At 74.2% G+C, this 55,755-nt stretch carries 47 protein-coding genes (1 of these 47 running past the window's edge); 16 read left to right on the forward strand and 31 right to left on the reverse strand.

Going from position 1 to position 55,755, the window contains the following annotated elements; genetic code table 11:
- A protein-coding gene (locus O2W14_RS10930) for a C40 family peptidase (protein ID WP_269176120.1) crosses the window boundary here: on the reverse strand, positions 1 to 932 show its 5' portion. The gene continues 436 nt to the left of window position 1, outside the view; the window shows 932 of its 1,368 coding nt (coding positions 1-932); its start codon is at positions 930 to 932; its stop codon lies off the left edge, out of view.
- Positions 933 to 1,372: 440 nt separating this feature from the next.
- Here O2W14_RS10930 and O2W14_RS10935 point away from each other — a divergent pair, with 440 nt between their 5' ends.
- From O2W14_RS10935 to O2W14_RS10950, 4 genes are all read left to right on the forward strand, one after another.
- Positions 1,373 to 4,201, forward strand: a complete 2,829-nt coding sequence (locus tag O2W14_RS10935; protein ID WP_269176121.1) for an aconitate hydratase — start codon at positions 1,373 to 1,375, stop codon at positions 4,199 to 4,201.
- Positions 4,201 to 4,956 (forward strand): SDR family oxidoreductase, encoded by a 756-nt coding sequence (locus O2W14_RS10940; protein WP_269176122.1) that lies wholly within the window; start codon positions 4,201 to 4,203, stop codon positions 4,954 to 4,956. Before O2W14_RS10935 ends, O2W14_RS10940 begins: the two co-directional genes overlap by 1 nt.
- 44 nt (positions 4,957 to 5,000) lie before the next feature.
- Positions 5,001 to 5,696 carry a sirohydrochlorin chelatase gene (locus tag O2W14_RS10945; RefSeq protein ID WP_269176123.1) on the forward strand — a complete coding sequence of 232 codons (696 nt, stop codon included), beginning with the start codon at positions 5,001 to 5,003 and terminating at the stop codon, positions 5,694 to 5,696.
- Positions 5,697 to 6,004: 308 nt separating this feature from the next.
- Entirely contained in the window at positions 6,005 to 6,511 is a 507-nt protein-coding gene (locus O2W14_RS10950) for an FBP domain-containing protein (protein ID WP_269176124.1), read from the forward strand.
- A gap of 65 nt (positions 6,512 to 6,576) precedes the next feature.
- Here the strand turns inward: O2W14_RS10950 and O2W14_RS10955 are convergent, their stop codons facing one another.
- The 7 genes from O2W14_RS10955 to O2W14_RS10985 form a co-directional block, all read right to left on the reverse strand.
- Positions 6,577 to 7,401 (reverse strand): sulfurtransferase, encoded by an 825-nt coding sequence (locus O2W14_RS10955; protein WP_269176125.1) that lies wholly within the window; start codon positions 7,399 to 7,401, stop codon positions 6,577 to 6,579.
- Positions 7,398 to 7,850 carry an SgcJ/EcaC family oxidoreductase gene (locus tag O2W14_RS10960; protein ID WP_269176126.1) on the reverse strand — a complete coding sequence of 151 codons (453 nt, stop codon included), beginning with the start codon at positions 7,848 to 7,850 and terminating at the stop codon, positions 7,398 to 7,400. Before O2W14_RS10960 ends, O2W14_RS10955 begins: the two co-directional genes overlap by 4 nt.
- Positions 7,851 to 8,010: 160 nt before the next feature.
- Complete coding sequence (locus O2W14_RS10965; RefSeq protein ID WP_269176127.1) at positions 8,011 to 8,289, reverse strand: hypothetical protein; 279 nt, start codon at positions 8,287 to 8,289, stop codon at positions 8,011 to 8,013.
- Between the two features lie 120 nt (positions 8,290 to 8,409).
- Positions 8,410 to 10,296, reverse strand: coding sequence for an ABC transporter ATP-binding protein (locus O2W14_RS10970; RefSeq protein WP_269176128.1), 1,887 nt, complete (start codon positions 10,294 to 10,296; stop codon positions 8,410 to 8,412).
- 67 nt (positions 10,297 to 10,363) lie between these two features.
- Positions 10,364 to 11,116, reverse strand: coding sequence for an enoyl-CoA hydratase/isomerase family protein (locus O2W14_RS10975; RefSeq protein WP_269176129.1), 753 nt, complete (start codon positions 11,114 to 11,116; stop codon positions 10,364 to 10,366).
- Positions 11,113 to 11,343 carry a helix-turn-helix domain-containing protein gene (locus O2W14_RS10980; protein ID WP_269176130.1) on the reverse strand — a complete coding sequence of 77 codons (231 nt, stop codon included), beginning with the start codon at positions 11,341 to 11,343 and terminating at the stop codon, positions 11,113 to 11,115. The genes O2W14_RS10975 and O2W14_RS10980 overlap by 4 nt, the downstream gene beginning before the upstream one ends.
- 235 nt (positions 11,344 to 11,578) lie before the next feature.
- Entirely contained in the window at positions 11,579 to 13,180 is a 1,602-nt protein-coding gene (locus tag O2W14_RS10985) for an ABC-F family ATP-binding cassette domain-containing protein (protein ID WP_269176131.1), read from the reverse strand.
- A 127-nt stretch (positions 13,181 to 13,307) separates the two neighbouring features.
- Here O2W14_RS10985 and O2W14_RS10990 point away from each other — a divergent pair, with 127 nt between their 5' ends.
- Both O2W14_RS10990 and O2W14_RS10995 read left to right on the forward strand, forming a co-directional pair.
- On the forward strand, positions 13,308 to 15,458 hold the full coding sequence (locus O2W14_RS10990; RefSeq protein ID WP_269176132.1) for an SCO7613 C-terminal domain-containing membrane protein: 2,151 nt from the start codon (positions 13,308 to 13,310) through the stop codon (positions 15,456 to 15,458).
- A gap of 71 nt (positions 15,459 to 15,529) precedes the next feature.
- Positions 15,530 to 17,335, forward strand: coding sequence for an SCO7613 C-terminal domain-containing membrane protein (locus tag O2W14_RS10995; RefSeq protein ID WP_269176133.1), 1,806 nt, complete (start codon positions 15,530 to 15,532; stop codon positions 17,333 to 17,335).
- A 25-nt stretch (positions 17,336 to 17,360) separates the two neighbouring features.
- On the opposite strand, the gene O2W14_RS11000 is transcribed toward O2W14_RS10995, so the two are convergent.
- The 10 genes from O2W14_RS11000 to O2W14_RS11045 all read right to left on the reverse strand — a co-directional run bounded on the left by O2W14_RS11000 (position 17,361) and on the right by O2W14_RS11045 (position 27,694).
- Entirely contained in the window at positions 17,361 to 17,918 is a 558-nt protein-coding gene (locus O2W14_RS11000) for a GNAT family N-acetyltransferase (protein ID WP_269176134.1), read from the reverse strand.
- Positions 17,919 to 17,993: 75 nt separating this feature from the next.
- Entirely contained in the window at positions 17,994 to 18,359 is a 366-nt protein-coding gene (locus tag O2W14_RS11005) for a metal-sulfur cluster assembly factor (RefSeq protein ID WP_269176135.1), read from the reverse strand.
- 1 nt (position 18,360) lies between these two features.
- Positions 18,361 to 18,822: a Fe-S cluster assembly sulfur transfer protein SufU gene (sufU, locus tag O2W14_RS11010; RefSeq protein WP_269176136.1), complete on the reverse strand. Its 462-nt coding sequence runs from the start codon at positions 18,820 to 18,822 to the stop codon at positions 18,361 to 18,363.
- The gene (locus O2W14_RS11015) at positions 18,822 to 20,159 is read right to left on the reverse strand and encodes a cysteine desulfurase (RefSeq protein ID WP_269176137.1); all 1,338 of its coding nucleotides are present in this window, start codon (positions 20,157 to 20,159) and stop codon (positions 18,822 to 18,824) included. Before O2W14_RS11015 ends, sufU begins: the two co-directional genes overlap by 1 nt.
- Positions 20,156 to 21,004, reverse strand: coding sequence for a Fe-S cluster assembly ATPase SufC (gene sufC / locus O2W14_RS11020; protein WP_269176138.1), 849 nt, complete (start codon positions 21,002 to 21,004; stop codon positions 20,156 to 20,158). The genes O2W14_RS11015 and sufC overlap by 4 nt, the downstream gene beginning before the upstream one ends.
- 13 nt (positions 21,005 to 21,017) lie before the next feature.
- Complete coding sequence (locus O2W14_RS11025) at positions 21,018 to 21,362, reverse strand: non-heme iron oxygenase ferredoxin subunit (protein WP_269176139.1); 345 nt, start codon at positions 21,360 to 21,362, stop codon at positions 21,018 to 21,020.
- On the reverse strand, positions 21,362 to 22,744 hold the full coding sequence (gene sufD / locus O2W14_RS11030) for a Fe-S cluster assembly protein SufD (protein ID WP_269176140.1): 1,383 nt from the start codon (positions 22,742 to 22,744) through the stop codon (positions 21,362 to 21,364). Before sufD ends, O2W14_RS11025 begins: the two co-directional genes overlap by 1 nt.
- Positions 22,744 to 24,183 (reverse strand): Fe-S cluster assembly protein SufB, encoded by a 1,440-nt coding sequence (gene sufB, locus O2W14_RS11035; RefSeq protein WP_269176141.1) that lies wholly within the window; start codon positions 24,181 to 24,183, stop codon positions 22,744 to 22,746. The genes sufD and sufB overlap by 1 nt, the downstream gene beginning before the upstream one ends.
- Entirely contained in the window at positions 24,180 to 25,004 is an 825-nt protein-coding gene (locus O2W14_RS11040; RefSeq protein WP_269176142.1) for a helix-turn-helix transcriptional regulator, read from the reverse strand. The genes sufB and O2W14_RS11040 overlap by 4 nt, the downstream gene beginning before the upstream one ends.
- Positions 25,005 to 25,123: 119 nt before the next feature.
- Complete coding sequence (locus O2W14_RS11045) at positions 25,124 to 27,694, reverse strand: ATP-dependent Clp protease ATP-binding subunit (RefSeq protein WP_269176143.1); 2,571 nt, start codon at positions 27,692 to 27,694, stop codon at positions 25,124 to 25,126.
- Positions 27,695 to 27,907: 213 nt separating this feature from the next.
- On the opposite strand from O2W14_RS11045, the gene O2W14_RS11050 reads away from it, so the two are divergent.
- Together O2W14_RS11050 and O2W14_RS11055 are read left to right on the forward strand one after the other, a co-directional pair.
- A complete protein-coding gene (locus O2W14_RS11050; protein WP_269176144.1) occupies positions 27,908 to 28,801 on the forward strand; it encodes a COX15/CtaA family protein in 894 nt (297 codons plus the stop codon).
- A gap of 146 nt (positions 28,802 to 28,947) precedes the next feature.
- On the forward strand, positions 28,948 to 29,454 hold the full coding sequence (locus O2W14_RS11055; protein WP_269176145.1) for a VanZ family protein: 507 nt from the start codon (positions 28,948 to 28,950) through the stop codon (positions 29,452 to 29,454).
- A 57-nt stretch (positions 29,455 to 29,511) separates the two neighbouring features.
- On the opposite strand, the gene O2W14_RS11060 is transcribed toward O2W14_RS11055, so the two are convergent.
- Positions 29,512 to 30,435: a heme o synthase gene (locus O2W14_RS11060; protein ID WP_269176146.1), complete on the reverse strand. Its 924-nt coding sequence runs from the start codon at positions 30,433 to 30,435 to the stop codon at positions 29,512 to 29,514.
- A gap of 322 nt (positions 30,436 to 30,757) precedes the next feature.
- Here O2W14_RS11060 and tkt point away from each other — a divergent pair, with 322 nt between their 5' ends.
- From tkt to pgl, 5 genes are all read left to right on the forward strand, one after another.
- Positions 30,758 to 32,995, forward strand: a complete 2,238-nt coding sequence (gene tkt / locus O2W14_RS11065) for a transketolase (RefSeq protein ID WP_269176147.1) — start codon at positions 30,758 to 30,760, stop codon at positions 32,993 to 32,995.
- 111 nt (positions 32,996 to 33,106) lie between these two features.
- Positions 33,107 to 34,213 (forward strand): transaldolase, encoded by a 1,107-nt coding sequence (gene tal, locus O2W14_RS11070; RefSeq protein ID WP_269176148.1) that lies wholly within the window; start codon positions 33,107 to 33,109, stop codon positions 34,211 to 34,213.
- A 119-nt stretch (positions 34,214 to 34,332) separates the two neighbouring features.
- Positions 34,333 to 35,856: a glucose-6-phosphate dehydrogenase gene (gene zwf, locus O2W14_RS11075; protein WP_269176149.1), complete on the forward strand. Its 1,524-nt coding sequence runs from the start codon at positions 34,333 to 34,335 to the stop codon at positions 35,854 to 35,856.
- A gap of 58 nt (positions 35,857 to 35,914) precedes the next feature.
- On the forward strand, positions 35,915 to 37,132 hold the full coding sequence (locus O2W14_RS11080; RefSeq protein ID WP_269176150.1) for a glucose-6-phosphate dehydrogenase assembly protein OpcA: 1,218 nt from the start codon (positions 35,915 to 35,917) through the stop codon (positions 37,130 to 37,132).
- On the forward strand, positions 37,129 to 37,941 hold the full coding sequence (gene pgl / locus O2W14_RS11085; protein WP_269176151.1) for a 6-phosphogluconolactonase: 813 nt from the start codon (positions 37,129 to 37,131) through the stop codon (positions 37,939 to 37,941). The genes O2W14_RS11080 and pgl overlap by 4 nt, the downstream gene beginning before the upstream one ends.
- Before the next feature lie 126 nt (positions 37,942 to 38,067).
- Here the strand turns inward: pgl and O2W14_RS11090 are convergent, their stop codons facing one another.
- The 12 genes from O2W14_RS11090 to O2W14_RS11145 all read right to left on the reverse strand — a co-directional run bounded on the left by O2W14_RS11090 (position 38,068) and on the right by O2W14_RS11145 (position 54,078).
- Positions 38,068 to 38,409: an RNA polymerase-binding protein RbpA gene (locus O2W14_RS11090; RefSeq protein WP_269176152.1), complete on the reverse strand. Its 342-nt coding sequence runs from the start codon at positions 38,407 to 38,409 to the stop codon at positions 38,068 to 38,070.
- A gap of 221 nt (positions 38,410 to 38,630) precedes the next feature.
- The gene (secG, locus tag O2W14_RS11095; protein WP_269176153.1) at positions 38,631 to 38,861 is read right to left on the reverse strand and encodes a preprotein translocase subunit SecG; all 231 of its coding nucleotides are present in this window, start codon (positions 38,859 to 38,861) and stop codon (positions 38,631 to 38,633) included.
- A 125-nt stretch (positions 38,862 to 38,986) separates the two neighbouring features.
- Positions 38,987 to 40,687 (reverse strand): ABC transporter substrate-binding protein, encoded by a 1,701-nt coding sequence (locus O2W14_RS11100; protein ID WP_269176154.1) that lies wholly within the window; start codon positions 40,685 to 40,687, stop codon positions 38,987 to 38,989.
- A gap of 106 nt (positions 40,688 to 40,793) precedes the next feature.
- Positions 40,794 to 41,603, reverse strand: coding sequence for a triose-phosphate isomerase (gene tpiA / locus O2W14_RS11105; protein ID WP_269176155.1), 810 nt, complete (start codon positions 41,601 to 41,603; stop codon positions 40,794 to 40,796).
- An 11-nt stretch (positions 41,604 to 41,614) separates the two neighbouring features.
- Positions 41,615 to 42,808 carry a phosphoglycerate kinase gene (locus tag O2W14_RS11110; protein ID WP_269176156.1) on the reverse strand — a complete coding sequence of 398 codons (1,194 nt, stop codon included), beginning with the start codon at positions 42,806 to 42,808 and terminating at the stop codon, positions 41,615 to 41,617.
- Positions 42,808 to 43,893 carry a type I glyceraldehyde-3-phosphate dehydrogenase gene (gene gap / locus O2W14_RS11115; RefSeq protein WP_442928834.1) on the reverse strand — a complete coding sequence of 362 codons (1,086 nt, stop codon included), beginning with the start codon at positions 43,891 to 43,893 and terminating at the stop codon, positions 42,808 to 42,810. Before gap ends, O2W14_RS11110 begins: the two co-directional genes overlap by 1 nt.
- A 198-nt stretch (positions 43,894 to 44,091) precedes the next feature.
- Positions 44,092 to 45,072: a DNA-binding protein WhiA gene (gene whiA / locus O2W14_RS11120; RefSeq protein WP_237494784.1), complete on the reverse strand. Its 981-nt coding sequence runs from the start codon at positions 45,070 to 45,072 to the stop codon at positions 44,092 to 44,094.
- A gap of 73 nt (positions 45,073 to 45,145) precedes the next feature.
- Entirely contained in the window at positions 45,146 to 46,174 is a 1,029-nt protein-coding gene (locus O2W14_RS11125) for a gluconeogenesis factor YvcK family protein (RefSeq protein ID WP_269176157.1), read from the reverse strand.
- Positions 46,171 to 47,175 (reverse strand): RNase adapter RapZ, encoded by a 1,005-nt coding sequence (gene rapZ, locus O2W14_RS11130; RefSeq protein ID WP_269176158.1) that lies wholly within the window; start codon positions 47,173 to 47,175, stop codon positions 46,171 to 46,173. The genes O2W14_RS11125 and rapZ overlap by 4 nt, the downstream gene beginning before the upstream one ends.
- Positions 47,172 to 49,250, reverse strand: coding sequence for an excinuclease ABC subunit UvrC (gene uvrC, locus O2W14_RS11135; RefSeq protein ID WP_269176159.1), 2,079 nt, complete (start codon positions 49,248 to 49,250; stop codon positions 47,172 to 47,174). The genes rapZ and uvrC overlap by 4 nt, the downstream gene beginning before the upstream one ends.
- A gap of 176 nt (positions 49,251 to 49,426) precedes the next feature.
- Positions 49,427 to 52,354 (reverse strand): excinuclease ABC subunit UvrA, encoded by a 2,928-nt coding sequence (gene uvrA / locus O2W14_RS11140; protein WP_269176160.1) that lies wholly within the window; start codon positions 52,352 to 52,354, stop codon positions 49,427 to 49,429.
- Between the two features lie 272 nt (positions 52,355 to 52,626).
- Positions 52,627 to 54,078 carry an amidase gene (locus O2W14_RS11145; protein WP_269176161.1) on the reverse strand — a complete coding sequence of 484 codons (1,452 nt, stop codon included), beginning with the start codon at positions 54,076 to 54,078 and terminating at the stop codon, positions 52,627 to 52,629.
- A gap of 23 nt (positions 54,079 to 54,101) precedes the next feature.
- Between O2W14_RS11145 and O2W14_RS11150 the strand changes: the two genes are divergently transcribed.
- The 3 genes from O2W14_RS11150 to O2W14_RS11160 all read left to right on the forward strand — a co-directional run bounded on the left by O2W14_RS11150 (position 54,102) and on the right by O2W14_RS11160 (position 55,600).
- Positions 54,102 to 54,767: an MBL fold metallo-hydrolase gene (locus O2W14_RS11150; RefSeq protein WP_269176162.1), complete on the forward strand. Its 666-nt coding sequence runs from the start codon at positions 54,102 to 54,104 to the stop codon at positions 54,765 to 54,767.
- Positions 54,768 to 54,905: 138 nt separating this feature from the next.
- Positions 54,906 to 55,154 carry a hypothetical protein gene (locus O2W14_RS11155; RefSeq protein WP_269176163.1) on the forward strand — a complete coding sequence of 83 codons (249 nt, stop codon included), beginning with the start codon at positions 54,906 to 54,908 and terminating at the stop codon, positions 55,152 to 55,154.
- Positions 55,151 to 55,600 carry a hypothetical protein gene (locus O2W14_RS11160; protein ID WP_269176164.1) on the forward strand — a complete coding sequence of 150 codons (450 nt, stop codon included), beginning with the start codon at positions 55,151 to 55,153 and terminating at the stop codon, positions 55,598 to 55,600. Before O2W14_RS11155 ends, O2W14_RS11160 begins: the two co-directional genes overlap by 4 nt.
- The last annotated feature ends 155 nt before the right edge of the window (positions 55,601 to 55,755 follow it).

The following is a 55,755-nucleotide window of genomic DNA, read 5'->3' on the forward strand; positions in this document are numbered from 1 at the left end:
GTCCCGCCCGGCTTCGGCGCGACGGGGACCTTGACCGGCGCCTTGACCGGCGCCGGGGCGGGCGCCGGGGCCGGTGCCGGAGCGGGCGCCGGCGCTGCGTTGCCACGTCCGCTGGTGCCACCCCCGGTGCTGCCACCCGCGGCAGGGGCCACGGGGGCGCCGGCCGCCGGGGCGCGGGACGGCGTGCTGCTGGGTGCCGCGGCCGCCGGGGCGCCGGCGGCCGGTGCTGCGGTGGTCGCGCGCTGCGGAGCGGCCGGCGGCGGGGCAGCGGCGGCCTGGGCCGCCGCGTACTCCTCCGCGGCCTTGCGGGCACCGGCCAGGCCGAGCGCCACCTGCTGCGCCTCGGCCAGCCGGCCCTCCAGCTGCTCCTGCTGCTCGACCAGCGCGGCGGCCTGCTCGCGGGCGGCGACCTTCTGCTCCTGGGCGCTGGCCAGCAGCGTCGCCGCCTCGGTCTCCAGCGCCTGGGCCGCGCCGAGGGTCGCCTGCGCGGTCTGCTCGGCGACGGTGGCCTGCTGCTCGAGCACCGTGAGCTCGGCGACGACGTCGGTGCGGTGCTCCCCGGCGGCGTCGAGCAGGGCGGCCCGCTCGATCAGCTCGGCCGGGCCGCCGGCGGTCATCAGCGCCAGCACGCCGCCGGCGGTGCTGCCCTGGACGTAGCTGTCCCGGGCGAAGGCGGCGACCGCGTCCCGCCCGCCCGCGAGCTGGACGTCGGCCGCGACGGCGGCAGCGGCAGCGGCCTCGGCCGCCGTCCGTGCCTCGTCGGAGGCGGTCTGCTTCTCCTCGTAGTCCTGCAGGGCGATGTCGGCCTGCGCGGCGGCACCGGCGGCCGCGGACTGCGCCTGCGCCAGCGCGGCGGTGATCTGACCGACCTCCGCGGCCGCAGCGGCCCTGGCCTGCTCCGCGGCGCTGATCTGCTGGTCGCTGGGGTTCACCGGGGCGGCTCCCGCCGTCCCCGGCGCGACGACCAGGCAGGCCGCCGTCACCGTGCCGGCGGCCAGCGCCCGCTGCAGCCAGTGACCTCCCGTCCGTCGTCCCGTCCCTGCCCGTGTGCCCACGCGTGCCCGCACTGCCAGCTCCTCCGTTGCCCGGCGCCAAGTGCTCGGCGACGCCGGTCTCGACCAGTCCCGGCACACCCGCGACGGGTGTGCTCTCCCGGGCCCATCGACCGGACGGGCGGGACGCCGGAGGGCCGGGGCGGCCACCTCCCCCCTCGGGGTGAGGCCCTGTCCCCTGCGGAGGGTGGCGACTCCGCCCACTGAGGGTGAGGGAAGGGCAGCCTTGCTCCACACGCGGCCGATCGGGCTGGGATGATCGGGGGTGGCACATCGAGGCGCAGGACGCGCGCAGGACCAGCGAGGGTGAGGCGCAGACAGTGGCAGCCAGCAAGGACAGCTTCGGAGCCCGGTCGACGCTCGACGTCGACGGCACCGAGTACGACATCTTCCGGCTCGACGCGGTGGAGGGCGCTGAGAAGCTGCCCTTCAGCCTCAAGGTCCTGCTGGAGAACCTCCTCCGCACCGAGGACGGCGCGAACATCACCGCCGACCACATCCGTGCGCTGGCGAACTGGGACCCCTCGGCCGAGCCCGACCAGGAGATCCAGTTCACCCCGGCCCGCGTGGTGATGCAGGACTTCACCGGCGTGCCGTGCATCGTCGACCTGGCCACCATGCGCGAGGCCATGGCCGACCTGGGCGGCGACCCGCAGCGGATCAACCCGCTCGCCCCGGCCGAGCTGGTCATCGACCACTCCGTCATCGCCGACGTGTTCGGCACCCCGGACTCGTTCGAGCGCAACGTCGAGATCGAGTACCAGCGCAACGGCGAGCGCTACCAGTTCCTCCGCTGGGGCCAGGGCGCCTTCGACGACTTCAAGGTCGTCCCCCCGGGCACCGGCATCGTCCACCAGGTCAACATCGAGCACCTGGCCCGCGTGGTCTTCCCGCGCGCCGAGGGCGACCGCACGCTGGCCTACCCGGACACCTGCGTGGGCACCGACTCGCACACCACCATGGTCAACGGCCTGGGCGTGCTGGGCTGGGGCGTCGGCGGCATCGAGGCCGAGGCCGCGATGCTGGGCCAGCCGGTGTCGATGCTCATCCCCCGCGTGGTCGGCTTCAAGCTCACCGGCGAGCTGCCCGACGGCGCCACCGCCACCGACCTGGTCCTCACGATCACCGAGATGCTGCGCCAGCACGGCGTGGTCGGGAAGTTCGTCGAGTTCTACGGCGCCGGCGTCTCCGCCGTCCCGCTGGCCAACCGGGCCACGATCGGCAACATGAGCCCGGAGTTCGGCTCGACCGCCGCGATGTTCCCCATCGACGGCGAGACGATCCGCTACCTCCAGCTCACCGGCCGGTCCGCCGAGCAGATCGCCCTGGTCGAGGCCTACGCCAAGGCCCAGGGCATGTGGCACGACGACGACCGCGAGCCGGCGTTCTCCGAGTACCTCGAGCTCGACCTGTCCACCGTGGTGCCGAGCATCGCCGGTCCCAAGCGCCCGCAGGACCGCGTCGCGATGACCGAGGCCAAGGAGGCGTTCCGCGAGGCGCTGCCCACCTACGCCCCCGACGGTGACAGCGACCCCGACGACGCCGCCGCCGAGGCCTCCACGGTCGACGAGGCGGTCGAGGAGACCTTCCCGGCCTCGGACCCGGCCAGCCCGTTCGCGACCGGCAACGGCGACGCCGGCAAGCCGCACGACGCCGTCACCGGCTCGGATTCCGGCCGCACCCGCAAGCCCACCAAGGTGGTCATGGAGGACGGCACCGAGACCGAGGTCGACCACGGGCACGTGGTGATCGCCGCCATCACCTCCTGCACCAACACCTCGAACCCCTCGGTGATGATCGGTGCCGCGCTGCTGGCCAAGAAGGCCGTCGAGGCGGGCCTGTCCACCAAGCCGTGGGTCAAGACGACGCTGGCGCCGGGGTCGAAGGTCGTCACCGACTACTACGAGAAGTCCGGGCTCACCCCGTACCTGGAGAAGCTCGGCTTCTACCTGGTGGGCTACGGCTGCACCACCTGCATCGGCAACTCCGGTCCGCTGCCGGAGCCGGTCAGCCAGGCGGTCAACCACGCCGACCTCGCCGTGGTCTCCGTGCTCTCGGGCAACCGGAACTTCGAGGGCCGGATCAACCCCGACATCAAGATGAACTACCTGGCGTCCCCGCCGCTGGTGATCGCCTACGCGCTCGCCGGCACGATGGACCTGGACCTGACCACCGAGCCGCTGGGCACCGGCACCGACGGCCAGCCCGTCTACCTGCGCGACATCTGGCCCTCGCCGCACGAGGTGCAGCGGACCATCGACGAGTCGGTCACGGCGGAGATGTTCGCCAACGACTACGCCGACGTCTTCGCCGGCACCCAGCAGTGGCAGGAGCTCCCGACCCCCACCGGCGACACGTTCGAGTGGGACGCCGAGAGCACCTACGTCCGCAAGCCCCCGTACTTCGAGGGCATGCCGGCCGAGCCGGCCCCGGTCACCGACATCACCGGCGCCCGCACGCTGGCGGTGCTGGGCGACTCGGTCACGACCGACCACATCTCGCCGGCCGGCTCGATCAAGGGCGACTCCCCCGCCGGGAAGTACCTGACCGAGCACGGCATCGAGCGCCGCGACTTCAACTCCTACGGGTCCCGTCGTGGCAACCACGAGGTCATGATCCGCGGCACCTTCGCCAACATCCGGCTGCGCAACCAGCTGGTGCCCGGCACCGAGGGCGGTGTCACCAAGAACCACCTGACCGGTGAGACGACCTCGATCTACGACGCCTCGCGCGCCTACCTCGACGCCGGCATCCCGCTGGTCGTGCTGGCCGGCAAGGAGTACGGCTCCGGGTCCTCCCGTGACTGGGCGGCCAAGGGGACGGCGCTGCTGGGGGTCAAGGCCGTCATCGCCGAGAGCTACGAGCGCATCCACCGCTCCAACCTCATCGGCATGGGCGTGCTGCCGCTGCAGTACCCCGAGGGCCAGAGCCGGGAGTCCCTCGGCCTGACCGGCGACGAGGAGTTCGAGATCACCGGGGTGACCGCGCTGAACGACGGCACGACGCCCCGCACGGTGCACGTGAAGGCCGGGGACGTCGAGTTCGACGCCCGCGTCCGGATCGACACCCCCGGTGAGGCGAACTACTACCGCAACGGCGGGATCATGCAGTACGTGCTGCGCTCGCTGCGCGGGACCGTCTCCGCCTGATGGACCTGGGTCTGGGTGGTCGCAACTACCTGCTCACCGGCGCGAGCCGGGGGCTGGGACTGGCGACCGCCCAGGCCCTCGTCGCGGACGGGGCCCGGGTGCTGATCAGCTCCCGGGCCGCGTACTCCGTCTCCGCAGCGGTCGAGACGCTCGGCGCGAACGCCACCGGGGTGGCTGCCGACCTGGCCGACCCGGCGGCGGCCGACGTCCTGGTCGCCGAGACGCTGGGCCAGCTCGGCGGGGTCGACGGGGCGCTGATCTCGGTCGGTGGCCCGGCTCCCGGCTCAGTGCTGGACGTCGGCGAGGACGCCTGGCGGGCCGGGGTGGAGAGCGTGCTGCTCGGGCCGCTGCGGCTGGTCCGGGCGCTGGTGCCGCACCTGTCCGACGGGGCGGCGATCGGCTTCGTGCTGTCCACCTCGGTGCGCCAGCCGATCGGGCGTCTGGCGATCTCCAACGGGCTGCGTCCCGGGCTGGCGATGACCGCGAAGGCGCTGGCCGACGAGCTCGGCCCGCGCGGCATCCGGGTGTTCGGGTTGCTGCCCGGCACCATCGCCACCGACCGGATCGCCGAGATCGAGGCCGCCTCCGGCGACCCGGCCGCCGCCCGCGCCCGCACCGAGGCGGCCATCCCGCTGGGCCGCGTGGGGCGGCCGGAGGAGTTCGGCCGGGTCGCCGCGTTCGCCCTCTCCCCCGCCGCGTCCTACCTGACCGGCACGATGCTCACCGTCGACGGCGGCAGCACGAGGGCCCTGTGATGAGCCCCGGCCACCGTCGTGCGCTCACGGCTGCCTCGACGAGCATGAGCGCACAACCGGTGCTCGTCGCCTGCGCGCACGGCACCCGCAACCCCACCGGCCGCCGGCTGATCGGCGAGCTGGCGCTGGGTGCCCGCGCCCTGCGGCCGGGCCTGCGCACCACGGCGGCGTTCGTCGACGTCCAGCCGCCGACCGTCGTCGACGTGGTGGCCGGGCTGGCCGGGTCGCGGACGCCGACCGTCGTCGTCCCGTTGCTGCTGTCCGGTGGCTACCACGTGCACGTCGACATCGCCGGTGCCGTCGCGGCCCACCCCGGTGCGGTCGCCGCCCGGCCACTGGGCCCGGACCCCCGGCTGGCTGCGGTGCTGACCGCACGACTGCTCGCCGCCGGCGCCGACCCCACCGACACCCGGACGGCGGTCGTGCTGGCCGCCGCCGGTTCCAGCGACGCCCGCTCGGTCGCCGACGTGGAGCACACCGCACAGATGCTGCAGGCCGACTGGGCCGGCCCGGTCACCACCGGGTACGGCTCGGCCGCGAAGCCCACCGTCCCCGACGCGGTGGCCGCGGCCCGGGCGGCCGGCGCCCAGCGCGTGGTCGTCGCGGCCTACCTGCTGGCCCCGGGGCACTTCCACGACAAGCTCCAGGGCGCGGGCGCCGATTGCGTCACGGCGCCATTGCTGCCCGACGAGCGGATCGCCGCCGTCCTGCTCGACCGGTACGACGCCGCGCTGGGCTGACGGCGCACCCCGGTCGCCGCCGCGTCGTACGATCGGCACGTCGGTCACCGGGCCGGCGGGGAACCCGAGGAGCGAGCAGGTGCGCAGTCCACGCGCGGGACGTGAGGTGGCCGTCGTGGCCTGCACGGACCCGAGCCGGACCCGCGTCCGGCGCCTGCCCCCCTCCTGAGCCACGCCCCGCACCCGCGGGTGCGTGAGCGCTGCCGTGGGCCGGTCGCGGACGGACGCACTGCTCGTCCTCCCCTCCCCGCCCGCCGGCGCGCTCCGTGCCCGGCCGGCGGTCCCGACCGACCGGAAGCAGGTCCCTCATGAACGCCCTGACCGAGAAGCAGATCCGCGCGTCCTTCCTCAACGCCAGCCGCCGCGAGGCGTCCCAGGCCGTGCTGCCCGACCTCGACGCCGTCCCGTGGGAGCAGCTGGAACACCTCGGCTGGCGCGACCGCAGGGCGCCGCTGTCGGCCTACGTCGTCCTCGAGCTGGACGGCGAGCCCACCGGCGTGCTGCTGCGGGCCAGCCCGGCCCCGGCCAGCGGACGGCGGCGCTCGGCGATGTGCAGCTGGTGCCGCGACCTGTCCTCGGTCTCGGCCACCCTGTACGTCGCCCGCCGGGCCGGCAGCGCCGGGCGGGACGGCAACACCCTCGGCACGCTGATCTGCGAGGACTTCTCCTGCTCGCGCAACGTCCGCCGGCCCCCGACCAGCGCCGAATCCGGGGACGGCATCGAGGCGGTCGCCGACCAGGTCGTGGCCGAGCGGATCGCCGGGCTGCGGGAGCGGTCGGCGCAGTTCGTCCGGGACGTCGCCGCCACCCGCTGAGGCACCGGCTCCTGGACCGCCCGCGCGGTCCAGGAGCCGGCCTCGGCAGGACGCTGGGCGCCGGCTCAGGGGCCGGTGGCGACGGGGCGGTCGGGGTCGTTCGACCACTGCGACCAGGACCCGGGCCACAGGGCCGCCTCGACCCCAGCGATCGCCAGCGCGGCGACCTCGTGGGCAGCGAAGACCCCGGAACCGCAGTAGACACCGACCGGGGTGCCCGGACGGACGCCTAGGCGGGCGAAGTGGTCGCTCAGTACAGCGGCTGTACCGAACGTGCCTTCGCTGGTCAGGGCCTCGGTGGTCGGTGCACTGACCGCTCCGGGCACGTGACCGGCCCGGGGGTCGACCGGCTCGACCTCTCCGCGGTACCTCTCGCCGGCGCGCGCGTCGAGCAGCACCCCACCACCGGCCGGCAGGGCGGCGGCCACATCGATGTCGAGCACCGGCATGCCGCCGCCGGTGAGCACGACCGTCCCGGGCGCCGGCACGACGTCGCCCTGCTCGAGCTCGCCCCCCGCGGCCGTCCAGGCGGCGAGTCCACCGTCCAGGACCGTCACGTCGCCCAGGCCGGCCCAGCGCAGCAGCCACCAGGCGCGGGCCGCTGCGGCACCGGGGCCGGCGTCGTAGGCGACGACCCGCGACCCGGCCGACAGCCCCCACCGCCGCGCCGCCGACTGCAGTGACTGCAGCGACGGGAGCGGGTGGCGTCCCGCTGCAGGTGAGGGCGGTGCGGACAGCTCGGCGTCCAGGTCGACGAACACCGCGCCGGGGAGGTGACCGGCCAGGTACCGCTCGCGGCCGTGCGGGTCGCCCAGCGCCCAGCGGACGTCGAGCAGGACGACGTCGGTGGGCTCGGCGCGCAGCTCGGCCACCGACGTCAGCACCCTCACCGGGCGGCTTCCAGCTCCGCGGTCAGTGCGGCCAGGGCGTCGGCGCGGCCGCCGTAGCGGGCGGGGGTGCTCTGCAGCAGCGCGATCTTCCACCGGCCGGCGTCCTCGACCGCGGTCAGCGCGTGCACCGTGTGCAGCGACGGGTCGACGCCGTCGGCACCGGGCGGCACCATGCCGGCGACCGCGTGCAGCACGACCACGCCGTCGGCGAGGCGGCGCACCGAGCGGACGACGCCGACGAAGGTGGGGGTGGCGTGCTCGGCGAACATCCGGCGCATGTCGGCGGCGATGCTCAGCCGGCCGCTGCGCAGCGTGCCGTCCAGGTCGATCAGCTCACCGTCGTCGGCGAAGACCGAGGAGACGGTGACGCCGCTGCGCTGGTTCCAGCCCGCCAGGTACCGCGCGTACAGGGCGCGGATCTGGGTGTCCTGCGGATGGCCTGCGCTCAAGGGATGTGCTCCTGCAGTGGTGCGAGTGGGTCAGGAGTGACGGTAGTGCGCCGACCCCGGACCCCGCCGACCCCGCGCCGGGACCACTGTGACCGAGCGGTCCGCGGCGCCGTCAGGACGGCGCCGCGGCACGGGTCGTGACGGCGCCGCGGCGCCGTGCTCAGAACGCGGCGATGGACTCCGCGACGAACCCGCGGTCGCCGGAGCTGACGTGCCAGACCCGGACGTCCTTGCCGCCGACGGTGTCCTTCTCGTGGAACCGGATCTTGTCCTCCAGCGGCACCCCGTGTCCGCGGACCAGCACCGGGCCACCCTCGCCGTCGATGGTGAACTCGGCGTCGCCGAGGAACTGGTCCAACGACGTGGCCTCCCCGGTCACCAGCCCGGTCACCACGTAGGGCTTGCCGGAAGCGATCGAGTGCCAGCTCTGTGCGGTCATGGTGGAGCCCCTGTCCTCGGGAAGACGCCGGTCGTCGGGGGAAAGGTCCCACGGGCAGGTGGCAGTTCCGTGACGGTGTGGTGTCCGCAGCGTGTGCCGGAACGGTCGGTAGGCGGTCGACTACCGAGTTGCCACGGCCGGGCCGGTGGCGAACTGGGTCCGGTACAGGTCGGCGTAGTGCCCACCGGCGGCCAGCAGCTCCTCGTGCGTGCCGCGCTCGACGATCCGGCCGTCGTCGACCACCAGGATCTGGTCGGCACCCCGGATGGTCGACAGCCGGTGGGCGATGACCAGCGAGGTGCGGCCGGCGAGCGCGGCGTCCAGCGCGTGCTGCACCGCCACCTCCGACTCGCTGTCCAGGTGCGCGGTCGCCTCGTCCAGGACCACGATCCCCGGCTGCTTGAGCAGCACCCGGGCGATGGCCAGCCGCTGCTTCTCCCCGCCCGACATCCGGTGCCCGCGGTCGCCGACCACGGTGTCCAGGCCGTCGGGCAGCGAGTGCACCAGGGCGGCGATCCGGGCACCGGTCAGCGCCGCCCACAGCTCCTCGTCGGTGGCCTCGGGCCGGGCGTAGCGCAGGTTGGCGCCGATGGTGTCGTGGAAGAGGTGGGAGTCCTGGCTGACCACGCCGATGGCGTCCCGCAGCGAGGCGCCGGTGGCCTGCCGGACGTCGACCCCGCCCACCCGCACGGCGCCCGCGGTGACGTCGTAGAGCCGGGACACCAGGGCCGCGATCGTCGACTTCCCCGCCCCCGAGGTGCCGACCAGGGCCACCAGCTGCCCGGGCTCGGCACGGAAGGAGATCCCGTGCAGCACCTCGGCCGACTCGTGCTGGGCCGGGACGGCGACGTCCTCCAGCGAGGCCAGCGAGACCTCGCTGGGCGCGGGGTAGCGGAAGGACACCGCGTCGAACTCCACCGACCGGTCGTCGTCCGGGACCGGGACGGCGTCGGGCGCCTCGGTGATCATCGGCTCCAGGTCGAGCACCTCGAATACCCGGTCGAAGCTGACCAGCGCGCTCATCACGTCGACCCGCACGTTGGCCAGCGCCGTCAGCGGCCCGTACAGCCGGGCCAGCAGCAGGGCCAGCGCGACCACGTCACCGGCCGACAGGGAGCCGTTGAACGCCAGCGTGCCGCCCAGCCCGTAGACCAGGGCGGTGGCCAGCGCGGCGACCAGGGTGAGCGCGGTGAAGAAGGCACGGCCGTACATCGCCGACAGCACGCCGATGTCACGCACCCGGGCCGCGCGGCCGCGGAAGGAGGCGGCCTCGGCCTCGGGCCGGCCGAACAGCTTGACCAGCAGCGCACCGGCCACGTTGAACCGCTCGGTCATCGTGGCGTTCATCGAGGCGTTGAGCCCGTAGGACTCCCGGGTGATCGACTGCAGCCGCTTCCCGACCCGCTGGGCGGGCACCACGAACAGCGGGACCATCACGATCGACAGCAGGGTGATCTGCCAGGACAGGGTGAGCATCACCCCGGCGGTGAGCACCAGCGCGATCACGTTGGACACCACGCCGGACAGCGTCGAGGTGAACGCCCGCTGGGCACCGATGACGTCGTTGTTGAGCCGGCTGACCAGCGCACCGGTCTGGGTGCGGGTGAAGAAGGCGACCGGCATCCGCTGCACGTGGGTGAACACCCGCGAGCGCAGGTCGTAGATGACGCCCTCGCCGATCCGGGCGGAGTACCAGCGCTGGGCCAGCGAGCTCGCGGCGTCCAGCACGGCCAGGCCGGCGATGAACAACGCGATCCGGACGACGTCGCCGGCGGTGCCCTCCAGCCCGGCGATCCGGTTGACGATGTCGCCGGCCAGCAGCGGGGTGGCCACGCCGATGACCGAGGAGAAGGTGACCAGCGACAGGAACCAGGTCAGCTCACGGCGGTACGGGCCGGCGATGCCGAGGATCCGCCGGGTCGTGCCCTTCGGGATCGTCTTCGAGGTCACCGACGGGTCGCTGCTGAAGGACCGCATCGCGGCCATGGAGGTCATCGGCGAGCTCATGGCGGTCCCCTACTGCTGCAACGGTGTGATCATCGGGTCGAACCGCGGCGGGGGTGCCGGCTGTTCCTCAGCTGCCGAGCGTACGGAGCCGGCGCACCTGGGCGGCCCGCTCGGCCGCGTCCTGCTCCGCCGGGCTGTCGTGCACCGCCGACCGCAGCAGCGCGAGGGTCTCCCGGGCGGCGCCGGGGTCGGGGGCCAGCAGCGCGGCGGTGAGGTCGGCGACCGCGGCGTCGAGCCGGTCGGCCGGGACGGCGCTGGTCGCCAGGCCCAGCGCGACGGCCTCCGCCGCACCGACGGGCCGGCCGGTCAGGCACAGCTCGACCGCCCGGGCGTACCCGACGAGCCCGACCAGCGAGCTGGTGCCGGTCAGGTCCGGGACGAGACCGAGGGTGGTCTCGGGCAGCCGGAGCTGGAGGTCCTCGGCGACCACCCGCAGGTCGCAGGCCAGCGCGAGCTGCGCCCCGGCACCGACGGCGTGCCCCTGCACGGCGGCGACCGAGACGACGCCCGGTGCGCGCAGCCAGCGGAAGGCGGCCTGCCAGCCGCGGATCCGCTCCTCGGCCTGGTCGGCCGGCAGTGCGGTCAGCTCCGCGGCCAGGCCGGGCAGCACGGAGCGGTCGAGCCCGGCGGAGAAGGAGCGGCCCTCGCCGCGGACGACGACGACCCGTACGCCGTCGTCCAGCTGTCCACCGATCGCACGCAGCGCCGACCAGGTGGCCGGCGTCTGCGCGTTGAGCTGGCCGGGCCGGACGAGGCTGACGGTGAGGACGGCGCCCGTTCGCGCCGCCCGCACCCACCCCTCGTCCGGCTGACCGGTCACGCGGACTTCTTGGCGTTCCTGTTCGCTCCGCCGCGGCCCCGGAGCGAGGCCCCCGACTCCGACAGCAACCGGTGCACGAACCCGTAGGAGCGGTTGGTCGAGGTCGCCAGCGAGCGGATGCTCTCGCCCCCGGCGTACCGCTCCCGCAGCTCGTCGGCGAGCGAGCTCCTGTCGTCGCCGGTGATCCGCTTGCCCTTGCTCAGGTCTGCAGTGTTCGAGTCGGCCATGACTCCCCTCCGTGTCAGGGGCATGACGGCTTGCACCGACGGCTGCCCGCTGTTCCCCCGGCGCCACGGTCCCACTGACCCGGCGTCCTGCTGGCCATGATCACCCAGCATCGGAGGTGCGGCCACCGCAACAAGACCGTGCACAGCCGGACCGCCCAGCGGCCCCACGGCCCCGGCCCCGCTGCAGGGCCCCGCGCCGCGCGGAGCGTGGCGTGGGGGGCAGCGGGGTCCTTCGTCAGGCCAGGGAGACCAGGTCGGCGAAGTCGGGGCTCCAGGTGTCCTCGGTGCCGTCGGGCAGGATGATCACCTTGGCGGGGTTGAGCGCGACCACCGCGCCCTCGTCGTGGGTGACCAGCACGATCGCGCCCTCGTAGGTGCGCAGCGCCTCGAGCACCTGCTCCCGGCTGGCCGGGTCGAGGTTGTTGGTCGGCTCGTCCAGCAGCAGCACGTTGGCACCGGAGATCACCAGGGTGGCCATCGCCAGCCGGGTGCGCTCACCACCGGAGAGCGTGCCGGTGCGCTGGTCGACGTTCTCCCCGGAGAAGAGGAACGCGCCGAGGATCTTGCGCAGCTCGGTGTCGGTGGAGCCCGGCGCCGCCGACCGCATGTTCTCCAGCAGCGTGCGGTCCATGTCCAGCGTCTCGTGCTCCTGGGCGTAGTAGCCCACCCGCAGCCCGTGCCCGGCCTTGACCTCGCCGGTGTCGGGCTGCTCGGTGCCGGCCAGCATCCGCAGCAGCGTCGTCTTGCCCGCGCCGTTGAAGCCCAGGACGACGACCCGGGCGCCCTTGTCGATGGCCAGGTCGACGCCGGCGAAGATCTCCGTCGAGCCGTAGGTCTTGGACAGGTGCTCGGCGGTCAGCGGGGTGCGGCCGCAGGGCGCCGGGGTCGGGAAGCGCAGCTTGGCGACCTTGTCCTGCACGCGCACGTCGGCCAGGCCCGCGGCCAGGCGCTGGGCGCGCTTGTCCATGCTCTGCGCGGCCTTGGCCTTGGTGGCCTTGGCGCGCATCTTGTCCGCCTGTGCGGTGAGCGCGTCGATCTTCTTCTCGGCGTTGGCCCGCTCGGAGCGGCGGCGGCGCTCGTCGGTCTCCCGGGCGTCCAGGTACCGCTTCCAGCCCAGGTTGTAGACGTCGACGGTGGCCCGGTTCGCGTCCAGGTGCCAGACCTTGTTCACCACGGCGGCCAGCAGGTCGACGTCGTGGCTGATCACGATGAGGCCGGCGCGGTGGCTGGCCAGGTAGCCCTTGAGCCAGACGATCGAGTCGGCGTCGAGGTGGTTGGTGGGCTCGTCGAGCAGCAGCGTGTCGGCGTCGGAGAACAGGATCCGGGCCAGCTCCACGCGGCGGCGCTGGCCACCGGACAGCGTGTGCAGCGGCTGGGAGAGGATCCGGTCCGGCAGGCCCAGGTTGGTGCAGATCCGGGCGGCGTCGCTCTCCGCGGCGTACCCGCCCATCGCGGCGAACTGGTCCTCAAGCCGCCCGTACAGCCGGACGGCGCGGTCCATCTCGGCGTCGTCGGCCGGCTCGGCCATGGCGACCTGCGCCTTGGTCAGCTTCGCCTTCAGGACGTCGAGGCCGCGGCCGGAGAGCACCCGGTCGCTGGCGGTGATGTCCAGGTCGCCGCTGCGGGGGTCCTGCGGGAGGTAGCCGAGCTCACCGGTGATGTCGACCTTGCCGGCGTGCGGCACGCGCTCACCGGCCAGGGTGGTGAGGGTGGTGGTCTTGCCGGCGCCGTTGCGCCCCACGAGCCCGATCCGGTCGCCGGGCTGCACCCGGAGGTCCGCCTCGCTGATGAGGATGCGGGACCCGGCGCGCAGCTCGAGGCCAGTGGTCGTGATCACTGACCCCAGGATAGGCGTCCCGGGGCGGGAGCTCGACCCCTTTCGCAGGTGACGTCCACGTCACCTGGCGGACGACGGGCTGTGGACACCGCCCCCGGGGACGCCCCGGACCGGCCAGGATGCCGCCATGGTCTCGCCCCGCACCCTCCCGCAGCTGCCGTGCCCGGTCTGCGGGACACCGGTGGTGGACTCGGGCGCGGCGCCCTGCCCGGCCTGCGGGCTGCCCGCCGCCGGCCGGGCCGCGCACGTCGTCGGCCGGATCACCGCCACGCTCACCGAGCTCGCCCGTGACCGCGAGGCGCTGCTGGTGACCCTGCGCGCGGCAGCCCCCGGGGCGGCCGCCACCGCTCCCCCGCCGGTCGCCGTCCCGGTGCCGCCCCCGCCCGCGCCATCGGCCGAGCCGGTCGCCGCCGCCGTCCGGCCCTGGCACCCCCTCCCCCCACCGGACCGGACGCCGCCCCCGCCACGGCGCCGGCTCAGCCCGCAGCAGGTGCTGCTGGGCCTGGGCGCGCTGCTGGTGGTCGCCGGCGCCCTGGCGTTCGTCGCGCTGGGCTGGACGCGCTTCGGGCTGGTCTTCCAGGCCACCGTGATGCTCACCGGCACGGCGGCGGCCTGCGCGGCGTCGGCGTTCGCCGCCCGGCGCGGCCTGCGGGCCACCGAGGAGGCACTGGCCGCCGCGGGCGCCGCCCTGCTGGCCGTCGACCTGGGCGCCGCCCGGGCCCGCGGCCTGCTCGGGCTGGACGAGGTGGGCCTCCGGACCTGGACGGCGGTCTCCTGCCTGGTCCTCGTCGCGGTGGCCCTGGGCCTGGGCCGGCTGACCCGCAGCACCCTCACCTGGCCGCTGGCCGCCCTGCTCGCCCTCCAGCCGGTCCCGGTCCTGCTGCTCCCCGGCGACGCGCCGGCCGGGCCGGCCGGGGTGGCGGTCGTCCTGGGCCTCGCGGCGGCCGACCTGGCGCTGGTGCTCACCCTGCGGCCCGCCCTGCGCCCGGTCGCCCGGGTGCTGGCGGTGCTGTGGGCCGCCGTCGGGGTGACGGGTGGCGTGCTGCTGGGCCAGGGCGGTTCGGCTCCCGAGGCGTGGACCGCGACCGCCCTGCTGACCGCCGCCGCTGCGGTGGCCGTGCCGGCCCTGCGCGACCCGCGGGTGACCGGCCGGCCGCTGCCCGCCCGGGCCGTCGCGCTGGCGTCCGGCGCGGTCGTCGGCCTCTCGCTGGGCCAGTCGCTGGGGCTCAGCGGCCCGGGCGGACCGGTGCTGGGCGGCGTGCTGGCCCTCCTCCTGAGCACGGCCGGCGTCCTGCTGGCGGGACCGCAGGCGGTGCGGGGCCCGCACCCGGTGGTGCTGCGTGCGCTGGGGGGCGCCGCGGTCGCACTGGCCGTCGTCGCCGGCCAGCAGCTGCTGGACGCCGGACGGTACGGGCCGCTGGCGCTGCTGGTGCTCGCCGCGACGCTGCCGGCCGCCCTGGCCGCCGTCCGGGTGCCGGTGCTGCGCAGCGGGGCCACCGGGCTCGCGCTGTTGGCACCGGCAGCCGGGGCACTGCTGGCCCGGGAGGGTGGGCTGCTGTCCGCGACGACCGCCGGCCTGCTGGTCGCCCTGGTCGGCGCCGCCGGGTTCGCCGTGGCCACCGGGCGGGCCGCCGCGCCGGAGGAGCAGGTCGCCGCGGCCGCCGGGGCCGTGGCCGGGGCGGTCGCCGGCCTCACCACCAGCGCGGACGCCGCCTGGGGGCAGGTCGGGCTGCAGCTGGGCGTCGTCGGCGTCGCCGCCGGGTGCTACGCCGTGGTGGCCGGCCGGCGTCCGGTGGGGCTGCTCGCGGTCGCCGACCTGGTGCTGGCGTCCTGGATCGCGGTCGGCGGCGCCGGGGTCGAGACCCCGGAGGCCTACACGCTGCCGGCCGCGGCCGGGCTGCTGGTCGCCGTGCTCCCCCGGCTGCGGGCGCGCGGCCCATCGTGGGCGGCCGAGGGCCCCGCGGTGGCCGTCGCGCTGGCCCCCTCAGCGTTCGCCGTCGTCGCCGCCCCGACCGCACTGCGGCTGGTGCTCGTCGTCGCCGCGGCCGTCGCGCTGGTCGTGCTCGGCACGCTCACGCACCGGCAGGCGCCGTTCGTGGTGGGCGCCGGGGCGCTGGCCTTCGTCGTCGTCGCCCGGCTGGGGCCCTACGCCCCGCTGCTGCCGCGCTGGCTGACCCTCGCCGCGGCAGGGCTGGTGCTGCTCGTGCTGGGTGCCACCTACGAGCGGCGGCGCCAGCAGGCCCGGGAGGCGGTCGCCTGGGTGGCCCAGATGGGCTGAGCGGCGGGCGGGCCGGGCACGACGCCCGCCCGTAGCGTGGTCGGCCAGGCCGACGGCGGAGGAGGTGCGCGGTGACCGGGGACCCCGAGGTGGTCTACCCGCCTCCGGTGGGCGCCCCGTACGTGCCGCCGCCGGCTGCCCCGGAGTCCGACGGCCTGGGCCCGGTGAGCCCGCAGCAGGTGCTGCTGACCACGGGCGCGGTCGCGCTGACCGCGGCCGGTGCGGCCTCGCTCGCCGCGGTCGGCCGTCCGCTGGGGCAGCTGCTGCTCGCCGCGCTGGCGGTCGGCACCGCGCTCGCGTCGTGGACGGCCGGCCGGCGAGGGCTGCGCACCAGCGAGGAGACCCTGGCCGCGTCCGCCGTCGTGCTGGCCGGGGTGTGCGCCTGGTCGGCCGGCAGCTCGGCGGGCAGCCGGGCGCTGCTGCTGGGCGGGCTGGCCGCCGTGCTGCTGCTGGCCGGGCTGCTCGCCCGCACCGCGTCCGCCTGGCCGATCGGGTCGTGGCTGGTCGCGCAGCTGGCGGTGCTCGCCGTGCTGACCGGGCACGGGTGGGACGGCGACCTGGTGCTCGGCACGGCGGTCGCCGGGCTGCTGGTGGCCCGGGTCGCCCGCCGCCCGGTGGCGGAGGTCGCGCTGGCCACGACCGCCCCCTGGTGGGTGGCCGGGGTCGCCGCCGGTGCGCTCCGGGTGTGGACGACGACGGCCCCCGGCACCGCGGCGCTGCTGGTCGCCGCCGCCGCGGCCCTGGCCCTGGTGCGCTCGCGGCGCGGCCTGCGGGCGGTGCTCGGGCCGCGGCCGCTGGTGCCGGTGGTGTCCGGGATCGTCGCCGGCACCGGCATCGCCGGGGCCCTGCAGGGCAGCGGCGTGGCCGGCACGCCCGCCGCGGGCTACCTCGGCCTGGCCGTCGCCGCCGCGGTGGCCGCCCGCGCCGACCCGGGGCCGCAGGGGCTGGCCCGGCCGGTCGGGCTGGCGCTGGCCAGCACCTGCACCGCGCTGTCGGCGGGCCAGCTGCTGCTGGAGGGCCGGTGGACGGCGCTCGGGCTGTTGCTGATGGCCGCCGCCGTCCCGGCGGTGCTGGTCGCCGCCCGGCAGCCGGCCGACCGCCCCGGTGCGCTGCCCGTCGCGGTGGGCTGCCTGGCCGCGGCCGCGCTGTTCCTCGAGGCCGACGGCGCTGCCGCGCCCGGGCGCACCGGGGTCGAGCTGCTGGTGCTGGCGGTGGTGGCGCTGGGCGCCGCGTCGCTGGAACGGCACTCCCGGTCGGAGGTGCCGCTCGCGCTGTCCGCGGCCGGGGTCGGCGTGCTCGCCGTGGTCCACCTGGGGTGGGGTGGACACCTGCTGGCCGCAGCCGGCGGGCTCGCGGTGCTGGGCGCGGCCCTCACCGGGTACGCGGCGCGGACCGGCCGCACCCCGGCCCGGGCCGGCGGGTGCACCGCGCTGGTCGCGGCGGCCTGGCTGGCGGCCGCGGACGCCGGCACGGACCTGCCGGAGGCCTACACGCTGCCGGCCGCGGCGGTGCTGCTGCTCTACGCCGGACGGTCGCTGGCCACCGAGCGGTCGTGGCCAGCGTGGGGGCCGGCGCTGGTGACCGGGTTCGCGCCGTCGGTGACCCTGGCGGTGCTCGACGACGGCCTGCTCCGACTGGTGCTCGTCGTGGCGGCCGCGGCGCTGACGATGACGCTGGCGAGCCGGTCGGACGTGCGGGCGCCGTTCGTGGTGGGTGCGGTGTCGGTGGTGACCGTGGCGCTCGGGCGGCTGGCGGTGACGCTGCCCTTCCCCGGGCTGCTGGCCGTGCTGGTCGCCGGGGTCGTGCTGCTGGCCGTCGGCGCACGGTATGAGACCCGACGCCGCAAGGCCGCCCCTCGGGTCGCTGACATGCGCTAATGCCGGCTCGCTACAGCCACTGCACTCACGAGCCGAAGAGCACCTCGGCACCGACCGGTCGCCAGCCGGCGGCCAGGAAGGCGCGCAGCGAGGCCACGTTGGCCGGGGCGACCTGCGCCCACAGCGGTGCCGGCTCCGGCAGCAGCGCCCGAGCGGTCACGGCCAGCGCGGTCCCCAGTCCCCTGCCCCGGGCGGCCGGGTCGACCTCGATGCCGGCCTCCCAGCGGCCGGCGACCCCGCGACCGAGGACGAGGAGCGCCGATCCGTCGGGCGTCGTCCAGGTGCGCACGTCGGTGCGGTGCCGATGAGCGCGCTGCACCCGCGGGTGCTCCGCCACCTCGGCCGGCACGAGCGTCACCCCGGGCCGCTCGGGCGCGGGCGGGGCCACCAGGACGGCGTCCAGCACGCCCGGCTCGACGCCCACCCGGTCGGCGAGCGCGGTGAGGAACCGGGCGCCGAGCGGTGCGGCGACCGGGTCGTGCGCGACCTGGGCGCGCACCCACGCCGGGTCGACGTCGGCGGCCACCACGTGCCAGGCGGTGCCCCCGACGACGAGTGCCGGCGCCCCGAGGGGCGCCGGCACGGTCGTGACACTCGCATCGGCCGCCGGGGTCTACCCCGCGGCCAGCCCCGCCAGCAGTGCGGCGAGGTGGTCCAACTAGACCCGGAACCCGAGGGCGCGCAGCTGCTCGCGGCCGTCGTCGGTGATCTTGTCCGGGCCCCACGGCGGCATCCAGACCCAGTTGATCCGGATGTCCTCGACCAGGCCGGGGCCGGTGAGGGCCTGGCGGGCCTGGTCCTCGATGACGTCGGTCAGCGGGCAGGCCGCCGAGGTCAGCGTCATGTCCAGGATGGCCACGTTGGCCTCGGTGTCCACGTCGATGCCGTAGACGAGGCCGAGGTCGACGACGTTGACGCCGAGCTCGGGGTCGACGACGTCGCGCATGGCCTCCTCGACGTCCTCCAGCAGCGCGGACTTGCCGCCGTACAGGCCACCGTCGGGGGTGGTGGTGGGCTCGGTCATGTCAGTTCGCTCCAGTGGTGGTCGAGAGTGCGCGGGCGCTCGCGTCCTTAAGCGCCATCCAGCTCATCAGGGCGCACTTCACGCGGGCCGGGTACTTGCTGACCCCGGCGAACGCGATGGCGTCCTCGAGCTCGTCCTCGAGCGTCTCGGCCACGGCCGCGTCGCCCTTGCTCTGCATCAGCGTCATGAAGTGCTCGCCGGTGCCCAGCGCCTCGGTCACGCTCTTGCCGATGACGAGGTCGTACATCGCCGACACCGAGGCCTGGCTGATCGAGCAGCCCTGCCCCTCGTAGGAGACGTCGGCGATGGTGTCGCCGTCCAGGTGCACCCGCATGGTGACCTCGTCACCGCACGTGGGGTTGACGTGGTGCACCTCGGCCTCGAACGGGTCGCGGAGTCCGCGCCCGTGGGGGTTCCGGTAGTGGTCCAGGATGATGTCCTGGTACATCGACTGCAGCTGCATCAGTTCGTCCCGCCCTCGGTCACACCAGGTGCAACACCGAAGAAGCGCTGGGCTTCCCGGACACCCTCGACGAGTGCGTCGACGTCGTCGTAGCCGGTGTGCACGTAGAAGGTGGCCCGGGTGGTGGCCGGGACGCCGTAGCGGCGCACGACCGGCCAGGCGCAGTGGTGCCCGACCCGGACGGCGATGCCCAGGTCGTCGAGGACCTGACCGACGTCGTGCGGGTGGATGCCGTCGACGGTGAAGCTGATCGCCCCACCGCGGGCCACGGTGTCCGGCGGGCCGATGACGGTGACACCCGGGATGGCCTGGAGCTGCTCGAGGGCGTAGCCGGTGAGCACCTCCTCGTGCTGCTGCACGCGGTCCATGCCCAGCGCGGTCAGGTAGTCGGCGGCCGCGGCCAGCCCGATCACCTGCGCGCTCATCGGGACGCCGGCCTCGAAGCGCTGCGGCGGGGGCATGAAGGTGCTGCCCTCCATCCGCACGACCTCGATCATCGAGCCGCCGGTGAGGAACGGCGGCAGCGCGTCGAGGACGTCGTAGCGGCCCCACAGCACGCCGACGCCGGTGGGCCCGAGCATCTTGTGGCCGGAGAACACCAGGAAGTCCGCGCCCAGCTCGGTGACGTCGACCTTCTGGTGCGGCACCGACTGCGCGCCGTCGACCAGCACCAGCGCACCGACCTCGCGGGCCCGGGCGATGATGCCGTCGAGGGGGTTGATCGTGCCCAGGATGTTCGACTGCTGGGTGACCGCGACGAGCTTGGTGCGCTCGTTGACCACGGTGTCCAGGTCGGACAGGTCGAGCCGGCCGTCGTCGGTGAGCCCCAGCCAGCGCAGGGTCGCGCCGGTCCGCTCGCACAGCTGCTGCCAGGGCAGCAGGTTGGCGTGGTGCTCCATCTCGGTCACGACGATCTCGTCGCCCTGGCCGACGGCGTACCGGCGGAACTCCGGCTCCTTGGCCGTGGCGGCGTTGGACAGCGCGTAGGCGACCAGGTTGATCGACTCGGTGCTGTTCCGGGTGAAGACGATCTCGTTGTCCGGGGCGCCGAGGAACGCACCGATGGTGGCCCGGGCTGCCTCGTAGGCCGCGGTGGCCTCCTCGGCGAGCTGGTGGGCACCGCGGTGCGGGGCGGCGTTGACGTTCTCGTAGAACCAGCGCTCGGCGTCCAGGACGCTGCGCGGCTTCTGCGAGGTGGCCCCGGAGTCGAGATAGACCAGCCGCTTCCCGTCCCGGACCGTGCGGCCCAGGATCGGGAAGTCCGCCCGGATCGCCTCGACGTCCAGCGGGAGCGGCACCTGGTGCGCCCCTGCGGGACGCGAGACGGTCTGGGTCACTGCTGAGTCGCCTCCAGGGCGGTCTTCTCGGTGGCGGCCTGCTCGGCCGAGTCCTTGACGTAGGCGGCGTAGCCCTCGTCCTCGAGCTTCTGGGCCAGCTCCGGGCCGCCCTCCTCGACGACGCGGCCGGCCACGAAGACGTGCACGAAGTCCGGCTTGATGTAGCGCAGGATCCGCGTGTAGTGCGTGATCAACAGGACGCCGACCGGGCTGTCGGCCTTGGCCCGGTTGACGCCCTCGGAGACGATCCGCAGCGCGTCGACGTCCAGGCCGGAGTCGGTCTCGTCGAGGATCGCCATCTTGGGCTTGAGCAGGCGCATCTGCAGGATCTCGTGGCGCTTCTTCTCACCACCGGAGAAGCCCTCGTTGACGTTGCGCTCGGCGAAGGCGGAGTCCATCTCCAGGGCCGCCATCTCGGTGCGCACGTCCTTGACCCAGGTGCGCAGCTTCGGGGCCTCGCCGGTGACGGCGGTGGCGGCGGTGCGGAGGAAGTTCGACACCGAGACGCCGGGGACCTCGACCGGGTACTGCATGGCCAGGAACAGGCCGGCCCGGGCGCGCTCGTCGACGGTCATCGCGAGGACGTCCTCGCCGTCGAGGGTGACGGTGCCGCCGGTGATCGTGTACTTGGGGTGCCCGGCGATCGAGTAGGCCAGGGTCGACTTGCCCGACCCGTTGGGGCCCATGATCGCGTGGGTCTCGCCGCCGCGGACGGTCAGGTCGACGCCGCGGAGGATCTCCTTGGCGTCGTCGCCGTCGCCGACGGTGACGTGCAGGTCGCGGATCTCCAGGACGCTGCCGGCCTTGAGGCCGGTGGCGGCGGGGGTCGCGGTGGGGCTGGTCACGGGGTTCTCGCTCTCAGGATGCGGCCGCGGCGAGGGGGGCGGCGACGTCGACGAGGACGTCGTCACCCTCCACCCGGACCGGGTAGACGGGGACCGGCTTGTTCGCCGGGAGGTTGGTGGGGGCACCGGTCCGCAGGTCGAAGCAGGACCCGTGCAGCGCGCACTCGATCGTGGGGGCGCCGTCGACCTCGTCGACATCGCCGTCGGTCAGCGGGAAGTCGGCGTGGGAGCAGACGTCCTGGAGGGCGTAGAAGTCGCCGTCGAACTGGACGACCGCGACGTCGACGTCGTCCAGCTCGATGCGCAGCGCGCCGTCCTCGGGGACCTCGGAGACGGCGCAGACGCGCTCGAAGGCCATCAGCCGACCTCGACCGGCTGCTCGTCGAGCTCCGGGAGCGCACCGAGGCGGACCTCGATGGTGCGCATCAGCCGGTCCTGCAGCTCCGGGATGCCGATGTGCTGGACGACGTCGGCGAAGAAGCCGCGGACGACCAGGCGGCGGGCGGTCTCGGCGTCGATGCCACGGGAGCAGAGGTAGAACAGCTGCTCGTCGTCGAACCGGCCGGTGGCGCTGGCGTGGCCGGCGCTGACGATCTCACCGGTCTCGATCTCCAGGTTGGGCACCGAGTCGGCGCGGGCGCCGTCGGTGAGCACCAGGTTGCGGTTGAGCTCGTAGGTCTCGGTGCCGGTCGCGGCCGGACGGATCCGGACGTCGCCGATCCACACGCTGTGCGCCTGCTCGCCCTGCAGCGCGCCCTTGTAGACGACGTTGCTGCGGCAGTTGGGCGTGGCGTGGTCGACCCAGAGCCGGTGCTCCTGGTGCTGGGTCTCGTCGGCGAAGTACAGGCCGTAGAGGTCGGCCTGGCCACCGGTGCCGGTGTAGGACACGTTGCTGACCAGCCGGACGAGGTCACCGCCCAGGGTCACCACGATCTGCTTGAGGCTGGCGTCCCGGCCGACGACGGAGTCGTACTGCCCGCCGTGCACGGTGCCCGGTGCCCACTCTTGCACCGAGACGACGGTCAGCTGCGCACCGTCGCCGAGCAGGAAGGCCGCCCCACCGGAGTACTTGGCCAGGCCGGCGTGGTCCAGGACGACGGTCGCCTGCGCGAACGCCCCGACCTCGACGACCAGCTGGCCCCACACGACGTCCTCGGCGCCGGTGCCGGACAGCCGCAGGGTGACCGGGCGGTCGAGCACGGCCTCCTTGGCGATCCGGAGCACCGTGGCGCCGTTGCTGCGCTGGCGGGTGAGTGCGGCGAGCCGGTCGACCGGCTCGGGCAGGCCCTTGAGCAGCGGGTCGCCGGCCTCGACCGAGGTGAGCACCGCGCCCTCGGGGAGGTCGCTCTCCACCTGCAGCCGCGCGTCGGACGGCGCGCCGTCCAGCAGCTGGCGCGCCCGGCGCAGCGGGGTGAACCGCCACTCCTCCTCCCGGCCCGTGGGCTTGGGGAAGGCGTCGGGGTCGGTGGAGGTGAAGCGCTCCGCGGGAGAGCCGGTGGGCACCGGCTGCCCGGTGAGCACCGGGCCGCCGTGCGAGTGCGCCCCGGGGGGCGTGTCGCCGGCGGACCCGGTGGCCGTCGCGGGGGTGGTCGGCGGACCGGCCTGGGCGCCCACGCCGGGAGCGAACAGCTCCGCGGCGAGGGCGGCCTTCTCCTCGTGCGCCAGCTCGGCGGTGCTCAGGTCCGCGGTGTCGAGCTCTGCGGTGTTGCTCGTGTCGTTGCTCGTGTCGTTGCTCGACATCAGCCGACGGCACCTTCCATCTGCAGCTCGATCAGGCGGTTGAGCTCGAGGGCGTACTCCATCGGCAGCTCCCGGGCGATCGGCTCGACGAAGCCGCGCACGACCATCGCCATCGCCTCGTCCTCGGACAGACCGCGGCTCATCAGGTAGAAGAGCTGGTCGTCGCTGACCCGGGAGACCGTCGCCTCGTGGCCCATGGACACGTCGTCCTCGCGGACGTCGACGTAGGGGTAGGTGTCCGACCGGCTGATCGTGTCGACCAGCAGGGCGTCGCACTTGACCGTGGACTTCGAGCCGTAGGCGCCCTCGTCGATCTGCACGAGACCGCGGTAGGAGGTGCGGCCACCGCCACGGGCCACCGACTTGCTCACGATGGTCGAGGAGGTGTGCGGGGCGGCGTGCACCATCTTGGCGCCGGCGTCCTGGTGCTGGCCCTCGCCGGCGAAGGCGATGGACATGACCTCGCCCTTGGCGTGCTCACCGGTCATCCACACGGCCGGGTACTTCATCGTCACCTTGGAGCCGATGTTGCCGTCGACCCACTCCATGGTCGCGCCCTCGTGGGCCACGGCCCGCTTGGTGACCAGGTTGTAGACGTTGTTCGACCAGTTCTGGATGGTCGTGTACCGGCAGCGCGCGTTCTTCTTCACGATGATCTCGACGACCGCGGAGTGCAGCGAGTCGGTCTTGTAGATCGGCGCGGTGCAGCCCTCGACGTAGTGCACGTAGGCACCCTCGTCGATGATCATCAGGGTGCGCTCGAACTGGCCCATGTTCTCGGTGTTGATCCGGAAGTAGGCCTGCAGCGGGATCTCGACGTGCACGCCCTTGGGGACGTAGATGAACGAGCCACCCGACCACACGGCGGTGTTCAGCGCGGAGAACTTGTTGTCACCGGCCGGGATCACCGAGCCGAAGTACTCGCGGAACAGCTCGGGCTGCTCGCGCAGGGCCGTGTCGGTGTCCAGGAACAGGACGCCCTGCTCCTCGAGGTCCTCACGGATCTTGTGGTAGACGACCTCGGACTCGTACTGGGCCGCGACACCGGAGACGAGGCGCTGCTTCTCGGCCTCCGGGATGCCCAGCTTGTCGTAGGTGTTCTTGATGTCGTCGGGCAGGTCGTCCCACGAGGCGGCCTGCGCCTCGGTCGACCGCACGAAGTACTTGATGTTCTGGAAGTCGATCCCGGACAGGTCCGAGCCCCAGTCGGGCATCGGCTTCTTGCCGAAGATCTGGAGGGCCTTGAGGCGGCGCTCCAGCATCCACTCGGGCTCGTTCTTGCGGCGGGAGATGTCGCGGACGACGTCCTCGTTGATGCCGCGGGTGGCCGAGGCGCCCGCGACGTCGGTGTCCGACCAGCCGTACTGGTAGGTGCCGAGCGAGTCGATCGTCTCGTCCTGCGTCATCGGCGTGCTGGGCACCGGCTGCGTGGTGGTCATGCGGGGGTCCTCTCCCGGTCGATCGAGGGGGTGCTCGGGGTGCTGGCGCCGGCTCCGGGAGCCGTGGCGCGACCAGCAGGTACAGGGCCCGTGGGGCGGGCTTTGTTCCCGGCGCGCTGGGCCAGGGGCACTGCGCGCTGGGTGGGGATGTGGGTGGTGCAGATGCCGTCGCCGTGGGCGATGGTGGCCAGCCGCTGGACGTGCGTGCCGACCAGCCGGCTGATCACCGCGGTCTCGGCCTCGCACAGCTGCGGGAACTCGGCGGCGACGTGTGCCACCGGGCAGTGGTGCTGGCACAGCTGCCCGCCGCTGGAGATGGCCGAGGCGGTCGCGGCGTAGCCCTCGGCGGTCAGCGCGGTGGCCAGCACCTGAGCCCGGTCGACCGACTGGGTGCCGGCCTCCTCCACCGCGACGTCGACGGCGGTGGAGCACCGCTGGGCGAGGCCGGCGAGCTGCTGCTCGGCGACCGCCCGCACGGCGTCCGGGCCGCCGTGCTCGGCGACGAACCGCAGCGCGGTGAGCGCCAGGTCGTCGTAGGCGTGCGGGAAGGCGGAGCGACCGGTGTCGGTGAGGGTGAAGCGCCGCGCGGGACGACCTCTCCCCCGCTGCCCACCGGGGGCCTCGCGCTCGGCGACCCGGCCGGCGGCGACCAGCCCGTCCAGGTGGCGCCGGACGGCCGCCGGGCTGACGCCCAGCCGGGCGGCGAGCTCGGTGGCCGACTGCGGTCCGTGCTCGAGCAGCAGGGCGCTGACCCGGTCACGGGTACGGCCGTCCTCGGCCGGCGCACCGGCGGGGACGGCAGCTGCCGCAACGGATTCCACAACACGATTGTGTGCTTAATCGAGGAGCCCGCAAGCAAGGCGGACCTTACTTGCGGGCTCCTGCGCTGCAGGTCACAGCGCCGACCGGCGGTGCGGGGTCCCCCGCACCGCCGGTGGCGTCAGACGGCGGCCGGTGCCTCCGCCTCGGCGACCGTCTCCGGCTCGCTGCCGACCTGCAGGTCCAGCTCGCCGTCGGTGACACCGACGGTGACCCGCTGGCCGGCGGCCAGCTCCCTGCCGAGGACCAGCCGCGAGAGCCGGTTGTCGACCTCCCGCTGGATCGCCCGGCGCAGCGGCCGGGCACCGAAGGCCGGCTCGTGGCCGCGCTCGGCCAGCCAGGCGACGGCCTCGGGGGTGACCTCGATGCCGATGCCCTGCGCCGCCAGCCGGCCGCGCGTCTCGTCCAGCAGCAGGTCGGTGATCCGGGTCAGCTGCTCGGTCTCCAGCTGCCGGAACACGACGATCTCGTCGATCCGGTTGAGGAACTCCGGGCGGAAGGCGTCGCGCAGCCGCCGCATCACCTGGTCGCGCAGGTCGTCCCCGCCACCGTTGGCGGTGAAGCCCAGCGGGCCGCGGCCGGCGTTGACGATCGCCTCCGAGCCGAGGTTGCTGGTCATGATCACCACGGTGTTGCTGAAGTCGACCGTGCGGCCCTGGGAGTCGGTGAGCCGCCCGGCGTCCAGCAGCTGCAGCAGCGTGTTGAACACGTCCGGGTGCGCCTTCTCGATCTCGTCGAGCAGGACGACCGAGTAGGGACGACGGCGCACGGCCTCCGTGAGCTGACCGGCGTCCTCGTAGCCGACGTAACCGGGGGGCGAGCCGACCAGCCGGCTGACCGTGTGCCGCTCCTGGAACTCGCTCATGTCCAGCCGGACCATCCGGTCGCCGTCACCGAACAGCGCCTCGGCCAGCGCCCGGGCGAGCTCGGTCTTGCCCACCCCGGTCGGGCCGAGGAACAGGAAGCTGCCGATCGGCCGGTCCGGGTCGCCCAGGCCCGCCCGGGAGCGCCGGATGGCCTCGGCGACCACCTCGACCGCCTCGTCCTGGCCGACGACCCGCTCGTGCAGGTGCTGCTCCAGGCCCAGCAGGCGCTCGCGCTCCTGCTGGGTCAGCTGGGCCACCGGGACGCCGGTCGCCCGCGAGACGACCTCGGCGATCTCGCCCGCGCCCACCTCGGGGATGCCGGCGTCGCCGCCGCCCCGGGCCCGCTCGAGGTCCGCCTGCGCCGTGGCCAGCTCGTCGCGCAGGGCCGAGGCCCGCTCGTACCGCTCGGCCGCGACGGCCTGGTCCTTCTCCCGCTGCAGCCGCTGCACCGCCTGCTCCAGCTCGCGCAGGTCGGTGGTGGGCCGCTTGACCTTCAGCCGGGTGCGCGCGCCGGCCTGGTCGATGAGGTCGATCGCCTTGTCCGGCAGGTGCCGGTCGGTGACGTAGCGGGCCGAGAGCTCCGCCGCGGCGACCAGCGCCTCGTCGGTGAAGCGCACCTGGTGGTGGGCCTCGTAGCGGTCGCGCAGCCCGCGCAGGATCGCGATCGTGTCCTCGGTGCTGGGCTCGGGCACCAGCACCGGCTGGAACCGCCGCTCCAGGGCCGGGTCCTTCTCGATGTCGCGGCGGTACTCGTCCAGCGTCGTCGCGCCGATGACGTGCAGCTCGCCGCGCGCGAGCGCCGGCTTGAGCATGTTGCCCGCCCCGGCCGAGCCCTCGGAGCCACCGGCCGAGACCACGGTGTGCAGCTCGTCGATGAAGACGACCACCTCGTCGCTGTGCTCGCGGATCTCGTCCATCACCTTCTTCAGCCGCTCCTCGAAGTCACCGCGGTAGCGGGTCCCCGCGACCAGGCCGGTGAGGTCGAGCTCGACCAGCCGGCGGTCGCGCAGGGAGTCCGGGACGTCGCCGTCGACGATCTGCAGGGCGATGCCCTCCACGATCGCGGTCTTGCCGACGCCGGCCTCACCGATGAGCACCGGGTTGTTCTTGTTGCGCCGGGAGAGCACCTCGATGGTCTGCTCGATCTCCTGCGCGCGGCCGATGACCGGGTCGATCTTCCCGTCCCGGGCCAGCGCGGTGAGGTCGCGGCCGTACTCGTCGAGCGTGGGGGTGTTCGAGGGCGCCTGCGCACCACCGCCGGCACCGCCCGCGCCACCGCGGGCCGGGACCGGACCGCCGGCAGCCGCCTGCTGCAGTGCCTCCGGGGTCACCCGCGCACCGCCCAGCACGCGGCCGGCGCCGGAGTCGGGGTTGACCGACAGCGCGAAGAGCAGGTGCTCGGGCCCGATGTAGGTCGAGCCGCTGGCCCGCGACACCTGGTGGGCGTCGAGCAGCGCACGCTTGGCCGCCGGGGTCAGCGACACCGGCTGGCCGGTGGGCTCACCCTGACGGAGCTGGGACTCCAGCTGGGCCCGGAGCTGGGCGGGGTCGGTGCCGGCCCGCTGCAGCAGGGTGCTGGTGGGCTCGTGACCGGCCAGCGCCCAGAGCAGGTGCTCGGTGTCCAGGTCGGCGCTGCCCCACTGGGAGGCGGCCTGCGCCGCGGCGGACACCACCTCGCGGGAGTGGTCGCTCAGCAGCTGGGTGATGTCCACCCGCTGCATGCCACGGCGGGCGCCGGGACCACCGGCGTCGGCGCCGAAGAAGGCGGAGAAGAAGTCGTCGAAGGGGCTGCCCCCGAAGGGGCCACCCGGGAAACCACTGGTCATCGGGGTACAGACCTCTCGTGTCGATGTGGGAGTGCTCACCTCTCCACCCCGTCACGACTCCCGGGATCGCCGTGTTCTCGGCTCGGGGACGTCGTGTGCGTCGGGGCGGACGCCGGGCGGCTGATCGGGCCGGGCGGCGGGGGCACCGACGTAAGTAGCATCGGTGCGGTGACGGTTCTTCCCGCGTCGTTCCGCTCTCGGATGAACCCGTCCGTGGTCTCCCGTGTCCTGCTGGCCAACGTGATCGCCAACGGCGTGATCGTCGTGACCGGCGGTGCCGTGCGGCTGACCGGGTCGGGTCTGGGCTGTCCCACGTGGCCCGAGTGCACCGACGGCAGCATCCGGCCCACGCCCGAGCTCGCCGGTCACGGGCTGATCGAGTTCGGCAACCGGCTGCTCACCTTCGTGGTGCTGCTCACGGCCGTGGCCACCGTGGTCGCGGTGTTCGCCTCCGTCCGCCGTGACCTCCGCAAGCTGGCGGTGCTGAGCTTCCTGGGCATCCCGGCCCAGGCCGCGCTGGGTGGGGTGACCGTGCTGACCGGGCTGAACCCCTGGACGGTGGCCGCGCACTTCCTCGTCTCGACGGTGCTGATCGCGATCGCCACGGTCCTGTGGCTGCGCTCGCGCGAGCCCGGGGTGGGCCAGCTCGTCGTCCGCCGGCCCTTCGCGCTGCTGGTCACCGGCATCGCCGCCACCGTCGCCGCCGTGCAGGTCGTCGGCACCGTGGTCACCGGCAGCGGCCCGCACAGCGGCGACCCGGAGGCCGGGCGCACCGGCCTGGACCCCGAGCTGGTCAGCCAGCTGCACGCGGACTTCGTCTTCCTGCTCATCGGCCTGACCATCGCGCTGCTGGTGGCGCTGTCGGCCACCGACTCCCCCGGTCGCGTGCGCCGGGCCACCCGCGACCTGCTGGTCGTCGAGCTGCTGCAGGGCGTCATCGGTTACGTGCAGTACTTCACCGGCCTGCCGGTCGTCGCGGTCCTGCTGCACATGGCCGGGGCGGTGCTGATCACCGTCTACACCGCGCGGCTGGTCTGGTCGGTCCGCGGGCCGGCCTCCGAGCTGCCCGTGGACGCCGCCCACCCGGTCTCCGCCGCCGTCCGCTGACCCCGGCTCCCGGGCCGCACCACGAGCGCTCAGGCCGGGTCCGGGGCACGCCGACGGGTGAGCCGCCGTCGCGTCGGCGGCGTCGGCCCGGCCACCGGTGACAGGGTCGTCGTCGTGCCGACCTCCACCACCGGCCGGGCCTGCCGGTGATCACCAACACCCTGCTCGACCACGCGGCCCTCGTGCCCGCCGCACTGCTGCTGGTCTGCCTCGGGTCCGCCCTGCTGGGTCACGCGCTGCTGCGGGCCCGCCGCGCACGGACGCTGCTCGGCGCCGTCCTCGGCCTGTCGGTGCTGCCGGTGCTCGCGCTGACGCTGGTCCCGGCCGCCCGCCCGGCCGGCGAGGGCGCCGGCTGCACCGTCCAGTTCGCCCTGCCGACCCCGGGCAGTGTCGAGCTGCTGGCCAACGTGGCGCTGTTCGTGCCCCCGGACGTCCTGGCCACGCTGCTCACCCGCCGACCGCTGCTGGTGCTGCTGGTCGCGGCCGGCGTCTCGGCGGCGATCGAGACGCTGCAGGCACTGCTGCCCGCTCTGGCGCGCGCCTGCGACACCAACGACTGGGCGATGGACACCGCGGGCGCCACGATCGGCGTCCTGCTCGCCACCGGCGTCCTCGCCCTGTCCCGACCCCGGACCACGGCCACCCGGGCATGACGCCCCCGCCCCCGCTGGTGGGTCCCAGCGCGACCCTGCGAGTGCGGGGGGCTGGCGTCAGACGAGGACGTCGGCCACCAGGGCGATGGACAGCAGCGTCATGTAGGTGATCGACACCGAGAAGAGCTTCATCGGGCGGTCGGGCCCACCGGACCGGATGCGCCGCAGCCACGCGTGGGACTCCGCCACGTACCAGGCACCCAGGCCCAGGGTGGCGACGCCGGTGATCCAGCCCAGCTGCGGCGTGGCCGGCACCATGAGCAGCGAGGTGCCCAGCGTGCCCCAGGCCCAGGCGACCGACTGCTGGCCGACGGTGACCGGCCCGGCCACCACCGACAGCATCGGCACCCCGGCACGGAAGTAGTCGAAGCGGAACCGGCTGGCCAGCGCCCAGAAGTGCGGCATCTGCCAGCAGAAGACGATGCCGAAGAAGACCAGGGCCGGCCAGTCCAGCGACCCGGTGACCGCGGCCCACCCGATCAGCACCGGCGCGGCGCCCGGCAGCCCGCCGAAGACGGTGTTGTGCCGGGTGCGGCGCTTGAGCACCATCGTGTAGAGCACCGAGTAGGCCAGCACCGCGGCAGCCGCCAGGGCGGTGGCCAGCGGGGTGGTGAACAGGCCGAGCAGCACCAGCGAGACCCAGGCCAGCAGGACGCCGAAGACCAGCGCGTTGCGGGGGCTGATCACCCCGCTGGGGATGGGCCGGTCGCGGGTGCGCGACATGAGCCGGTCGATGTCGCGGTCGTACCAGCAGTTGATCGTGTTCGCGGCCCCGGCGGCGAGCATGCCGCCGACCAGGGTGGCCACGACCAGACCCGTGCCCGGCCAGCCGCCGTCGGCCAGCATCATCGCCGGCAGGGTGGTGACCAGCAGCAGCTCGACGAGCTTGGGCTTGGTCAGCGAGACGTAGGCCGCCACCGTCGCGCGGGCCGTGCGCAGAGGCCGCGCCGGGCTCACCGAGCGGTCGGCGATCGTGGTCACCGGGTGCCCAGGGGCGCGGCGTCGCGCGGGCAGCAGGGCACCGATGAGTCCTTCTCCGCCGGAGAGTGTGGGTAGCCCGCCCATCGTAGCCTGCCTCCCTCTGCACGGCGCCGCACACGACTAGGGTTTGATCACGTTGACTCTGCGCGTGATGCGGGTAGGGCGGACGTCGAGGACGACGGCGCGCTTCCGGTCACGACCTCCGACCGCGCCGACCGGGGCGGCCGTGGTGTGCACCGTCGTCCGCCCGGGGCAGGGCCGCCCCCGAGCCCCCGGGTGGGTCCGACATCGACCGATTCCCCGAGGGAGCACCGAGCGCCACATGACCACCGACAGCAGCTCCTCCACGCAGTCCACGAACGCCGAGGCACCGGCCGAGGCCGCCAGCGACACCTCCACCGGTGCGCCGCGCCAGCCGCAGCCCACCCTCCCCGAGGGCTTCGGCGACCTGGACCGCAAGGCCATCGACACCGCCCGCGTGCTGGCGATGGACGCCGTTCAGAAGGTCGGCAACGGCCACCCCGGCACCGCGATGAGCATGGCGCCGGTCGCCTACCTGCTCTTCCAGAAGTGGCTCAAGCACGACCCCTCCGACCCCAACTGGCCGGCCCGCGACCGGTTCGTCCTCTCCATGGGGCACTCCAGCCTGACCCTGTACGTCCAGCTCTACCTGGCCGGCTACGGCCTGGAGCTCGAGGACCTGCAGGCGCTGCGCACTTGGGGCTCGAAGACCCCGGGTCACCCCGAGGTCGGCCACACCGCCGGCGTCGAGACCACCACCGGCCCGCTGGGCCAGGGCGTCGGCAACGCGGTCGGCATGGCCATGGCCGCCCGCCGCGAGCGCGGCCTGCTCGACCCCGAGGCCCCCGAGGGCGAGAGCCTGTTCGACCACACCATCTGGGCCTTCGCCTCCGACGGCGACCTGGAGGAGGGCATCTCCGGCGAGGCGTCCTCGCTGGCCGGCACCCAGCAGCTGGGCAACCTCGTGCTGGTCTACGACGACAACAAGATCTCGATCGAGGACGACACCACGATCGCCTTCACCGAGGACGTCGGCGCCCGCTACGCCGCCTACGGCTGGCACGTCCAGCACGTCACCGACGGTGAGGACCTCGCCGCCGTGGACGCCGCCTTCGCCGCCGCCAAGGCCGAGACGACCAAGCCCTCGATCATCGTGCTGCGCACGGTCATCGGCTGGCCGTCGCCGAACAAGCAGAACACCGGTGGGGTGCACGGCTCCGCACTCGGTGACGACGAGGTCAAGGCCACCAAGGAGGTGCTGGGCTTCGACCCGGCGACGACCTTCGACGTCGCCGCCGAGGTCATCGAGCACACCCGCAAGGCCGTCAGCCGCGGCCAGGAGGCCCAGGCCGCCTGGCAGACCCGGTTCGAGGCGTGGCAGCAGAGCAACGCCGAGGCCGCCGCGCTGCTGGAGCGGATGACCACCCGCACCCTCCCCGAGGGCTGGGCCGAGAAGCTCCCCAGCTGGGACGCCGACCCCAAGGGCGTGGCCACCCGCAAGGCCTCCGGTGAGGTCCTCGCCGCCCTCTACCCCGAGCTCCCCGAGCTGTGGGGCGGCTCGGCCGACCTGGCCGAGAGCAACAACACCGCGGTCAAGGGCGAGCCGTCGTTCCTGCCGGCCAGCCGCCAGACCAAGGCGTGGTCCGGTGGCCCCTACGGCCGCACGTTGCACTTCGGTGTGCGTGAGCACGCCATGGGCGCGGTCATGAACGGCATCGCCCTGCACGGCGGCACCCGCGTCTACGGCGGCACGTTCCTCACCTTCTCCGACTACATGCGCGGCGCGGTGCGACTGGCCGCCCTCATGCAGCTGCCGGTGACCTACGTGTGGACCCACGACTCCATCGGCCTGGGCGAGGACGGCCCGACCCACCAGCCGATCGAGCACTACGCCGCGCTGCGCGCCATCCCGGGTCTGGACTTCGTCCGCCCGGCCGACGCCAACGAGACCGCGGTCGCGTGGCGGACGATCCTGGAGAACAACGACCGGCCCGCCGGCCTGGCGCTGTCCCGGCAGAACCTGCCGGTCTTCGACCGGAGCGAGTTCGGCTCCGCCGAGGGCGTCGCGAAGGGCGGCTACGTGCTGGCCGAGGCCTCGACCGGCACCCCCGAGGTCGTGCTGATGGGCACCGGCTCCGAGGTGCAGATCGCCGTCGCCGCGCGCGAGCAGCTGGAGGCCGCCGGCGTCCCGACCCGGGTCGTCTCCCTCCCCTGCTGGGAGTGGTTCGCCGAGCAGGACCAGTCCTACCGCGAGCAGGTCCTGCCCCCCACGGTCAAGGCGCGCGTCAGCGTCGAGGCCGGGGTGCCCATGGGCTGGCGTGAGTTCGTCGGCGACGCCGGCCGGATCGTCGGGCTGAACCACTACGGCGCCAGCGCCAGCTTCTCCAAGCTCTACGAGGAGTTCGGCCTGACCGCCGAGGCCGTCGTGGCCGCCGCGCGCGAGAGCATCGACGCGGCCGCCAACGGTGCGACGCCGCCCTCGGGCGCTGCCGTCTCCCGCGGCGGGGTCTACGGCTCCGACGCCACCGGCGACCACTGAAAGGACCCCGCTGCCCCCGCCGCGCACGCGGCGGGACCCGGCAGCGGGGCCGACAGACACTCTCCGGGCGGGGGCCCACCGGGCCCCCGCCCACCCACGAAAGGCAGTCACATGGCTCAGAACGAGAACCTCGCGAAGCTGTCCGAGACGGGGGTCGCCGTCTGGCTCGACGACCTGTCCCGTGACCTGATCCACGGCGGTGACCTGCAGAAGCTGGTCGACGAGTCCAGCGTCGTCGGCGTCACCACCAACCCGAGCATCTTCGCCGCGGCGATCAGCGGGTCGAAGTCCTACGACGACCAGCTGCACGCCCTGGCCGTGCGCAAGGTCAGCGTCGAGGAGGCCCTGCGCACCATCACCGCCGCCGACGTCCGCGACGCCTGCGACCTGCTGAAGCCGGTCTTCGACCGCACCGGCCGCGATGGCCGTGTCTCCCTCGAGGTGGCCCCCGGGCTCGCCCACGACGAGGACGGCACCGCCGCCGAGGCCGCCCACCTGTGGTGGCTCGTCGACCGGCCGAACCTCTTCATCAAGATCCCGGCCACGCTGGCGAGCCTGCCGGCGATCACCAGCACGATCGCCAAGGGCATCAGCGTCAACGTGACGCTGATCTTCAGCCTGGAGCGCTACAAGGCCGTCATGGAGGCCTACATCGCCGGCCTCGAGCAGCGGCTGGCCGAGGACCCGGAGGCCTCCTTCGAGGGCATCGAGTCCGTCGCCTCGTTCTTCGTGTCCCGCGTGGACACCGAGATCGACAAGCGCCTGGACGCCGCCGGCGCCGACGCCTCGCTCAAGGGCAAGGCCGGTGTCGCCAACGCCCAGCTGGCCTACCAGGCCTACGAGGAGGTCTTCTCCTCCGACCGCTGGAAGGCGCTGGAGGCCAAGGGCGCCAGCAAGCAGCGGGCGCTGTGGGCCTCGACCGGGGTCAAGAACCCCGACTACTCCGACACGCTGTACCTGTCCGAGCTCACCGCCCCGGACACCGTCAACACCATGCCCGGCAAGACCATGCAGGCCTTCGCCGACCACGGGCAGGTCGGCACCCCGGTGCAGTCCTCCTACGCGCAGGCCGAGAAGGTCATGGCCGACGTGGCCGCGGCCGGCATCGACTTCGACGACGTCTTCCGCGTCCTCGAGGAGGAGGCCGTGCAGAAGTTCGTCGACGCGTGGGACGAGCTGACCGGCTCGGTCAAGGAGCAGCTCGAAGACAAGAAGTGATCCACCGGGGTGGTGCGTCCGGCTGACCGGACGCACCGCCCCGCACCTCCCCTGCCGTCCGGACCGCCCCGCCGAGCCGGACGGCGGGGCACCACTGCGAGCCTCGAGGACGGAAACCGATGTCCACCAACCCGTTGCGCGACCCGCGGGACCGGCGGCTGCCCCGAGTGCCGGAGCCCTGTGCTCTGGTCGTCTTCGGGATCACCGGCGACCTGTCGCGCAAGAAGCTCCTCCCGGCCGTCTACGACCTGGCCAACCGGGGCCTGCTCCCCACCAACTTCGCGCTGCTGGGCTTCGCCCGCCGCGACTGGGGCGACTCCGAGTTCTCCGAGCTCGCCCGCTCCGCCGCCCGTGAGCACGCGCGCACCCCCTGGCGCGAGGAGGTCTGGGAGCGGCTGGCCAACAGCGTCCGCTTCGTCCAGGGCTCCTTCGACGACGACGCCGCCTTCGACGAGCTGGCCGCCAACCTCACCGAGCTCGAGGGCAGCCACGGCATCGGCGGCAACGCGGCCTTCTACCTGTCCATCCCCCCGGCCATGTTCCCCACCGTGCTCAAGCAGATGGAGCGCACCGGGATGGCCGAGAGCACGCCCGACCGCTGGCGCCGCGTGGTCGTGGAGAAGCCCTTCGGCAACGACCTGGCCTCCAGCCGCGAGCTCAACGCGCTGGTCGACTCGGTGTTCACCGCCGACGACGTCTTCCGGATCGACCACTACCTGGGCAAGGAGACGGTCCAGAACCTGCTGGCGCTGCGCTTCGCCAACGAGCTGTTCGAGCCGGTCTGGAACGGCCACCACGTCGACTCCGTGCAGATCACCATGGCCGAGGACGTCGGCATCGGCGGCCGGGCCGGCTTCTACGAGAAGACCGGCGCCGCCCGCGACGTGCTGCAGAACCACCTGCTCCAGTTGCTGGCGCTCACCGCCATGGAGGAGCCGGTTGAGTTCTCCGCCGAGGAGATCCGCACCGAGAAGCTGAAGGTGCTCCGCGCCGTGTCGGTCCCCGAGCCCGAGGACATGGAGCGCTTCGCCGTCCGCGGCCAGTACCAGCAGGGCTGGCTGGCCGGGCAGCGCGCCACCGGTTACCGCCAGGAGACCGGGGTGGCCGACGACTCCACCACCGAGACCTACGCCGCGGTCCGGCTGGGCGTGGAGACCCGGCGCTGGGCCGGCGTCCCGTTCTACCTGCGCACCGGCAAGCGGCTCCCCCGCCGGGTCACCGAGATCGCCCTGGTGTTCAAGCGGGCGCCGCACCTGCCCTTCGCGCCGACCGACACCGAGGAGCTGGGCCACAACCAGCTGGTGATCCGGGTGCAGCCCGACGAGGGCATGACGCTGAAGTTCGGCTCCAAGGTGCCCGGCAGCGTCATGGAGGTCCGCGACGTCGCGATGGACTTCCTCTACGGCGAGCAGTTCACCGAGGCCAGCCCCGAGGCCTACGAGCGGCTGCTGCTCGACGTGCTGCTGGGCGATGCCACCCTCTTCCCGCGCAACGCCGAGGTCGAGGCCTCCTGGGCGGTCATCGACCCGCTCGAGGAGTTCTGGGCCGGCACCACCCCGGCGCCCTACCGGGCCGGCGAGTGGGGCCCCCGCGCCGCCGAGGACATGCTGGCCGCCGAGGGCCGCTCGTGGCGCCGGCCGTGACCGGGCCGACGACGGGCGTGACGGCCGCCGCGCACCCGACCTACGAGAGAGGCCTGTCGTGACGACGCTGTGGGACACCACCGGATCCGCGGTGGTCAAGGAGCTGGCCGCCCAGCGCCGCACCGGTGGCGCGGTGATGAGCGGCGTCGCGCTGACCCTGGTGGTCGTCGCCGACGAGAGCCGGGTCGCCGAGGCCGAGGAGGCCGCCAGCGCCGCCGCCGCGACCAACCCGTGCCGGCTGCTGATCGTGGTGCGCCGGCAGGTCGAGGCACCGGTGCCTCGGCTGGACGCCGAGGTCGTCGTCGGTGGGCGGCTCGGCCCGGGCGAGGCCGTGGTGATGCGGATGTACGGCCGCCTCGGTCTGCACGCGGAGTCCGTGGTGCTGCCGCTGCTGGCCGCCGACGCACCCGTGGTCACCTGGTGGCACGCACCGCCGCCGGAGCGGGTCTCCACCGACGCGCTCGGCGTGATCGCCGACCGCCGGATCAGCGACTCGTCCATGTCCGAGGACCCGGTCGGCGCCCTGTCGGTCCGGGCCAAGGACTACGCCCCCGGCGACACCGATCTGACCTGGACCCGCAGCACGCCCTGGCGGGCGACGCTGGCCTCGACGCTGGACTCGGTCTCCGGCCGCCGTGCCGAGGCGGTGCGGGTGCTGGGCGGTGAGGTGTCCGGCGACGTGCACAACGCGACCGCCCAGCTGGTCGCCGGCTGGCTGTCCTCCCGGTGCGACTGCGAGATCCGCGTCGTCCCGAGCACCCGCGTGCCCGGACCGGCCGGCATCGACTCGGTGACCCTGCGGCTGGACCAGGACGAGGAGGTCCGCCTGCAGGACGACCGCAAGGGTGGTGCGGTGATCCAGCAGCCGAACCGGCCCGAGGCCACGGTCGCGCTGCCGGACCGCTCGCTCGGTGAGCTCATCGGCGAGGAGCTGCGCCGGCTGGACCAGGACGAGCCGTTCAGCGAGGCGCTGGAGGTGGTGACCGGCGAGACCGGCCTGTCCGACCGCCCCGCGCTGCGCGAGCACGTCTGGTTCGACCCGATGCGGGCCAAGCCGCCGATGGGCCAGACCCCGGGCAAGCCGGCCGGTGCCGAGCCGACCGGTGCGGCCGCGCCGCTGCCGACCGTCCCGCCGTCCTCGGAGGGGTCCGACGACGTCGCCCAGAGCGGCGAGCACGACGACCCGGCCGACGACTCCGACGAGCAGGCCGTGGTCCAGGACGCCGACGCACCGGCCGCGGACGCCGCGGTCAGCACGAAGGGGAGGAAGCGATGAGCCAGGAGTCCCCCGGCGACCAGGTCGACGAGGCGCTGGCCGACGCCGGCCTGCCCACCCCCGACGTGGTCGTCGAGCCCGACGCCGACACCCTCGCCCGCTCGGTGGCCTCCGCGCTGGTCGCGCGGCTGGCCGCCGCCCAGGCGGTGCACGGGACGGCGTCGGTGGTGCTCACCGGCGGCGGGATCGGCACCGCCGTGCTGCAGCGGGTCGCCGCGCTGGCCGCCGAGCCCGAGCGGGAGGTCGTCGACTGGACCGCCGTGCACGTCTGGTGGGGCGACGAGCGCTGGGTGCCCGTCGACCACCCGGACCGCAACGAGCTCGGTGCCCAGCAGGCGCTGCTGGACCACGTCACGGTCGACCCCGAGAAGGTGCACCCGATGCCCTCCTCCGACGCCGGCTACGACTCACCGGAGGAGGCGGCGGCCTGGTACGCCGAGCAGCTCGCGGCCGTCGCCGAGGACGGCGGTGCCGTGCCGCGGATCGACGTGCTGTTGCTGGGGATGGGGCCCGAGGGCCACGTGGCCTCGATCTTCCCCGACTCCCCCGCCGCCACCGACGAGCGCCCGGTCGTGGCGGTGCGGGACTGCCTGAAGCCGCCGCCGACCCGGGTGAGCCTCGGCTTCTCGGCGATCACCGCGGCCGAGGAGGTCTGGCTGCTGGTCAGCGGCGAGGGCAAGGCCGAGGCCGTGGCCCGGGCCCTGGGCGGCGCCGAGCCGGTCGACCTCCCGGCCGCCGGTGCCCGCGGCCGGCAGGCCACCCGCTGGCTGCTCGACGAGGCGGCGGCGAGCCGGCTCCCCCGGGGCTGACCCGCCCCACGACGACACCGGCCCGGTCACCCCAGCTGCTCATGGGGTGACCGGGCCGGTGTCGTCCCGGCTCCGTCCAGAGGCTCGCCCCGAGCTCGCGAGGGACGAGGAGGACGGGGTCCTTCGTCAGGCGCCCCGGCGGGCCCGCAGCCGGGTCAGCGCCTCCTGGAGGAGGGCGTCACCGTCCTCGTCGGAGCGGCGCTCCCGCACGTAGGCCAGGTGCGTCTTGTACGGCTCCGTCCGCGGTGCGGGCGGCGGGTTCTGCTGGTCGGTGCCGGCCGGCAGCCCGCAGCGCGGGCAGTCCCAGCAGTCCGGCACCTCGATGTCGGCCGCGAAGGCGATCCGCGACTCGTGTCCGTTCGCACACCAATAGCCGACCCGGGTGCGAGGTGCCGTCTCGCCCCGTTCGACCTCACCCATCGGCCCTGCACCGACCCGGCTCCCCCGGATCGCGTTCCCTCCAGCCACGAGCGGCCCCCCTGATCGTCGCCACGTCGCGGTGACTGAGTGATCACCGCGCGCGCAGTCTAGGGCCTGGGAGGGCGCCGCAGGTCACGATCCGGCCTCCCCCGGTACCGGGACCAGACCGTCCGCGATGGCGACCGATCGACGGGGGCAGCGCCGTTCCGGCCCCCTCGCAGGGTCCCGCCGCGAGCGGAGCGAGTGGTGGGGCGCGAGGGGGTCCTTCGTCAGGCCTTGATCAGGATCCCGAGGCCGACGATGCAGATCGTCCACAGCAGGCCGGCGAACACGGTCAGCCGGTTGAGGTTCTTCTCGACCACGGAGCTGCCGGACAGCTGCGAGGAGACGGCGCCACCGAACATCGAGGACAGCCCACCGCCCTTGCCGCGGTGCAGCAGGATGAGCACGATCAGCAGGACGCTGGTCAGCGCCAGCAGCACGTTGAGGAACAGTTCCATCGTCGTCCGTCTCCTGTCCTCTGCCCACGCCGGCGGGTGAGGTTCCACCCACGTGGTCCGGGGCTCTCAGCGGACCAGCCTAACGGACGGCGCGGCCGGTCCGGCCGACCCGCCGCAGGGCGGGGTCAGCCGATGCCGGCGGTGGCGACGTCGTAGCTGCCGTAGGGCTGCATGACCACGCCGTTGCGCAGCCGCTGCCCGGCGAGCAGCTGAACCCGGGTCTCGGCCAGCGGCACGTAGGCCGCGGTCTGCCGCACCGCGTCGGCCACCTGCCGCCATGCGTCGACGGCGACGACCGGGTCGGTGGCCGCCCGGGCGGCGTCGACGAGGCCGTTGACGCCGGGGTCGTCGAGCCGGGCGTAGTTGGTGTTGCCCAGTCCCCGGATGGACCGGCCGTCGACCAGCGGCACCAGGAACGAGGCGGCGGTCGGGAAGTCGGCGGTCCAGGTGGCCAGCACCAGGCCGTACCCGGCGGCGGTGACCGTGTCGGGGTTGCTGATGTCGGAGTAGTAGGTGCTCGGGTCCAGCGGCCGCACCTCGGCGGTGATGTCGACCTCGGCGAGCTCGGTGGCCAGCACCTCGGCGACCTGGACGCTGGCGGGCACGTCGGGCACGGCCAGCACGGTCTCGAAGCCCTCGGGCCGCCCGCAGGCGGTCAAGGCCGCGCGGGCCGCGGCGGCGTCGGGCTGCGGGTCGCCCTCGGCCGGGCCGTCGGCCACCGCCCGCGGCCACAGCACCGAGGTGCGCTCGGCGTTGCCCGGGCCCTGCAGCGCCTCCTGGACCGCACCGCGGTCGACGACGGCGGCCACCGCGGCGCGGCAGTCGCGGTTCTCCATGGGCGACACCGACGTCGGCAGCGCCAGGAGCCGGACCGCCCCGGTGGTCAGGTCGTCGATCCGCCCGGCCAGTGCGTCGTCGGCGAGCCGGCTGGTGGTGGCCTGCTGCACCCCGGTGCCGGACAGGTCGAGGTCGGCGGAGCCGGCGAGGAGCGCCTGGTCGCGGGCCACGCCGGACAGCCCGGTGCGCACCAGCACCGCGTCGGGCAGCGCCGTCCGGACGTCGTCGGTGGCCGGGTCCCACTGCGGGTTGCGCTCCAGGGCGATGCCGGTCTGGGCGTCCACCGAGGTGATCATGTACGGCCCGGAGCTGATCGGGTCGTCGCCGTAGGCCCCGCCGGTGTCGTTCTCGGCCGGCACCGGGCTGCTGGAGGGCAGCGCCATCACGAACGGGAAGTCCGGCGTCGGGGTGGTCAGGGTGAACACGATCGTGCGGTCGTCGGGGGTGGTGACCGACCGCAGCCCCAGCCGGTCGGCCGTCTCGTCCTGGTAGGGCCCCGGGTAGGGGTCGGCCTCGTCGTCGAGCAGGTCGACGACGTAGGTGGGCCCGCCGACGACGACCTCGGAGGCGAAGGACCGCTCGATGCCGTACTTGACGTCGCGGGAGGTGATCGGCCGGCCGGTCTCGAACCGGACGCCCTCGCGGAGGGTGAAGGTCCAGGTGCGGCCACCGTCGGGCGTGGTGCCCAGGTCGGTGGCCAGGTCGGGCACGAGCTCGTCCGTCCGGCCCGGTGCCGAGGAGTAGGTGACCAGGGTGCGGGTGTAGAGCCGCATCAGGTTCCAGACGCCGGTGGCGTAGGAGCGCTGCGGGTCGAGGCTGTCGACCTGGCCGGCGACCACCCGCAGGGTGCCCCCGGGGACGTCGGACGGCGCCCGGACGCCGGTCACGCCGCTGCCGGGGTCACCGGCCTGGGTGGGCACCGCGGCGACGCCGGTGTTGCTGCCGCTGCACCCGGTGAGCACCGCCAGGGCCGCGACGACGGACAGCACGACGGCCGACCGTCGCACCCCCGCGGGAGAGGTGCGGCCGATCGGCCGTCGTCCGGTGCTGTACGTCAACGTGGCTGCTGCTCCACCCGGTCGGTGCCGGCAGGGGTCAGCTGACCTCGGCGGCGGTTCGACAGATCTGCGCGAACTGGTCGGCGTCCAGGCTGGCCCCGCCGACGAGCGCGCCGTCGACGTCCGGACCGGCGAGGATCCCGGCCGTGTTGTCGGCCTTCACCGAACCCCCGTAGAGGATACGGACGGCAGCGGCCAGCTCCGGGCCGTGGCTCTCGGCGAGCCGTGCCCGCAGCGCCCCACAGACCTCCTGCGCATCATCGGGGGTCGCGACCTCGCCGGTGCCGATGGCCCAGACCGGCTCGTAGGCGATGACCAGCTGCTGGAGCTGGTCGGCGGTGAGGCCGTCCAGCGCCCGGTCGAGCTGGGCGGTGCAGTGCGACACCTGCGCACCCTCCCGCCGGACGTCGAGCCCCTCGCCCACGCACAGCAGGGGCACCAGCCCGTGCCGCAGTGCTGCCTGGACCTTGGCGGCGACGACCGCGTCGTCCTCACCGTGCAGCGTGCGCCGCTCGGAGTGGCCGACCAGGACGTACCGGCAGGCCAGCGCGGCGAGCATCGCCCCGCTGACGTCACCGGTGTAGGCGCCGCCGTCCTGTGCCGAGAGGTCCTGTGCGCCGTAGCCGATCTCCAGCTTGTCGCCGGCCACCAGCGTCTGCACGCTGCGCAGCGCGGTGAACGGCGGGACGACGACGACCTCGGCCGCCTCGAGCTGCGGGTCGGTGAGCGAGAAGGCCAGCTTCTGCACCAGCCCGATCGCCTCGAGGTGCGTGAGGTTCATCTTCCAGTTGCCGGCGATCAGCGGGCGCCGGCCCTCCCGGACCGGGGTCGCCTTGGTGCGTGCCATCGTCGGCGGCCTCAGTCGGCCAGGACCGCGAGGCCGGGGAGCTCCCGGCCCTCGAGGAACTCGAGCGAAGCCCCGCCACCGGTGCTGATGTGCCCGTAGGCGGCCTCGTCGAGCCCGAGCGTGCGCACGGACGCGGCCGAGTCACCGCCACCGACCACCGACAGCCCGTCGACGGCGGCCACGGCCTGCGCGACGCCCCGGGTGCCGGCCTGGAAGGGGGCCAGCTCGAAGACGCCGACCGGGCCGTTCCAGAACACGGTGCGGGCACCGGCGAGCTGCTCGGTGAACAGCTCGATGCTGCGCGGCCCGATGTCCAGGCACTCCTCGTCGGCCGGGATCGCGTCGAAGGGCACGACCCGCGTCGTGGCCTCGGCGCTGAACTCGGTGGCGCTGACCAGGTCCACCGGCAGCACGATCCGGTCACCGGCCTCGGCCAGCAGCCGGCGGCAGGTGTCGACCTGGTCGGCCTCCAGCAGCGACTTCCCGACCTCCAGGCCCTGGGCGGCCAGGAAGGTGTAGGTCATCCCGCCGCCGATCAGGAGCTTGTCGACCCGGGGCAGCAGCGCCTCGATGACACCGAGCTTGTCGCTGACCTTCGAGCCGCCGAGCACGACCACGTAGGGGCGCTCGGGGCTCTCGGTCAGCCGGGTGAGCACGTCGAGCTCCCGGGCGACCAGCCGGCCCGCCGCGTGCGGCAGCCGCAGCGCGACGTCGTACACCGAGGCGTGCTTGCGGTGCACGGCGCCGAACGCGTCGTCGACGTAGAGGTCGGCCAGGGCGGCCAGCCGGTCGGCCAGCTCACCGCGGACGGCGTCGTCCTTGGAGGTCTCGGCGGCCTCGAAGCGGACGTTCTCCAGCATCAGCACGTCGCCGTCGGCGAGCCCGGCCACCTTCGCGGTGGCGTCGGTGCCGGCGACGTCGCCGGCCAGGGTCACCGGGGCCCCGAGCATCTCGCCCAGCCGGGCGGCGACCGGGGCGAGGGAGAACTGCGGGTCAGGGGCGCCCTTGGGGCGGCCCAGGTGGGCGGCCACGACGACGCGTGCACCGGCGGCCTGCAGGGCCTGCAGCGTGGGCAGGCTGGCGCGGATCCGGCCGTCGTCGGTGATCGCGCCGGTCTTCTTGTCCAGCGGGACGTTCAGGTCGGCGCGCAGCAGCACGCGCCGACCCGAGACCCCGTCGGCGATGAGCTCGTCGACGGATCGCATCAGGAGAGCTTCGACCCGACCAGGACGACCGAGTCGACCAGGCGGTTGGAGTAGCCCCACTCGTTGTCGTACCAGCCGACGACCTTGACCTGGTTGCCGAAGACCTTGGTCAGGCCGGAGTCGAAGATGCACGACGCCGGGTCGGTGACGATGTCGGAGGAGACGATCGGCGCGTCGGTGTAGACCAGGTAGGGCGCCAGCGGGCCGGCGGCAGCCGCCTTGTAGGCCTCGTTGACCTCCTCGACGGTGACGTCGCGGCCCACGGTGACGGTGAGGTCGGTGGCCGAGCCGGTCGGGACCGGGACGCGGAGCGCGTAGCCGTCGAGCTTGCCCTTGAGCTCGGGGAGGACCAGGCCGATGGCCTTGGCCGCACCGGTGCTGGTGGGGACGATGTTCAGCGCGGCGGCGCGGGCGCGGCGGAGGTCCTTGTGCGGGCCGTCCTGCAGGTTCTGGTCGGCGGTGTAGGCGTGGATCGTGGTCATCAGGCCACGCTCGATGCCGAACGCGTCGTTGAGGACCTTGGCCAGCGGCGCCAGGCAGTTGGTGGTGCAGGACGCGTTGCTGATGATCGTCTGCGAGCCGTCGTAGGACTCGTGGTTGACGCCCATGACGATCGTCAGGTCGTCACCGGTGGCCGGCGCGGAGATGATGACCTTCTTGGCGCCACCGGCGTCGACGTGCTTGCGGGCGTCCTCGGCCTTGGTGAAGAAGCCGGTGGACTCCACGACGATGTCCACGCCCAGCTCGCCCCAGGGCAGGTTGGCCGGGTCGCGCTCGGCGAGCACCTTGACGGTCTTCTCGCCGACCTTGATGCCGTCACCGGTGACCGAGACGTCCTCGGGGAGCTTGCCCAGGATGCTGTCGTACTTGAGCAGGTGGGCCAGCGTCTCGGGCGTGGTCAGGTCGTTGACCGCCACGACCTCGACGTCCGCACCGCTCGCCGCGACCGCGCGGTAGAAGTTGCGGCCGATCCTGCCGAACCCGTTGATCCCGACCCGTACCGTCACTGCGGCCTCCCAGACCTCGTCGCCCAGCCGGGCCGGTCGGCCCAGCGGAACCGTCGGCCGCACCGTGTGCGCGGCCACATTGCGCAGGCAGCCTAACGGGCCGCCGTCGGTCCGCCGACCGGGCGGTCCGGCAGCTCACCGGACCCCACGAAGACGTCCGCGACGTCTCCCCGGTCCGCCCGGGGAGACGTCGCGGACGTCTGGTGACGTGCTGGAGCGGCCCCACTGGAGGGGCCCGCGCTGAGCTCGCGAAGCGTGGGGGGCAGCGGGGTCCTTCTACTGGGCGAGCATGTCGTCGGTGACGACGGACTCCGTGTCCGGGATGCCGAGGTCCTTGGCGCGCTTGTCGGCCATCGCCAGCAGCCGCCGTATGCGCCCGGCGACGGCGTCCTTGGTCATCGGCGGGTCGGCGCGCTGGCCGAGCTCCTCCAGCGAGGCCTGCCCGAACTCCAGCCGCAGCCGGCCGGCGACCAGCAGGTGCTCGGGGGCCTCGTCGGCCAGGATCTCCAGGGCGCGCTCCACCCGGGCGCTGGCGGCGACCGCGGCCCGCGCCGAGCGGCGCAGGTTGGCGTCGTCGAAGTTGGCCAGCCGGTTGGCGGTGGCCCGGACCTCCCGGCGCATCCGCCGTTCCTCCCAGGCCAGGACGGCGTCGTGGGCGCCCATCCGGGTGAGCAGGGCGCTGATCGCGTCGCCGTCGCGGACGACGACCCGGTCGGTGCCGCGCACCTCACGGGCCTTGGCCGCGATGCCGAGCCGGCGGGCGGCGCCCACCAGGGCCATCGCCGCCTCGGGCCCGGGGCAGGTGACCTCCAGGGACGACGAGCGCCCCGGCTCGGTCAGCGACCCGTGCGCCAGGAAGGCCCCGCGCCAGGCGGCCTCGGCGTCGCCGATGCCGCCGGAGACCACCGACGGCGGCAGCCCGCGCACCGGGCGTCCGCGCTGGTCGACCAGGCCGGTCTGTCGGGCCAGGCCCTCGCCGTGCTTGGCGATCCGGACCAGGTAGCGCACGCCGCGGCGGATGTTGCCGCCGGCGAGCACGCTGACGCCGCTGGTGTAGCCGTAGACCTCGCTGATGTCGCGGCGCAGCCGCCGGGCCACCGAGCCGGTGTCGAGCTCGGCCTCGATGACCACGCGGCCACCCACGATGTGCAGGCCGCCGGAGAAGCGCAGCAGCGCCGTCACCTCGGCCTTGCGCTCGGAGGTCTTCGTGCACTCCACGCGGGAGAGCTCGTCCTTCACCATCGCAGTCATCGCCATGAGCGGTGTTCCCTTCCCCCTGTGTGCCGGCCGGTGCACCGGTCGTCCCGGTGTGCGGCCACTCCCCCGGCGGTCACCGGGCACCGACCACGGAGGCCAGTGCGGCAGCGAGCCGGTGCGGATCGTGCTGAGCCGCGTCGTCGGATGCAGCCACCGGAGCCAGGACCAGCTCCGCACCGCACCCTTGCACAGCAGACAGCAGACCACGCCGGTCAACAACCGCAGCCGCATCGGCGATGACAGTGTGCAACGACACGCCCCCGAGGTGCCCCAGCAGGACCCTCAGGTGCTCCTGTGGGGAGAACCCGTCCGTCTCCCCCGGCTGCGGCTCCAGGTTCAGGACGACGACCACGCGGGCCGGGCTGGCGGCCAGCGCCGCCCGCAGCCGCGGCACCAGCAGGTGCGGCAGCACGGAGGTGTACCAGGAGCCCGGCCCGAGGGTGATCACGTCGGCCTCGGCGATCGCGGTGAGCACGTCGGGGTGCACCGGGGGGTCGGCCGGGGAGACGTGGATGTCGCGCACCCGGCCCGGGGTCGAGGCGATCGCCACCTGCCCGCGGATGCGCCGGGTCTCCCGCGGGTCGTCGGGGTCGACGCTGGCCACGGTGGCCACCAGGTCGAGCGGGACGTCGGCCATGGGCAGCACCCGGCCCACGGAGCCCAGCAGGTCCCCCAGCGAACGCAGGGCCCGCACGGTGTCGCCCTGGTGCAGCTCGGTCCAGCCGGTGAGCATGAGGTTGCCGACGGGGTGGCCGGCGAGCGCGCCCTCCCCGCCGATCCGGTGCTGCAGCAGGGCGGCCATCTCCTGGGTGCGCGGCTCGTCGCCGGCCAGCGCGGCGAGCGCCATCCGCAGGTCACCGGGCGGGAGCACCGGCAGCTCGCGGCGGATGCGGCCGGAGCTGCCGCCGTCGTCGGCCACGGTCACCACGGCGGTCAGCGTGCTGGTGAGCAGCCGCCACGCGGCGAGCGAGGCGGCCAGCCCGTGCCCGCCGCCGAGCGCGACGACCCGCGGGCCGTCGGGGCCCAGCGGCGCACGGGCGGGCCGGGCGGCCGGGACCGGCGGCGGGGCGGCGATCCGCACCGGCCGGTCGGCGTCGCTCACTCGCGCCCCAGGTCGCGGTGGCGGGCCGAGGCGGCGACGCCCTCGGTGGACAGCCGGCGGGCGAACTCCTCGGCGATCGCGACGCTGCGGTGCTTGCCGCCGGTGCAGCCCACGGCGAGGGTCAGGTAGCGCTTGCCCTCGCGCCGGTAGCCGGGCAGCAGCAGGGCGAGCACCTTCATGTACTCGTCGAGGAACTCCCCGGCGTGCTCCTGGCCCAGCACGTAGTCGCGCACCTCGGCGTCCCGGCCGGTCATCGGGCGCAGCTCGGGGATCCAGTGCGGGTTGGGCAGGAACCGGGCGTCGACGACGAGGTCGGCGTCCAGCGGCAGCCCGTACTTGAAGCCGAAGCTGAGCACCGTCGCGGTCACCTCGGGGGCGGCCCCGTGCACGACGAACGCCGACTCCAGGGTGGCCCGCAGCTGGTGGACGTTGAGGTCGCTGGTGTCGACCCACAGGTCGGCCTCGCCGGCGATCCCGGTGAGCAGCTCGCGCTCGGCCTCGATGCCGTCGGCCAGCCGGCCGCTGCCCTGCAGCGGGTGCTCGCGCCGGTTGGACTCGTAACGCCGGATGAGGACCTCGTTGCGGGCGTGCACGTAGACCACCCGGGGCCGGTGGCCGGCCTCGGCGAGCAGCCGGATGGACTCCTGCAGGTCGCTGGAGAAGGCCCGGCTGCGGACGTCGACGACGGCGGCGAAGCGGCGGAGGTCACCGCGGGCACCCAGCTCGACCATCGGCTGCAGCAGCGCCGGCGGGAGGTTGTCGACGACGAAGAAGCCGAGGTCCTCCAGCACCCGCCCGGCGGTGTTCTTGCCGGCGCCGGACAGGCCGGTGACGACCACGACGTCCAGCGGCGCCAGCTCGGTGCTCGCCGGGTCGGCCGACGGCGCGGCGTCGCCGGGCACGCCCTCGACCGGTCCGTCGTGGACCGGCACGTCCTCGACCGGCCCGTCGTGGGCCGGCACGTCCTCGACCGGCCGGTCGTCGTGCTCGCCGGCGGTCACGTGCTGCTCCCGGCGGACGGGCGGACCCGGCCGACCTCGGCGGTGTCGCCGGCGGCAGCGCCCTGCACGGCGCCGGCGGGCGCGACGCCCACGGGGGCCTCCTCCAGCTCGACGGCGTCCTCGGCGACCACGTCGGGTGCCCGGTCGGCCGCCGACCCCGGCGCGGTCGGCTCGGCCACGGCCGCGAGGACCGCCTCCGCCGTGCGCCGGCCGATGCCGGGCACCGCGGTGAGCTCCTCGACGGTCGCGGCACGCAGCCGCTTGAGGGATCCGAACTGCTTCATCAGGGCCTTCCGCCGGGTGTCGCCGAGCCCCGGGACGTCGTCCAGGAGCGAGACCAACATGGTGCTGGATCGCTTCTGCCGGTGGTAGGTGATGGCGAACCGGTGCGCCTCGTCGCGGACCCGCTGCAGCAGGTACAGCGCCTCGGAGGTGCGCGGCAGGATGACCGGGTCGGGGTCGTCGGGCAGCCACACCTCCTCCATCCGCTTGGCCAGGCCGCAGACGGCGATGTCGACGACGCCCAGCTCGGCCAGCGAGCGGCTGGCCGCGGCCACCTGCGGGGCACCGCCGTCGACGACCAGCAGGTTCGGCGGGTAGGCGAACCGGCGCGGCCGGCCCTCCTCGGCGGCGACGCCCTGCTCGTCGCGCCGGTCGGCCTCGTCCTTGAGGTGCCGTGCGAACCGGCGGCGCACCACCTCGGCCATGGCCGCCGTGTCGTCGGTGCCGGCGGCGACGGCGAACCGGCGGTAGTCGGCCTTCTTGGCCATGCCGTCCTCGAACACGACCATGCTGGCCACCACGTTGGTGCCCTGGACGTGCGAGATGTCGATGCACTCGATCCGCAGCGGGGCGTCGGGGAGGTCGAGGGCCTCCTGGATCTCCGACAGCGCCAGCGAGCGCGCGGTGAGGTCGCTGGCCCGCTTGACCCGGTGCCGGGCGAAGGACTCCTTGGCGTTGCGCTCGACGGTCTCCATCAGGCTGCGCTTGTCACCGCGCTGCGGCACCCGTAGCGACACCTGGGAACCGCGCAGCTCGCTGAGCAGCTCGGTGTAGACGTCGGCGTCGTCGGGGAGCTCGGGGACCAGCACCTCGCGGGGCACGGACTCGCCGACCTCGCCGGTGCCGGTCTGCTCGTCGACCCCGCCGTAGACCTGGAGCAGGAACTGCTCGACGAGCTGGCCGGTGGTGACGTCCTCGACCTTGTCGATGATCCAGCCGCGCTGGCCGCGGACCCGGCCGCCGCGGACGTGGAAGACCTGGACGGCGGCCTCCAGCTCGTCCTGGGCGAAGGCGACGACGTCGGCGTCGGTGCCGTCACCGAGGACGACGGCCTGCTTCTCCATCGCCCGGCGCAGCGCGCCCAGGTCGTCGCGCAGCCGGGCGGCCTTCTCGTACTCCATCGCCTCGGCGGCCTCGGCCATCTGACGCTCGAGCTTCCGCGTCATCTGCTCGGTGCGGCCGCCCATGAAGTCGCAGAAGTCGTCGACGATGTCACGGTGCTCCTCGGCGCTGACCCGGCCGACGCAGGGGGCCGCGCACTTGCCGATGTAGCCCAGCAGGCAGGGCCGGCCGATCTGGGCGGCCCGCTTGAACACGCCGTTGGAGCAGGTGCGGGCGGGGAACACCCGGGTCAGGGTGTCGAGGGTCTCCCGGATGGCCCAGGCGTGCGCGTAGGGGCCGAAGTAGCGGACGCCCTTGCGCTTGGGCCCGCGCATCACCTGCAGCCGCGGGAACTCCTCGTTCAGCGTCACGGCCAGGCTCGGGTAGCTCTTGTCGTCGCGGTAGCGGACGTTGAACCGCGGGTCGAACTCCTTGATCCAGTTGTACTCGAGCTGGAGCGCCTCGACCTCGGTGCCGACGACGGTCCACTCGACGCTGGCGGCGGTGGTGACCATCTGCCGGGTGCGCGGGTGCAAGCCGTAGACGTCGGCGAAGTAGCTGTTCAGCCGCTGCCGGAGGCTCTTGGCCTTGCCGACGTAGATGACCCGGCCGGCCGGGTCGCGAAACTTGTAGACCCCCGGGTCCTCGGGGATGCTGCCGACCGCTGGGCGGTACGTGGACGGGTCGGGCATGGGTCCAGATTAGGTCGGCGCACCGACAGTCCGCCGCGCCGGCCGGTCCCGTCCGCTCCTCCCCCGCCCGGCGGCCCCCTGACCTGCGCCGGACCACCTGGGGGACGCCGACGGCCCGCCGGCCGCACCCCCGGGCGGGGACGCGACCGGCGGGCCGTCGGAGCGGGGTGCCGCGGTCAGCTGGCCTGGTCGCCGGCCGACACCGAGGCGAGCTGCGGCCTCCTGCGGGCCCGCTTCTTGCCGCCCTCGGCCGCTGCGGCGACCGCGGCGGGGTCGAGGATGTCGGCGAGGAACCGGCCGGTGTGGCTCTCCGGCACCGTGGCGACGAACTCCGGCGTGCCCTCGGCGACGACCTGGCCGCCGCGGAACCCGCCCTCGGGGCCCATGTCGATGAGCCAGTCGGCGCTCTTGATCACGTCGAGGTTGTGCTCGATGACGATGACCGAGTTGCCCTTGTCGACCAGGCCCTGGATCACCTGCAGCAGCTTGTTGATGTCCTCGAAGTGCAGACCGGTGGTCGGTTCGTCGAGCACGTAGATCGTGCGGCCGTTGGAGCGCTTCTGCAGCTCGCTGGCCAGCTTGACCCGCTGCGCCTCACCACCGGACAGCGTGGTGGCCGGCTGGCCGAGCCGCACGTAACCGAGCCCGACGTCGGTGAGGGTGCGCATGTACCGGGCGATCGCGGGGATCGCGGCGAAGAAGTCCGCGGCCTCCTCGATCGGCATGTTGAGCACCTCGGCGACCGTCTTGCCCTTGTAGTGCACCTCGAGGGTCTCCCGGTTGAACCGGGCGCCCTTGCACACCTCGCACGGCACGTAGACGTCGGGCAGGAAGTTCATCTCGATCTTCAGCGTGCCGTCACCGGAGCAGGCCTCGCAGCGGCCGCCCTTGACGTTGAAGGAGAACCGGCCGGGCTGGTAGCCGCGGACCTTGGCCTCCGACGTGCTGGCGAACAGCTTGCGGACGTGGTCCCAGACCCCGGTGTAGGTGGCCGGGTTGGACCGCGGGGTGCGGCCGATCGGCGACTGGTCGACGCCGACGACCTTGTCCAGCTGGTCCAGGCCGGTGATGGTGCGGTGCCGGCCGGGGACCATGCGCGCGCGGTTCAGCTCGTTGGCCAGGGTCGTGTAGAGGATGTCGTTGACCAGGCTGGACTTGCCCGAGCCCGAGACGCCGGTGACGGCGACGAGCATGCCCAGCGGGAACGCCACGTCGATCCCGCGCAGGGTGTTCTCCCGCGCCCCCTTGACCACCAGCTCGCGGCCCGGGGTCCGCTCGCGGCGGATCTTCGGGATGGTGATCTCCCGGCGGCCGGACAGGTACTGGCCGGTGATCGACCGCTCGCTGGCGAGGAGGTCCTCGTACGTGCCGCTGACCACGACCTCGCCACCGTGCTCACCGGCACCGGGACCGATGTCGACGACCCAGTCGGCCTGCTTGATGGTGTCCTCGTCGTGCTCGACGACGATCAGCGTGTTGCCCATGTCGCGCAGCCGGATCAGCGTCTCGATCAGCCGGACGTTGTCGCGCTGGTGCAGCCCGATCGACGGCTCGTCGAGCACGTAGAGGACGCCGACCAGCCCGGAGCCGATCTGGGTGGCCAGCCGGATGCGCTGCGCCTCGCCACCGGCCAGCGTCGCGGCCGGACGGTCCAGGGACAGGTAGTCCAGCCCGACGGAGACCAGGAAGGACAGCCGCGCCTGGATCTCCCGGAGCACCTGGACGGCGATGGCCCGCTCGCGCTCCCCGAGCTCCAGGGCGTTGAGCCACTCGGAGGCCTCGCCGATGGACAGCCCGGTGACCTCGGCGATCGACCGGCCCATCATCTTGACGGCGAGGATCTCCGGCTTGAGCCGGGTGCCGTGGCAGACGGGGCAGGGCACGTCGCGCATGTAGCCCTCGTACTTGTCCTTCATGGTCTCGCTGTCGGTGTCCTCGTGGCGGCGCTCGAGGAAGGGCAGCACGCCCTCGAAGGCGGCGTAGTAGCTGCGCTCACGGCCGTACCGGTTCTTGTACTTCACGTGCACCTGGTCCGAGGACCCGTGCAGCACCGACTTCTGCACCTTCGCGGGCAGCTGCTCCCACGGGGTGTTCATCGAGAAGCCGTTCGCGTCGGCCAGCCCGCCGAGCAGCCGCTGGAAGTACTCGTTGCTCATCGACCCGGCCCACGGGGCGATCGCGCCCTCGGCCAGGCTCTTGCCCGGGTCCGGGACGACGAGGTCGGGGTCGACCTCCTTGCGGGTGCCGATGCCGGTGCACTCCGGGCACGCGCCGAAGGGCGAGTTGAAGGAGAACGAGCGGGGCTCGAGCGCCTCGAAGGACAGCCCGTCGTCGATGCAGGCCAGGTGCTCGGAGAAGGTGCGCTCGCGCTCGGTGTCGCCCTCGGGGAGGTCGACGAAGTCCAGCACGACCAGGCCCCCGGCCAGACCGAGGGCGGTCTCGACGGAGTCGGTGAGCCGCCGCTTGGCGCTCTCCTTGACCGTGAGCCGGTCGACGATCACCTCGATCGTGTGCTTCTCCTGCTTCTTGAGCTTCGGCGGCTCGGTCAGCGGGTGGATCGTGCCGTCGACGCGGACACGGGAGAAGCCCTGGGTCTGCAGCGAGCTGAACAGGTCGACGTACTCGCCCTTGCGGGCCCGCACGACCGGGGCGAGCACCTGGAAGCGGGTGCCCTCCTCCATGGCCAGGACCTGGTCGACGATCTGCTGCGGGGTCTGCCGGGAGATCGGCTTGCCGCAGTTGGGGCAGTGCGGCTGGCCCGCGCGGGCGTAGAGCAGGCGCAGGTAGTCGTAGACCTCGGTGATGGTGCCGACGGTCGACCGCGGGTTGCGGTTGGTGGACTTCTGGTCGATCGAGACGGCCGGCGACAGGCCCTCGATGAAGTCGACGTCGGGCTTGTCCATCTGGCCGAGGAACTGCCGGGCGTAGGCCGACAGCGACTCGACGTAGCGGCGCTGCCCCTCGGCGAAGATCGTGTCGAACGCGAGGCTCGACTTGCCCGATCCGGAGAGCCCCGTGAACACGATCATCGCGTCGCGGGGCAGGTCGAGGTGGACGTCCTTGAGGTTGTGCTCGCGGGCGCCGCGGACGACGAGCCTGTCCATGTGATCCCTGTCGGTCGCAGTGGTCCGGTGCTGGCCGGCCCGCCCGGGGGCGGGGACCAGGTCGTGCGGAGGGCCGGAGGCCGGTGGTGCAGGAGGCCGGGGCCGGTGGTGCGTGGGCTCGGGGGCCGGCGGGGGCCCGCGCCGGTGGTGCTGTGCGGAGGACCCCTGCGTCCGTCACCGAGGTGAACGGCGCCCCCGGGGACGGGCTTCCCCGCGGCCGGTGTCGGCCGGGTGTCACCCGCCACAAGCAGCGGTCCCGGCGCAGGGACCGGTCAGTCGGGGGCCGGTCGTGGGTCGAGGACCGGGGCGTACCGGCGCCAGGGCGACCGGCGCTCCAGCTCCCCGGCCAGCCAGAGTAGACGCGTCTCGGCACCTGGCGGTCCGACCAGCTGGACCGAGGTGGGCAGCCCCGCCCGGCCCGGCCCGGCGGGCAGCACCAGCGCCGGGAACCCGGCCCCGTTCCACGTCGCCGTCCAGGGCGCCCAGCGTGCGTTGGCAGCGGCGTTGGCCAGCCAGCCGCGTTCGTGCCACGGCCGGGCGGGCAGCGGCGGACCCGAGGTGACCGGGGTGAGCAGCACGTCGACGTCGCTGAAGAAGGCGGTCGCCCGGGCCCGCAGGGCCGGCTGCGGGCGGTCGAGCCCGGCCCGGCGGACCCAGCTGCCCAGCCGGGTGTGCACGCGGTTCCGCCGCTCCAGCGCCCGCCGGTCGAGCCCCAGCGCCTCGGCGTCGGCGTCGGCCCCGGCCAGCCAGCGGGCCACGGTGCCCAGTGCGTCCACCGGGGTGACCACCGGGTCGCGGTGGACGACCGTGTGCCCGGCCGCACGCAGCTCGGCGGCGACCGCGTCCACCGCGGCCCGCCCGGCTTGGTCCAGCCGGACCCCGGGCACCGGCGACCGGGTGGACACCGCCACCCGCAGCGGGCCGCCCGGCCCGACCGGCGGCTCCGGGTCGACACCGGCCAGCACGGCCAGCCCGAGGGCGAGGTCGGCGACGGTGGTGGCGAGCACCCCGTTCTCGGCCATGCCCGACCAGCTGTCGGCGCCGATGCCCGCGGGCACGACGCCGGCGCCGGGCTTGAGGGTGACCAGGCCGCAGGCCGCGGCGGGCAGCCGCAGCGACCCCATCCCGTCGTTGCCGTGCGCCAGCGGCACGACGCCGGCCGCCACCGCCGCGGCGCTGCCACCGGAGGACCCGGCCGGCGACCGCGCGGTGTCCCAGGGGTTGCGGGTGACGGTGCCCCGGCCGTCGGTGGCGGCGAAGACGCACAGCTCGGGGACCCGGGTGAGCCCGACGACCACGGCTCCGGCCGCCCGCAGCCGGGCGACCACCGGGTGGTCGGCGGTGGCCGGCGCCGGGGAGTGCGCCGGCGCCCCGTCGGTGGTGACCTCGCCGGCCACCGCGACGTTGTCCTTGACCGCGACCGGCACCCCCGCCAGCGGCAGCTCGGCCCGCCGGGGCGAGGCGTCGACGGCGGCGGCCTCGGCCAGCGCGGCCTCGGCGCGGACCACGCGGAAGGCGCCGATCCGGGACTCGGCGGCGGCCAGGTGGCGCAGGTGCGCGCGGACGACCTCGACCGCGGACAGCCCCCCGGAGCGCACCCGGGCGGCCAGCTCGGTGGCCGTCAGCCCGACGACGCCGTCGTCACCGGCGGCCGGCACGGGCAGGGCGGCCGGGCGTGCGGGACCTGCGCCGGCGTCCATGATGGTGAACCTAGCCGGGGTCACCGACAGTTCTCGATCGGAGCACGATGAGCGCGCAGTACACCGGGGACGTCACCGTGGGTGGGCCGGCGCAGACGCGCGAGCTGCCCGGCCTCACCGTCACCAAGCTGGCGGTGAGCGAGATGGCCAACAACGCCTACCTGCTCACCAGCACCGCGACCGGGCAGTCGCTGCTGGTCGACGCCGCCGCCGAGCCGGCCGCACTGCTGGCGCTGGTCGGCGACGCCGACGTCCGCACCGTCGTCACCACCCACGGGCACTGGGACCACCACCGCGCGCTGCCCGAGGTCGTCGCGGCGACCGGCGCGCAGACCGTCGCCCACCCCGCCGACGCCGCCGACCTGCCGGTGCCGGTCACCCGGCCGGTCGGGCACGGGGACACCGTCGCCGTCGGCGACCAGGTGCTCGAGGTGGTGCACCTGCGCGGGCACACCCCCGGCAGCATCGCGCTGGTCTGGCGGGGTGGGGAGGCGGCGGGTACGCACGTCTTCACCGGGGACAGCCTCTTCCCCGGCGGGGTGGGCAACACCCAGGGCGACGCCGCCCGGTTCACCAGCCTGCTCGACGACGTCCGGGCGCGGCTGTTCGACGTCCTGCCCGACTCGACCTGGGTCTACCCGGGGCACGGCAGCGACACCACGCTGGGCGCCGAGCGACCCGCCCTGGAGGAGTGGCGCCGCCGCGGCTGGTAGCCGGGCACGCACGGCCGGTTCGCGGCGGATCAACCGGGTAGGGGGCGATCGAGTCCGCGGCGCGAGCCACGGGGTCCGGGACACCGCCTCCGGCCGGGTCCTGCGCACGAGCCCTCGATCCGAGCCAAGGAGCACACCATGAGCATGACGAACAACGACGCCGCCACCGGTACCCGCGACATCAAGTCGCACGAGACCACCAGCTTCGCCGACCTCGGCAAGGAGATGTGGTCCTACCTCACCGGCAAGGGCGCGGCCATCAACTACCAGTTCGTGGACATGGTCGTCGAGGTCCCCCGCGAGACCGGCGCGGACGCCCCCCGCGCCACCTGGAAGCTGAACGGCACCCTGCGCATCACCACCGCCGAGAACGCCTCCGAGGGATGACCCCGGAGGTGGGCCGCCTCGAGCTGACCGGCGACCTGTCGATCGAGGTGGACGGCGCCCCCGTCCAGGTCACCGCCCGCGGCGGTGACGTGGACGTGGTCGCCGACGACGTGCGCGGCTTCGTGCTCGGCCTGCGGGCGGCCGCCACCGCCCGGACCGGCACCCGGCCCGGGCGGGCCGACGTCGGCACGCTCGCCGGTGCGCTCGCCGACGCCGGGCTCACCGCCCGGCTGCGGTCGCCCTCGCAGGACGTCGTGACCGTCGGGGCCGGGGTCGACTCCGCGCTCGGCGGGCTGCTGCTGGGCACCCGGCTGGCCCGGCCCGACGCGGTCGGCGTGCTGCGGGCCAGCGGCCGCGCCCGCGAGGTCGAGGCCGGCCTCGCGCTGGCGCTGGTGCTGCTGGGCGTCACGGCGTCGCGCCGCCTCGGACTGCGCCGCCGGGACTGACCCACCCGGACGGCGTCGCGGCGGACCGCCGCGACGTCGTCCGGACGGCCCGCACCGGGGCCGTGGTGCGGGGGCGGTGGGGGGGGGGGGGGGGGGGGGGGGGGGGGGGGGGGGGGGGGGGGGGGGGGGGGGGGGGGGGGGGGGGGGGGGGGGGG

It is taken from the genome of Modestobacter sp. VKM Ac-2986 (genome assembly GCF_026967795.1).
In the GTDB taxonomy this organism is placed as follows: Bacteria; Actinomycetota; Actinomycetes; order Mycobacteriales; family Geodermatophilaceae; genus Modestobacter.

Bases quoted from the DNA above. Each gene is read 5' to 3' on its own strand.
- O2W14_RS11005 (WP_269176135.1), bottom strand. From the start codon at position 18,359: ATGACCGAGCCCACCACCACCCCCGACGGTGGCCTGTACGGCGGCAAG.
- uvrA (WP_269176160.1), bottom strand. From the start codon at position 52,354: ATGGACAGGCTCGTCGTCCGCGGCGCCCGCGAGCACAACCTCAAGGAC.
- O2W14_RS11045 (WP_269176143.1), bottom strand. From the start codon at position 27,694: ATGACCAGTGGTTTCCCGGGTGGCCCCTTCGGGGGCAGCCCCTTCGAC.
- secG (WP_269176153.1), bottom strand. From the start codon at position 38,861: ATGGAACTGTTCCTCAACGTGCTGCTGGCGCTGACCAGCGTCCTGCTG.
- tal (WP_269176148.1), top strand. From the start codon at position 33,107: ATGGCTCAGAACGAGAACCTCGCGAAGCTGTCCGAGACGGGGGTCGCC.
- O2W14_RS10965 (WP_269176127.1), bottom strand. From the start codon at position 8,289: ATGACCGCACAGAGCTGGCACTCGATCGCTTCCGGCAAGCCCTACGTG.
- O2W14_RS11150 (WP_269176162.1), top strand. From the start codon at position 54,102: ATGAGCGCGCAGTACACCGGGGACGTCACCGTGGGTGGGCCGGCGCAG.
- O2W14_RS10990 (WP_269176132.1), top strand. From the start codon at position 13,308: ATGGTCTCGCCCCGCACCCTCCCGCAGCTGCCGTGCCCGGTCTGCGGG.
- O2W14_RS10970 (WP_269176128.1), bottom strand. From the start codon at position 10,296: ATGAGCTCGCCGATGACCTCCATGGCCGCGATGCGGTCCTTCAGCAGC.
- sufD (WP_269176140.1), bottom strand. From the start codon at position 22,744: ATGTCGAGCAACGACACGAGCAACGACACGAGCAACACCGCAGAGCTC.
- O2W14_RS11110 (WP_269176156.1), bottom strand. From the start codon at position 42,808: ATGCGATCCGTCGACGAGCTCATCGCCGACGGGGTCTCGGGTCGGCGC.
- uvrC (WP_269176159.1), bottom strand. From the start codon at position 49,250: ATGCCCGACCCGTCCACGTACCGCCCAGCGGTCGGCAGCATCCCCGAG.
- O2W14_RS11160 (WP_269176164.1), top strand. From the start codon at position 55,151: ATGACCCCGGAGGTGGGCCGCCTCGAGCTGACCGGCGACCTGTCGATC.
- O2W14_RS10950 (WP_269176124.1), top strand. From the start codon at position 6,005: ATGAACGCCCTGACCGAGAAGCAGATCCGCGCGTCCTTCCTCAACGCC.
- sufU (WP_269176136.1), bottom strand. From the start codon at position 18,822: ATGCAGCTGCAGTCGATGTACCAGGACATCATCCTGGACCACTACCGG.
- O2W14_RS11025 (WP_269176139.1), bottom strand. From the start codon at position 21,362: ATGGCCTTCGAGCGCGTCTGCGCCGTCTCCGAGGTCCCCGAGGACGGC.
- O2W14_RS10980 (WP_269176130.1), bottom strand. From the start codon at position 11,343: ATGGCCGACTCGAACACTGCAGACCTGAGCAAGGGCAAGCGGATCACC.
- pgl (WP_269176151.1), top strand. From the start codon at position 37,129: ATGAGCCAGGAGTCCCCCGGCGACCAGGTCGACGAGGCGCTGGCCGAC.
- tkt (WP_269176147.1), top strand. From the start codon at position 30,758: ATGACCACCGACAGCAGCTCCTCCACGCAGTCCACGAACGCCGAGGCA.
- O2W14_RS10945 (WP_269176123.1), top strand. From the start codon at position 5,001: ATGAGCGCACAACCGGTGCTCGTCGCCTGCGCGCACGGCACCCGCAAC.
- whiA (WP_237494784.1), bottom strand. From the start codon at position 45,072: ATGGCGATGACTGCGATGGTGAAGGACGAGCTCTCCCGCGTGGAGTGC.
- O2W14_RS11155 (WP_269176163.1), top strand. From the start codon at position 54,906: ATGAGCATGACGAACAACGACGCCGCCACCGGTACCCGCGACATCAAG.
- zwf (WP_269176149.1), top strand. From the start codon at position 34,333: ATGTCCACCAACCCGTTGCGCGACCCGCGGGACCGGCGGCTGCCCCGA.
- O2W14_RS10940 (WP_269176122.1), top strand. From the start codon at position 4,201: ATGGACCTGGGTCTGGGTGGTCGCAACTACCTGCTCACCGGCGCGAGC.
- sufB (WP_269176141.1), bottom strand. From the start codon at position 24,183: ATGACCACCACGCAGCCGGTGCCCAGCACGCCGATGACGCAGGACGAG.
- tpiA (WP_269176155.1), bottom strand. From the start codon at position 41,603: ATGGCACGCACCAAGGCGACCCCGGTCCGGGAGGGCCGGCGCCCGCTG.